The 55487-nt window shown below is 67.8% G+C and carries 64 protein-coding genes and 1 pseudogene; 10 read left to right on the top strand and 55 right to left on the bottom strand.

Features of this window, described 5'->3' with window-relative positions; translation table 11 throughout:
* A pseudogene (locus tag LOZ83_RS07225) lies at window positions 1–430 on the bottom strand (type VII secretion protein EccC); the annotation flags it as partial.
* Window positions 431–698: 268 nt separating this feature from the next.
* Between LOZ83_RS07225 and eccD the strand changes: the two are divergent.
* The 3 genes from eccD to map (LOZ83_RS07240) all read left to right on the top strand — a co-directional run bounded on the left by eccD (window position 699) and on the right by map (LOZ83_RS07240) (window position 4411).
* Window positions 699–2093, top strand: a complete 1395-nt coding sequence (gene eccD, locus LOZ83_RS07230) for a type VII secretion integral membrane protein EccD (protein WP_236789477.1) — start codon at window positions 699–701, stop codon at window positions 2091–2093.
* A gap of 14 nt (window positions 2094–2107) precedes the next feature.
* On the top strand, window positions 2108–3574 hold the full coding sequence (mycP, locus tag LOZ83_RS07235; protein WP_236789478.1) for a type VII secretion-associated serine protease mycosin: 1467 nt from the start codon (window positions 2108–2110) through the stop codon (window positions 3572–3574).
* Between the two features lie 72 nt (window positions 3575–3646).
* Window positions 3647–4411 carry a type I methionyl aminopeptidase gene (gene map / locus LOZ83_RS07240; RefSeq protein WP_236789479.1) on the top strand — a complete coding sequence of 255 codons (765 nt, stop codon included), beginning with the start codon at window positions 3647–3649 and terminating at the stop codon, window positions 4409–4411.
* A gap of 11 nt (window positions 4412–4422) precedes the next feature.
* On the opposite strand, the gene eccB is transcribed toward map (LOZ83_RS07240), so the two are convergent.
* Window positions 4423–6018, bottom strand: a complete 1596-nt coding sequence (eccB, locus tag LOZ83_RS07245) for a type VII secretion protein EccB (RefSeq protein WP_255823428.1) — start codon at window positions 6016–6018, stop codon at window positions 4423–4425.
* A 463-nt stretch (window positions 6019–6481) separates the two neighbouring features.
* On the opposite strand from eccB, the gene eccE reads away from it, so the two are divergent.
* Window positions 6482–7654 (top strand): type VII secretion protein EccE, encoded by a 1173-nt coding sequence (eccE, locus tag LOZ83_RS07250; RefSeq protein WP_236789481.1) that lies wholly within the window; start codon window positions 6482–6484, stop codon window positions 7652–7654.
* Between the two features lie 100 nt (window positions 7655–7754).
* A complete protein-coding gene (locus tag LOZ83_RS07255; protein WP_236789482.1) occupies window positions 7755–8477 on the top strand; it encodes a hypothetical protein in 723 nt (240 codons plus the stop codon).
* Here LOZ83_RS07255 and truA read toward each other — a convergent pair whose 3' ends face one another.
* The 38 genes from truA to rpsL form a co-directional block, all read right to left on the bottom strand.
* The gene (gene truA / locus LOZ83_RS07260; protein ID WP_236790728.1) at window positions 8478–9314 is read right to left on the bottom strand and encodes a tRNA pseudouridine(38-40) synthase TruA; all 837 of its coding nucleotides are present in this window, start codon (window positions 9312–9314) and stop codon (window positions 8478–8480) included.
* Between the two features lie 68 nt (window positions 9315–9382).
* Window positions 9383–9940: a 50S ribosomal protein L17 gene (rplQ, locus tag LOZ83_RS07265; RefSeq protein WP_236789483.1), complete on the bottom strand. Its 558-nt coding sequence runs from the start codon at window positions 9938–9940 to the stop codon at window positions 9383–9385.
* A gap of 70 nt (window positions 9941–10010) precedes the next feature.
* Window positions 10011–11072 carry a DNA-directed RNA polymerase subunit alpha gene (locus tag LOZ83_RS07270; RefSeq protein ID WP_236789484.1) on the bottom strand — a complete coding sequence of 354 codons (1062 nt, stop codon included), beginning with the start codon at window positions 11070–11072 and terminating at the stop codon, window positions 10011–10013.
* A 91-nt stretch (window positions 11073–11163) separates the two neighbouring features.
* Window positions 11164–11769, bottom strand: coding sequence for a 30S ribosomal protein S4 (gene rpsD, locus LOZ83_RS07275; protein ID WP_236789485.1), 606 nt, complete (start codon window positions 11767–11769; stop codon window positions 11164–11166).
* A 23-nt stretch (window positions 11770–11792) separates the two neighbouring features.
* The gene (gene rpsK / locus LOZ83_RS07280) at window positions 11793–12197 is read right to left on the bottom strand and encodes a 30S ribosomal protein S11 (protein ID WP_154759839.1); all 405 of its coding nucleotides are present in this window, start codon (window positions 12195–12197) and stop codon (window positions 11793–11795) included.
* A gap of 19 nt (window positions 12198–12216) precedes the next feature.
* Window positions 12217–12417 carry a hypothetical protein gene (locus tag LOZ83_RS07285; RefSeq protein ID WP_236789486.1) on the bottom strand — a complete coding sequence of 67 codons (201 nt, stop codon included), beginning with the start codon at window positions 12415–12417 and terminating at the stop codon, window positions 12217–12219.
* Complete coding sequence (gene rpsM / locus LOZ83_RS07290) at window positions 12414–12794, bottom strand: 30S ribosomal protein S13 (RefSeq protein WP_236789487.1); 381 nt, start codon at window positions 12792–12794, stop codon at window positions 12414–12416. Before rpsM ends, LOZ83_RS07285 begins: the two co-directional genes overlap by 4 nt.
* Window positions 12795–13004: 210 nt before the next feature.
* A complete protein-coding gene (rpmJ, locus tag LOZ83_RS07295; protein WP_004558882.1) occupies window positions 13005–13118 on the bottom strand; it encodes a 50S ribosomal protein L36 in 114 nt (37 codons plus the stop codon).
* Window positions 13119–13151: 33 nt separating this feature from the next.
* Complete coding sequence (gene infA, locus LOZ83_RS07300) at window positions 13152–13373, bottom strand: translation initiation factor IF-1 (protein WP_004558881.1); 222 nt, start codon at window positions 13371–13373, stop codon at window positions 13152–13154.
* A gap of 201 nt (window positions 13374–13574) precedes the next feature.
* Window positions 13575–14399 (bottom strand): type I methionyl aminopeptidase, encoded by an 825-nt coding sequence (gene map, locus LOZ83_RS07305; protein ID WP_308190198.1) that lies wholly within the window; start codon window positions 14397–14399, stop codon window positions 13575–13577.
* Complete coding sequence (locus LOZ83_RS07310; protein ID WP_236789488.1) at window positions 14396–14950, bottom strand: adenylate kinase; 555 nt, start codon at window positions 14948–14950, stop codon at window positions 14396–14398. Before LOZ83_RS07310 ends, map (LOZ83_RS07305) begins: the two co-directional genes overlap by 4 nt.
* Window positions 14947–16254, bottom strand: a complete 1308-nt coding sequence (secY, locus tag LOZ83_RS07315) for a preprotein translocase subunit SecY (protein ID WP_236790730.1) — start codon at window positions 16252–16254, stop codon at window positions 14947–14949. Before secY ends, LOZ83_RS07310 begins: the two co-directional genes overlap by 4 nt.
* 180 nt (window positions 16255–16434) lie before the next feature.
* The gene (locus LOZ83_RS07320; protein WP_236789489.1) at window positions 16435–17040 is read right to left on the bottom strand and encodes a hypothetical protein; all 606 of its coding nucleotides are present in this window, start codon (window positions 17038–17040) and stop codon (window positions 16435–16437) included.
* A 95-nt stretch (window positions 17041–17135) separates the two neighbouring features.
* Window positions 17136–17579, bottom strand: a complete 444-nt coding sequence (rplO, locus tag LOZ83_RS07325) for a 50S ribosomal protein L15 (protein ID WP_236789490.1) — start codon at window positions 17577–17579, stop codon at window positions 17136–17138.
* Window positions 17576–17761 (bottom strand): 50S ribosomal protein L30, encoded by a 186-nt coding sequence (gene rpmD, locus LOZ83_RS07330; RefSeq protein ID WP_236789491.1) that lies wholly within the window; start codon window positions 17759–17761, stop codon window positions 17576–17578. The genes rplO and rpmD overlap by 4 nt, the downstream gene beginning before the upstream one ends.
* 1 nt (window position 17762) lies before the next feature.
* A complete protein-coding gene (gene rpsE, locus LOZ83_RS07335) occupies window positions 17763–18410 on the bottom strand; it encodes a 30S ribosomal protein S5 (RefSeq protein WP_236789492.1) in 648 nt (215 codons plus the stop codon).
* A 36-nt stretch (window positions 18411–18446) separates the two neighbouring features.
* A complete protein-coding gene (gene rplR / locus LOZ83_RS07340) occupies window positions 18447–18848 on the bottom strand; it encodes a 50S ribosomal protein L18 (RefSeq protein WP_236789493.1) in 402 nt (133 codons plus the stop codon).
* A 2-nt stretch (window positions 18849–18850) separates the two neighbouring features.
* On the bottom strand, window positions 18851–19390 hold the full coding sequence (gene rplF / locus LOZ83_RS07345) for a 50S ribosomal protein L6 (protein ID WP_236789494.1): 540 nt from the start codon (window positions 19388–19390) through the stop codon (window positions 18851–18853).
* 16 nt (window positions 19391–19406) lie between these two features.
* The gene (rpsH, locus tag LOZ83_RS07350; protein WP_236789495.1) at window positions 19407–19805 is read right to left on the bottom strand and encodes a 30S ribosomal protein S8; all 399 of its coding nucleotides are present in this window, start codon (window positions 19803–19805) and stop codon (window positions 19407–19409) included.
* Between the two features lie 77 nt (window positions 19806–19882).
* A complete protein-coding gene (locus LOZ83_RS07355; protein WP_236789496.1) occupies window positions 19883–20068 on the bottom strand; it encodes a type Z 30S ribosomal protein S14 in 186 nt (61 codons plus the stop codon).
* A gap of 3 nt (window positions 20069–20071) precedes the next feature.
* Window positions 20072–20635: a 50S ribosomal protein L5 gene (rplE, locus tag LOZ83_RS07360; RefSeq protein WP_236789497.1), complete on the bottom strand. Its 564-nt coding sequence runs from the start codon at window positions 20633–20635 to the stop codon at window positions 20072–20074.
* A complete protein-coding gene (rplX, locus tag LOZ83_RS07365) occupies window positions 20635–20949 on the bottom strand; it encodes a 50S ribosomal protein L24 (RefSeq protein ID WP_236789498.1) in 315 nt (104 codons plus the stop codon). Before rplX ends, rplE begins: the two co-directional genes overlap by 1 nt.
* Window positions 20950–20951: 2 nt before the next feature.
* Window positions 20952–21320 (bottom strand): 50S ribosomal protein L14, encoded by a 369-nt coding sequence (rplN, locus tag LOZ83_RS07370; RefSeq protein ID WP_004558867.1) that lies wholly within the window; start codon window positions 21318–21320, stop codon window positions 20952–20954.
* Between the two features lie 86 nt (window positions 21321–21406).
* On the bottom strand, window positions 21407–21709 hold the full coding sequence (rpsQ, locus tag LOZ83_RS07375) for a 30S ribosomal protein S17 (RefSeq protein WP_236789499.1): 303 nt from the start codon (window positions 21707–21709) through the stop codon (window positions 21407–21409).
* Window positions 21706–21954, bottom strand: coding sequence for a 50S ribosomal protein L29 (gene rpmC / locus LOZ83_RS07380; RefSeq protein ID WP_236789500.1), 249 nt, complete (start codon window positions 21952–21954; stop codon window positions 21706–21708). The genes rpsQ and rpmC overlap by 4 nt, the downstream gene beginning before the upstream one ends.
* A complete protein-coding gene (gene rplP / locus LOZ83_RS07385) occupies window positions 21954–22373 on the bottom strand; it encodes a 50S ribosomal protein L16 (RefSeq protein ID WP_236789501.1) in 420 nt (139 codons plus the stop codon). The genes rpmC and rplP overlap by 1 nt, the downstream gene beginning before the upstream one ends.
* 3 nt (window positions 22374–22376) lie before the next feature.
* Window positions 22377–23243 (bottom strand): 30S ribosomal protein S3, encoded by an 867-nt coding sequence (gene rpsC, locus LOZ83_RS07390; protein WP_236789502.1) that lies wholly within the window; start codon window positions 23241–23243, stop codon window positions 22377–22379.
* Complete coding sequence (gene rplV / locus LOZ83_RS07395) at window positions 23243–23650, bottom strand: 50S ribosomal protein L22 (protein ID WP_236789503.1); 408 nt, start codon at window positions 23648–23650, stop codon at window positions 23243–23245. The genes rpsC and rplV overlap by 1 nt, the downstream gene beginning before the upstream one ends.
* Before the next feature lie 28 nt (window positions 23651–23678).
* Window positions 23679–23960, bottom strand: coding sequence for a 30S ribosomal protein S19 (gene rpsS, locus LOZ83_RS07400; RefSeq protein ID WP_236789504.1), 282 nt, complete (start codon window positions 23958–23960; stop codon window positions 23679–23681).
* Between the two features lie 18 nt (window positions 23961–23978).
* The gene (gene rplB / locus LOZ83_RS07405) at window positions 23979–24812 is read right to left on the bottom strand and encodes a 50S ribosomal protein L2 (protein WP_236789505.1); all 834 of its coding nucleotides are present in this window, start codon (window positions 24810–24812) and stop codon (window positions 23979–23981) included.
* A 15-nt stretch (window positions 24813–24827) separates the two neighbouring features.
* Entirely contained in the window at window positions 24828–25139 is a 312-nt protein-coding gene (gene rplW / locus LOZ83_RS07410) for a 50S ribosomal protein L23 (RefSeq protein WP_236789506.1), read from the bottom strand.
* Complete coding sequence (gene rplD / locus LOZ83_RS07415) at window positions 25136–25846, bottom strand: 50S ribosomal protein L4 (protein ID WP_236789507.1); 711 nt, start codon at window positions 25844–25846, stop codon at window positions 25136–25138. The genes rplW and rplD overlap by 4 nt, the downstream gene beginning before the upstream one ends.
* The gene (rplC, locus tag LOZ83_RS07420) at window positions 25843–26499 is read right to left on the bottom strand and encodes a 50S ribosomal protein L3 (RefSeq protein WP_236789508.1); all 657 of its coding nucleotides are present in this window, start codon (window positions 26497–26499) and stop codon (window positions 25843–25845) included. The genes rplD and rplC overlap by 4 nt, the downstream gene beginning before the upstream one ends.
* A 31-nt stretch (window positions 26500–26530) precedes the next feature.
* Window positions 26531–26836 (bottom strand): 30S ribosomal protein S10, encoded by a 306-nt coding sequence (gene rpsJ / locus LOZ83_RS07425; RefSeq protein ID WP_003883485.1) that lies wholly within the window; start codon window positions 26834–26836, stop codon window positions 26531–26533.
* 313 nt (window positions 26837–27149) lie between these two features.
* Window positions 27150–28343, bottom strand: a complete 1194-nt coding sequence (tuf, locus tag LOZ83_RS07430) for an elongation factor Tu (RefSeq protein ID WP_236789509.1) — start codon at window positions 28341–28343, stop codon at window positions 27150–27152.
* 125 nt (window positions 28344–28468) lie between these two features.
* Window positions 28469–30568 carry an elongation factor G gene (fusA, locus tag LOZ83_RS07435; protein ID WP_236789510.1) on the bottom strand — a complete coding sequence of 700 codons (2100 nt, stop codon included), beginning with the start codon at window positions 30566–30568 and terminating at the stop codon, window positions 28469–28471.
* Between the two features lie 67 nt (window positions 30569–30635).
* Window positions 30636–31106 carry a 30S ribosomal protein S7 gene (rpsG, locus tag LOZ83_RS07440; protein WP_144643238.1) on the bottom strand — a complete coding sequence of 157 codons (471 nt, stop codon included), beginning with the start codon at window positions 31104–31106 and terminating at the stop codon, window positions 30636–30638.
* Window positions 31106–31480, bottom strand: a complete 375-nt coding sequence (gene rpsL, locus LOZ83_RS07445) for a 30S ribosomal protein S12 (protein WP_003102113.1) — start codon at window positions 31478–31480, stop codon at window positions 31106–31108. Before rpsL ends, rpsG begins: the two co-directional genes overlap by 1 nt.
* A 511-nt stretch (window positions 31481–31991) precedes the next feature.
* Here rpsL and LOZ83_RS07450 point away from each other — a divergent pair.
* From LOZ83_RS07450 to LOZ83_RS07470, 5 genes are all read left to right on the top strand, one after another.
* Window positions 31992–32552 carry a YbaB/EbfC family nucleoid-associated protein gene (locus LOZ83_RS07450; protein ID WP_236789511.1) on the top strand — a complete coding sequence of 187 codons (561 nt, stop codon included), beginning with the start codon at window positions 31992–31994 and terminating at the stop codon, window positions 32550–32552.
* On the top strand, window positions 32552–32914 hold the full coding sequence (locus tag LOZ83_RS07455; protein ID WP_236789512.1) for a hypothetical protein: 363 nt from the start codon (window positions 32552–32554) through the stop codon (window positions 32912–32914). The genes LOZ83_RS07450 and LOZ83_RS07455 overlap by 1 nt, the downstream gene beginning before the upstream one ends.
* Before the next feature lie 3 nt (window positions 32915–32917).
* Window positions 32918–34114, top strand: a complete 1197-nt coding sequence (locus LOZ83_RS07460) for a WXG100 family type VII secretion target (protein ID WP_236789513.1) — start codon at window positions 32918–32920, stop codon at window positions 34112–34114.
* Window positions 34114–34668, top strand: a complete 555-nt coding sequence (locus LOZ83_RS07465) for a hypothetical protein (RefSeq protein ID WP_236789514.1) — start codon at window positions 34114–34116, stop codon at window positions 34666–34668. The genes LOZ83_RS07460 and LOZ83_RS07465 overlap by 1 nt, the downstream gene beginning before the upstream one ends.
* Before the next feature lie 163 nt (window positions 34669–34831).
* A complete protein-coding gene (locus LOZ83_RS07470) occupies window positions 34832–35152 on the top strand; it encodes a hypothetical protein (RefSeq protein ID WP_236789515.1) in 321 nt (106 codons plus the stop codon).
* 41 nt (window positions 35153–35193) lie between these two features.
* Here the strand turns inward: LOZ83_RS07470 and LOZ83_RS07475 are convergent, their stop codons facing one another.
* The 15 genes from LOZ83_RS07475 to LOZ83_RS07545 all read right to left on the bottom strand — a co-directional run bounded on the left by LOZ83_RS07475 (window position 35194) and on the right by LOZ83_RS07545 (window position 55309).
* Window positions 35194–35343, bottom strand: coding sequence for a hypothetical protein (locus LOZ83_RS07475; protein ID WP_236789516.1), 150 nt, complete (start codon window positions 35341–35343; stop codon window positions 35194–35196).
* A gap of 147 nt (window positions 35344–35490) precedes the next feature.
* Window positions 35491–39402, bottom strand: a complete 3912-nt coding sequence (locus tag LOZ83_RS07480; protein WP_236789517.1) for a DNA-directed RNA polymerase subunit beta' — start codon at window positions 39400–39402, stop codon at window positions 35491–35493.
* Between the two features lie 92 nt (window positions 39403–39494).
* Window positions 39495–42995, bottom strand: coding sequence for a DNA-directed RNA polymerase subunit beta (locus LOZ83_RS07485; protein ID WP_236789518.1), 3501 nt, complete (start codon window positions 42993–42995; stop codon window positions 39495–39497).
* A 386-nt stretch (window positions 42996–43381) separates the two neighbouring features.
* The gene (locus tag LOZ83_RS07490; protein WP_236789519.1) at window positions 43382–43912 is read right to left on the bottom strand and encodes a hypothetical protein; all 531 of its coding nucleotides are present in this window, start codon (window positions 43910–43912) and stop codon (window positions 43382–43384) included.
* 91 nt (window positions 43913–44003) lie between these two features.
* Window positions 44004–44867, bottom strand: coding sequence for a hypothetical protein (locus LOZ83_RS07495; RefSeq protein ID WP_236789520.1), 864 nt, complete (start codon window positions 44865–44867; stop codon window positions 44004–44006).
* 20 nt (window positions 44868–44887) lie between these two features.
* Window positions 44888–45472 (bottom strand): hypothetical protein, encoded by a 585-nt coding sequence (locus LOZ83_RS07500; protein ID WP_236789521.1) that lies wholly within the window; start codon window positions 45470–45472, stop codon window positions 44888–44890.
* 104 nt (window positions 45473–45576) lie between these two features.
* On the bottom strand, window positions 45577–46833 hold the full coding sequence (locus LOZ83_RS07505; protein ID WP_236789522.1) for an MCE family protein: 1257 nt from the start codon (window positions 46831–46833) through the stop codon (window positions 45577–45579).
* Complete coding sequence (locus LOZ83_RS07510; protein WP_236789523.1) at window positions 46833–48017, bottom strand: MCE family protein; 1185 nt, start codon at window positions 48015–48017, stop codon at window positions 46833–46835. The genes LOZ83_RS07505 and LOZ83_RS07510 overlap by 1 nt, the downstream gene beginning before the upstream one ends.
* Window positions 48014–49192, bottom strand: a complete 1179-nt coding sequence (locus tag LOZ83_RS07515; RefSeq protein ID WP_236789524.1) for an MCE family protein — start codon at window positions 49190–49192, stop codon at window positions 48014–48016. Before LOZ83_RS07515 ends, LOZ83_RS07510 begins: the two co-directional genes overlap by 4 nt.
* Window positions 49189–50175, bottom strand: a complete 987-nt coding sequence (locus LOZ83_RS07520; RefSeq protein WP_236789525.1) for an MCE family protein — start codon at window positions 50173–50175, stop codon at window positions 49189–49191. The genes LOZ83_RS07515 and LOZ83_RS07520 overlap by 4 nt, the downstream gene beginning before the upstream one ends.
* Window positions 50172–51200: an MCE family protein gene (locus LOZ83_RS07525; protein WP_236789526.1), complete on the bottom strand. Its 1029-nt coding sequence runs from the start codon at window positions 51198–51200 to the stop codon at window positions 50172–50174. Before LOZ83_RS07525 ends, LOZ83_RS07520 begins: the two co-directional genes overlap by 4 nt.
* Window positions 51197–52534: an MCE family protein gene (locus tag LOZ83_RS07530; protein WP_236789527.1), complete on the bottom strand. Its 1338-nt coding sequence runs from the start codon at window positions 52532–52534 to the stop codon at window positions 51197–51199. The genes LOZ83_RS07525 and LOZ83_RS07530 overlap by 4 nt, the downstream gene beginning before the upstream one ends.
* Entirely contained in the window at window positions 52531–53370 is an 840-nt protein-coding gene (locus LOZ83_RS07535) for an ABC transporter permease (RefSeq protein WP_236789528.1), read from the bottom strand. The genes LOZ83_RS07530 and LOZ83_RS07535 overlap by 4 nt, the downstream gene beginning before the upstream one ends.
* 2 nt (window positions 53371–53372) lie before the next feature.
* Entirely contained in the window at window positions 53373–54167 is a 795-nt protein-coding gene (locus LOZ83_RS07540) for an ABC transporter permease (protein ID WP_236789529.1), read from the bottom strand.
* Complete coding sequence (locus LOZ83_RS07545; RefSeq protein ID WP_236789530.1) at window positions 54164–55309, bottom strand: ABC transporter ATP-binding protein; 1146 nt, start codon at window positions 55307–55309, stop codon at window positions 54164–54166. The genes LOZ83_RS07540 and LOZ83_RS07545 overlap by 4 nt, the downstream gene beginning before the upstream one ends.
* Window positions 55310–55487 lie beyond the last annotated feature (178 nt).

A 55487-nucleotide genomic window follows, 5' to 3' on the forward strand; every position in this document is an offset into this window, starting at 1 on the left:
CCGCCAACGACCACAACGCCCCCGGATCCGGATGCACCCACTCCAACGCCGCCCGCTGCTCCCCCATCGACTCCCGAGCACGCTCACGCATCTGACCCAAATACCGCAAATAATCCTTACGATCCTCGTTCATCTCCGCTTTCTTCGCCCCACCACCACGTCCACCACCGGCGAACATGCCGCCCATCGACATCAGCATCATCATCGGGAACAACAGGGTGGTCGGGTTGCGCGCGGCCGATCCACCGCTGGTGAACATCACGGTGACCATCCCCAGGGTGGCCACGATCATGACGACCGGTAGCAGCTTCTGCACGACGTTGCCCGGGATGGTCCGGGGCACCTCGGGCGGCGGCTCGAGGTGCACCTCACCGCCCGGCGGGCGCGGCGCGGCCAGGCGTGGTGTCTTCTTGAACTGCAGCGTGCTCACCGAAGGACCCCTCTTCACCGTCGACGCCCGGACATCTGCCTGGTCCAGGGCCGTGCCCAACGTTAGCGAACCCGGCGGGGCAGGTGGGGCAATACCGCCCAAGCCGGGCCTCTTGTTGTGGAAACCCACCCCACGAGACCCCAGGTGCGTTAATACTAGGGGCGCCCACGGGCGGTCCGGTACGTCTCGGCGGGTGGCGGGGTACGAAGAACCGCGCCAGTTCGGTATAAGTAGCCCGCAGCATTCTCTTCTTTAGGGGGGCACCCAGGTGGCAACGGGCACGACGGTATTCAGCAGGGTCACGGTGGTCGCGCCGAACACCCGGATCGACGTCGCGCTGCCGGCCGACGTCGCGGTCGCCGACCTGCTGCCGATGTTGCTGGACATGGCCAAGGAGACCACCCCCGACGGCGGTGCCCGGCACGGCGGCTGGTCGCTGGCCAAGCTGGGCGACGGGCCGCTGGACCCGGCCCGCACGCTCGCGTCACTCGGGGTGGTCGACGGTGAGCTGCTCCAGCTGCGCCGGCGCAACGACAACCCGCCGCCGCCGCTCTACGACGACGTGGTGGACGCCATCGCGGACGCGGACCCGGACAGCTTCCGGCCGTGGACCAAGGAGACGGCGAACCGGATCGGGCACGTCGCCGGCGGGCTCGCGCTGATCGCCGCCGCGATCGCGCTGTTCCTGGGCGGCCCGCTGTTCGGCGGCAACGGCATCGCCGCGGCGCTGACAGCGGGTGTCGCGGCCATCGCCTGCCTCGCCGTCGGCGCGACCATCACGAACGCCTACCACGCCGAGAAGACCGGCGTGGTGATCGCCGCCGCGGGCGCGCTGCCGTTCGCGTTCGTCGCCGGGTTCAGCGCCGTGCCGGGGCTGACGATCCGGGCGAACCTGCTGCTCGGCAGCGGTCTCGTGGTGATCGTCGCGGCCGTCGCGATCATGATCATGGGCGCGGGCATCACGACGTTCATCGCCGCGGCCACCGCCGGGGTCATCGGCGTGCTGGCGTTCACGGCCGCGACGCTGATCTCGACCCCCGCACCGGGGATCGCGGCCGGCACCGCGGCGGTCGCGCTCGCGGCGATCTCGGTGCTGCCGAGGGCCACGATCTGGCTCGCCAAGCTGCCGCTCCCGCATGTGCCGGGCACCGCGGAGGAGCTAAAGGAAGACGACGCGTACCCCGACTACGCCGATATCGAGCGGCGTACCGCGGTCGCGCACAACTACATGACCGGCCTGCTCGTCGGCTGTGGCGGGGCGACCGCGATCGCCGCGATCATCACCGCCACCGCGCCGGGCGTCTTCGGGATCATCACCGCGGTCATCGCCACGCTCGTGCTGCTGCTGCGGGCGCGCTCGTACGCCAACGGCGCGCAGGCGGTCGCGCTGCTGACCACCGGGATGGTTTCCGGCGGGGGCATCCTGATCGGCTGGATGATCACGCAGAGCCCGATGGGACGGCTGCTGTGGGTGTTCGGCGCGCTGGTGATCATCGCCGCCGGTTCCCTGGTGGTCGGCGTGATCTTCCCGAACCAGCGCTTCTCGCCCCCGCTGCGCCGCACGGTCGAGATCTTCGAGGCCATCTGCATCGCGACGGTGCTTCCGCTCGCGCTCGCGGTCATGGGCCTCTACACCGCGCTGCGCCACGTCTCGTTCGGCTGAGAGGAATCACGCGCGTGCGTACCTTGGGGGTACCCGGCCGGTCCGCGGTCGTTCTGCTCGCCGGCGCCTTCGGGGTGCTCAGCCCGCTGAGCGCACTGGCCCAGACCACGGCGGCGGGGAACCAACCGTGGGCCCCGCCGCCGGTGAGCGCCGGCGTGCCGGACGACGGTGGCGGGCAACAGCCGATCCAGTTCACGCAGTCGACCGCGTGCGTCACCCGCGACCTCAACAACAACATCGTGCCGCGGGAAAAGCCGTGGGGTCAGCAGTACCTGCAGATCGAGCAGGCGCAGAAGCTCGCGATCGCGGATCGCGGCAGCGCGGGCGGCGGCATGAAGGTCGCGGTGATCGACACCGGCGTGACGCAGCATCCGTTCTTCAGGTTCGGGGTGGCGTCCGGCGGTGACTACGTCGACGCGTCGAAGCGCGGGCTCGAGGACTGCGACGGGCACGGCACCGAGGTCGCCGGCATCATCGCCGCGAACACCCCGGCCGACATCGGCTTCAAGGGCGTCGCGCCGGACGCGCAGATCGTGTCGATCCGGCAGTCGAGCCAGAACTACAAGGCGCCCGACAACCAGTCCACGCCGCCCGCCGGCGGGGGCGGCCAGTCGGGCGGGAACAGCAACGGTGGCCGTGAGCAGGGCCAGGGCGCGGGCAACACGCACACGCTCGCCCAGGCCGTCGTGCGCGCGGCGAACCTCGGCGTGAACGTGATCAACATGTCGGTGGACAACTGCCGTCCCTCGGGCACGCCGATCAACTCCGGTGAGCGGGAGCTGCAGGCGGCGGTCCACTACGCGGTGGCCACGAAGGACGTCGTGGTCGTGGCCGCGGCGGGCAACACCTCGGACAGCTGCAAGCAGAACAACCAGCCCGACCCGAACAAGCCGCAGTCGATCGTCAGCCCGCCGTGGTTCTCCGACGACGTGCTGTCGGTCGCCGCGATCGACGAGACCGGCGGGGTGGCGCAGTTCAGCATGAACGGCCCGTGGGTGAGCGTCGCCGCGCCGGGCACGAACATCACCTCGCTCGACCCGTCGGCGGGCACGAACGCGCTGGCGAACCAGGTCGTCGAGAGTGGCAACCTGCAGCCCATCCAGGGCACGAGCTTCGCGGCGCCGTATGTGGCCGGGCTGGCCGCGCTGGTGCGGGCGCAGTTCCCGAACCTGAGCGCACGCCAGGTCGTCCGGCGCATCGAGGCAACCGCGCAGCATCCCGGCGCGCCCGGCGGGCGGGACAACTTCGTCGGGTACGGCGTGATCAACCCGGTCGCGGCGCTGACGGCCATCGTGCCGGCCGAAGAGGGCATCCCGGCGGCGAAGGCCGAGCAGTTGCCGTCCGGCCTGCCACCGGCGGCGCACAAGAACTGGACGCCGACCATCGTGGCGCTGGCCGGCACCGGTGGTGGCCTGCTGGTCCTGCTGGTCACCCTGTTCGTGGTGCACACCATCCGGCGGAACCGCCCGGCGAACAGCTGATTGGTATTATTATACCGACCAGTGCTAGGGTTGCGGTATAACTATACCGACACCTGAGGACTCGAGGTACTCGTGATCGAACTGAAGACGCCTGCCGAGATCGAACGGATGCACGTCACCGGGCGGTTCGTCGCCGACGTGCTCTCCGAGGTCGCCCGGCTCGCCGACGTGGGCGTCAACCTGATGGACCTGGAGCACCACGCGCGCGGCATGATCAAGCGACGCGGGGCGGTGTCGTGCTACTGGGACTACGCGCCGTCCTTCGGCAAGGGCCCGTTCCGCAACGTCATCTGCCTGTCCGTCAACGACGCCGTGCTACACGGCCTGCCCCACGACTACACCCTGCGGGACGGGGACGTGGTGACCGCGGACCTGGCGGTCACCATCGACGGCTGGGCGGCCGACTCGGCGCGCACGGTCATCGTCGGCACGGCCGCCGAGGAGGACCTGCGGATCATCCGCGCCACCGAGGAAGCGCTGGAGGCCGCGATCGACGTGGCGCGCCCGGGCAACCGCATGGGTGACATCTCGGCGGCGATCTGGGCGGTGGCCCAGGACTACGGCTATCCGGTCAACACCGAGTTCGGCGGGCACGGCATCGGCCGCACCATGCACGAGGACCTGCACGTGTCCAACAAGGGCACGGCAGGCCGCGGCATGAAGCTCCGGCCGGGGCTGACCCTCGCGCTCGAACCCTGGTTCGCCGCCACGACCGACGAGATCGTCTACGACCCCGACGGCTGGACCATCCGGTCCGCCGACGGCTCGCGCACGGCGCACTCCGAGCACACGATCGCCGTCACCGATGAGGCCGCACTGGTGCTCACGCGCCCGTAGGTCCGGATAGGTCAGTTACCGCTGCCGCCGGCACCCGCCGTCGCCGCCTGGCTCTGCCCGGTCGGGAAGGTGCCGGCGTTCGGGTTGACCGGGATGTCGTCGTAGCTCTTACCCGCGTCGATCACGTTCAGCGACGAACCCGTCGGCAGCAGCTGCAGGATCGCGTCCGGCGCCGGACGCGGCGGCGGGTTGCCGAGGCCGAGGCCGTTCAACGTGTTCGCGTTGGGAATGCCGTAGACCAGACCATTGTCGGTGACCAGGCTCATCGGGCCCTTGCCGAACGTCTCGGCCGCCGTCGCGGACTGGACCACCGCGCCGCGGCCCGGCGGCATGAAGAAGTGGTCGATCTTGAGCCCGGTCGGGCCGGGCTTGCCGATGTCGATCAGCTTCGCGTTCGCCGGCACCGGCAGCGCCTCGCCGACCGAGACGACGGTGTGCGGCTGGTTGTTCACGATGCTCCAGCCCAGGCACGTGGTGGGGAACTTCAGCGGGTCGAGCACCGTCGGCACGACCGAGGGCATCGTGGTCACCTGCAGCGCGCCGGGGTCCGACGGCAGGATCTGCTGGATGCCGTTGATCTCGTTCGGGCTGACCACCGGCAGGTTCTTGCCGCCCGCCTGCCCGGCCTGGATGAGGTCACCGACGGCAGGCTCCACGCGCTGGATTCCGTTCGTCAGCACCACGAACACGTCCTGCGCGCCGCTCGCCCTGTTGACCTTGAACACGCTGCCGACCCGCAGCCCCTCGGACCGCAGCTGCGAGAACTGCGACGCGGCGCCCTGGTTCTGCGCCGTCGGCGGCACCAGCGGGGTGACCTCCGGGATGGCGTTCAGCAACCCGATCGAGATGTGCCGGACCAGCGGCTGGCTCAAGTTGAACACCGACAGCACCGCGTCCTGTTTGGGGTCGACCTCGGCCCGGACGGTGTTCGCGTTGGGGTCGTTCGGGTTGCTCGGCAGCCGGTAGATCAAATAGAACTTGCCGTTGTCCGCCTTGGCGAGCACGGCCGAGTCGATCGACAGCTCGTTGCCCAGGCTGGGCACGCCCGCGAACACCGTGGTCTCCGACTTCGCCTGGTCCCGCTGCAGTTTCTCCGGCAGGTCCTTGTTGATCGTCAGGTTGTCGCACACGCCCCAGTTGTCGCTGATCCGCTGGGCGGCCGTGGGCAGCAGCTGCGGGCCGTCCACGATGCCGGTCCGCCGGTTGTGCGGGATGTCCTTGAGCGCGTCGTCGGGGACCACGGTCGGGTCCGTCGCCTGCGCGCCCCCGCCCTGGGCCTGGGACATCAGCAGCAGCCGCGCGGAGGCGAGGTTGAACGTCGGCGTGAGCGACTTCGGGTTGCCCGAAACCACGTAAATCGTGCCCGAAGTCTTGCCGATGACGATCCCCGAATCGGGGACCGACGGCGACGGGCTGATCAGGCCGAAGATCACGAACCCGACCACGCCCAGCAGACCGAGGATGAAGCCGACGAGGGTGGCCCGGCCGTGCGAACGCATGGGGTCGTGCAGCATGACCGAATCGCGCCGGACCAGGGCCGACTGCATGCGGCGCAGTACGAACCGGTACGCCTGGACCTGAGATTTGGTTGTCGGTGTTGACGCCATTCTGGACCTACAGCTCCCCGAGTCGCGGTACGGTTCCGCAGGATAACCGTAGGGGAACCGTACTGGTGCAGGATTCACGGAACTCGGGCTAGGGTTCGCTTGCCGTACAGCTGCAGACGAGGGGAAGAAAGCGCGGATGTCCGTCACCACGCCGCCACGACCGGGCGGGCCTCCCGGCTCGCCGCCGCCCCGGCGCCCGGGCCCGCCACCACGTCAAGGCGGGCCAGGTGGTCCCGGGGGCGGGATGCCGCCGCGCGGTCCCGGCGGACCAGGAGGCCCCGGCGGTCCTGGCGGGCCTGGTGGGCCGGGAGGTCCCGGCGGGCCTAGTGGTCCGGGAGGCCCCGGCGGTCCTGGCGGTCCCCCGCCGGCGCGGCCGCAGCAGCCGTCCGGTGGTGCGGCCCCGGCGCCGGTCGCACCCCCCGCACACCGGCGGCGCACGGGCGCCAGTCTCGGCCCGTTCCCGGTGCTCAACCTGGTCGTGCTGGAGATCGGCGTCGCGATCGGCCTGATCCTGCTCTCGATCAACAAGTCGCTGCTGTACGTGGCCATCGGCGTCGCCGCGGTCGCGCTGCTGATCGCGATCATGCGGTGGGGCGGCACGTGGTTCACCCGCTGGCTGGGGCTGACCATGCGTTACACGTTCCGCTCGCACGACCGCACCGCGACGCCGCCACCGCCGAACGTCGAGCCGAACCAGGACGAGTCGGTGACCGGACCGGAGGACGCGCGGGTCAGCCTGCTGCGCCTCGTCGTGCCGGATCTCGTTGTGGCACACGGTATCGACCACGAACGCGGGGCAGTCGGGCTGGCCTGGCACGACGGCACCTGGACCGCCGTGCTGCTGGTCGAACCGACACCGGCGCTGATCACCCAGGCCGGTGGCGCGCCCAGCCTGCCGCTGTCCGCGCTCGCGCCGTGTCTGGAGGACCGCGGCGTGGTGCTCGACTCGATCCAGGCGATCTGGCATACGTACCCGGGTAGCGCGGCGCTGCCGTCCGAGTCGCCCGCGCTCAGTTCGTACATGGAGGTGCTGGGCCCGCTGCCGGCGGCCGCCCGGCGCACGACGTGGGTGGCGATCCGGCTCGACCCGCGGCGCTGCCCGGCGGCGGTGCGGGAACGCGGCGGCGGTGTCGTCGGTGCGCACCGCGCGCTGATCGGCGCGTTGTCCCGAGTGCGCAATGCCCTGGAATCGCAAGGCGTGCCGACCCGGCCACTGGACCCGGACGAGCTGTTGCGGGCCGGTATCTCCGCGGCCGAGCTGGCCTCGGTCGCCGGCAATGACGGCCGGATCGGGCTACGCGAGAACTGGACCAGCGCGACCGCGGCCGGCATCGGCCACGCGAGCTACGCGGTCACCAGCTGGCCGAAGGGCAAGATCACGACCAGCCTGAACGCGCTGACGAGCGTGCGGGCCCTGTCCGCGACCGTGGCACTGTCGATCTCGCCCGCGGACGACGAGGGCCAGATCGGGCTGCGCGGCGTGGTCCGGATGAGCGCGCGGAACCCGCGCGAGCTCGGCGCGGCCAACGACCGGCTGTCCACTTTGGCCGATCGGGCCGGGGTTTCGCTGCGGCCGCTGCGCGGTCTGCAGATCGAGGGACTCTCGGCGACCTTGCCGATGGGAGGCACGGCATGAGCGCTGACGACCGGAGGGAGGAAGCGCTCCAATCGACACAGCGCCGTCGTGCCTCATGGGCGTCGTCGCAAACCGAGGTACGAGGGAAGCGAGGACGCCCATGAGTTTGCGGTTGCGGGATCCGGGCCGGAACAACGGGGTGGCGCCGGAGTTCACGGTGGACCCGAAGCTGCTCGACGCGATCAGCCCCTCCGGTGACCGGGGCGGGATCGTCGTCGGGTCAGGGCTGAACGGCGAACCGCTGACGATCTCGGCGCTGCGGTCGATGCCGACGCGCATCGTGCTCGTCGGTGGTCTGTACCTCGCGCGCCAGGTGGCGCTGCGGGCGATGGCGGTCGGCGCGTGGGTGGTGATCGCGACCGGGCGCCCGGCGGCGTGGCAGGTGCTGCCGCAGGCCGCGGGCAGCGGGCCGAACGGGCGGCCGTCGCCGCTGGTGCAGATCCGGCGGCTGTCGCCGGTCGAGCTGCCCCGGCCCTCGGAGGACGCGCCGCTGCTCGTGGTGACCGACGGCGGCCCGACGCCGCAGGACCTGTTCCCGCCGCGCTCGCCGTGGCAGACGACGGTGTACGTGCTGCCGTACCTGCACCCGCAGGCGACGACGATCGCGAACGCCGCGGACATCGTGCTGATGCAGCGGCTGCCGGTCGGCCAGTCCGAGCTGGCGGCGCGGATCTGGCGGCTGCCGCCGCAGATGATGCGCCAGCTGACCACGCTCAAGGACGATCAGGTGGTGGCGCTGGGCGCGAACCTGTGGCGCCCGCTGCGGCTGGTCACCACCCAGAAGGAACAGCAGCTGCTGGGCCCGGTCCGCCGCGGCGACTGATCAGCGCGCGTCGGAGGGGTCGCGGACGGCGCGGGTCTGCTCGGCCCGCGCCGCGAGTTCCTCGTCCGGCGGATAGTCCACCGCGGTCAAGGTCAAGCCGTGCGGCGGGGCGACGGCGCTGTCCCGGATCCGGCTCCGCAGCACGGAAACCGGCCAGTCGGCGGGCCGCCTGCCGTCGCCGACCATGAGCAGCGCGCCGACCAGGCTGCGCACCATCGAGTGGCAGAAGGCATCCGCGGACAGCCGGGCCTCGACGAGATGCGTGTCCAGGCGATGCCAGGTGAATTGCTGCAGTTCGCGGACCGTCGTGCTGCCCTCGCGCTGCTTGCAGAACGCCGCGAAGTCCCGCAATCCCAGCAAAGCCCCGGAAGCCTCGTTGAGCGCGTCCAGGGACAGCGGACGGCCCCAACCGAGAGTGTCGCGTCGTACCAACGGATCCACGCCCCACGGGGCATCTGAGACCCGGTAACGATAGTGCCGGCGCACGGCCGAGAACCGCGCGTCGAAGCCCGGCGGCGCGACGCGGGCCGACAGCACCCGCACATCGCCGGGCAGGTACCGGTTCCAGCGATGGCACATCCGCGCCAGATCCGGGATCCCGTGCTCGTCCACCGGCATCCGCCCCACAGCAGCGGGCAACGGCACGACATCGACGTGCACGACCTGACCGCTCGCGTGCACCCCGGCGTCGGTCCGCCCGGCCACCACGACCGAACGCGGCACCGACTCCCCCGGCGGCTGCTTGGCGAGCGCGTCCTCGATCAACCCCTGCACGGTGCGGCGCCCCGGCTGCCGGGCCCAGCCGGAGAAATCCGTGCCGTCGTAGCTCAGGTCCAGGCGCAGACGAACGAGCCCGCCCTCCCTGGCGGGAGAAGCGGGCTCGTTACCTGGACTGGCGGCTGCCGTCAGGACTCGTCCTTTTTGGACTCGTCGGCGGCGGTCTCCTCAGCGGCCTCGGTGGTGGCCTCCTCGGTCTCCTCGGCCTCGGCGGCGGGAGCCTCGGTGTCCTCCGTGGTCTCCTCAACGGGAGCCTCGGTGACCTCCGTCGTCGCCTCGTCCTTGGCGAACCGGGTGTTGCGCGCCTTCTCGGCCTCGGCGGTCACGGTCTTCTCGGACACCAGCTCGATGACCGCCATCGGGGCGTTGTCGCCCTTGCGCGGGATCGTCTTGGTGATCCGGGTGTAACCGCCGCTGCGGTCCGCGAAGAACGGCCCGATCTCGGCCAGCAGCTTGTGCACCACATCCTTGTCGCGGATGACCCGCTGGATCTGGCGCCGGTTGTGCAGGTCGCCGCGCTTGGCCTTGGTGATCAGCTTCTCGGCGAGCGGGCGCATCCGGCGAGCCTTGGCCTCGGTGGTGGTGATCTTGCCGTGCTCGAACAGCGACGTGGCGAGGTTCGCCAGGATCAACCGTTCGTGGGCCGGAGATCCACCGAGACGGGGGCCCTTCGTGGGGGTGGGCATTGCTTCTCCTCGTTCAGCTTCGCGGCTGGCCGCGCCCGTCCACTATGGAAGTCCACAGTGGACGAACGGGTTACAGCTGCTCCGTCTCTGCGTAGTCCTGGCCGTCGTCGTGGCCAGCATCGGAAATACCGTCGACGCTGTCGGACCAGCCTTCGCCGTCGTAGCTGGCGGCGGCGGCCGTCGGGTCGAACCCGGGCGGGCTGTCCTTGAGCGCCAGGCCCAGGCCCACCAGCTTCAGCTTGACCTCGTCGATCGACTTGGCGCCGAAGTTGCGGATGTCGAGCAGGTCCGCCTCGCTGCGCGAGACCAGCTCGCCCACCGTGTGGATGCCCTCGCGCTTGAGGCAGTTGTACGACCGGACGGTGAGGTCCAGGTCCTCGATCGGCATCGCGTAGGCGGCGATGGTGTCCGCCTCCTGCGGCGACGGCCCGATCTCGATGCCCTCGGCGTCGACGTTCAGCTCGCGGGCGAGACCGAACAGCTCCACCAGCGTCTTGCCGGCCGACGCGACCGCGTCCCGGGGCGTGATCGACGGCTTGGTCTCCACGTCCAGGATCAGCTTGTCGAAGTCGGTGCGCTGCTCGACACGGGTCGCCTCGACCTTGTAGGTGACCTTGAGCACCGGCGAGTAGATCGAGTCGACCGGGATCCGGCCGATCTCCGCGCCCGCCTGCTTGTTCTGCAGGGCCGGCACGTAGCCGCGGCCGCGCTCGACCACGAGCTCGATCTCCAGCTTGCCCTTGCCGTTCAGCGCGGCGATGTGCAGATCGGGGTTGTGCACGGTGACCCCCGCCGGCGGCACGATGTCCGCGGCGGTGACCTCACCAGGGCCCTGCTTGCGCAGGTACATGGTGACCGGCTCGTCCTCCTCGGAGGAGACGACCAGTTCCTTCAGGTTCAGGATGATGTCGGTGACGTCTTCCTTCACCCCGGGGACGGTGGTGAACTCGTGCAGCACCCCGTCGATGCGGATGCTGGTGACCGCCGCGCCCGGGATGGACGACAGCAGCGTGCGCCGCAACGAGTTGCCGAGCGTGTAGCCGAAGCCCGGCTCCAGCGGCTCGATGGTGAACCGGGACCGGATCTCGCTGATCGGCTCCTCGCCGAGGGCCGGTCGCTGTGAAATCAGCACTTTCTTCGTTTCCTTTCCTGCCGGCGCCCGCCATTTGACGCCGAAAGGGATGGCGAAGCGGCGGCACGCGGGTGCGTGCCGCCGCTGTTGATCACTTCGAGTAGAACTCGACGATCAGCTGTTCCTGCACCGGAACCTCGATCTGGGCCCGCTCGGGGAGCTGGTGCACCAGGACACGGAGGTTGGACGGCACGACCTGCAGCCAGGCGGGGATGGGCCGAGACCCGAACTCCTCCTTGGCGGCCACGAAGGGCAGCATCCCGTGGGACTTCTCGCGGACATCGATGATGTCCCACTTCTCGACCTGGTAGCTGGGGATGTTCACCTTGACGCCGTTGACCAGGAAGTGGCCGTGGCTGACCAGCTGCCGGGCCTGGCGGCGGGTGCGCGCGATGCCGGCGCGGTAGATCACGTTGTCCAGGCGCGACTCGAGAATCTGCAGCAGGTTCTCGCCGGTCTTGCCCTGACGACGCGCGGCTTCCTTGTAGTAGCGGCTGAACTGCCGCTCGAGGATGCCGTAGGTGTGGCGAGCCTTCTGCTTCTCCTGCAGCTGCAGGAGGTACTCGGACTCCTTGACCCGGCCGCGGCCGTGCTGGCCGGGCGGGTAGGGGCGACGCTCGAAAGCCTGGTCGCCGCCGATGAGGTCAACCTTGAGACGCCGCGAGATACGAGTCGCGGGGCCGGTGTAGCGAGCCATGTTCTCTTACTCCTCCCCGTTCCTCAGACCCGGCGCCGCTTGGGCGGGCGGCAGCCGTTGTGCGGCTGCGGGGTCACGTCCTGGATGGTGCCGACCTCGAGGCCGGCCGCCTGCAGCGACCGGATCGCCGTCTCGCGACCCGAACCCGGGCCCTTGACGAACACGTCGACCTTCTTCATGCCGTGCTCGGCCGCCTTGCGGGCGGCGTTCTCGGCGGCCATCTGCGCGGCGAACGGGGTGGACTTACGCGAGCCCTTGAACCCGACGTGGCCGGACGAGGCCCACGCGATCACCGCGCCGGTCGGGTCCGTGATGGACACGATCGTGTTGTTGAACGTGCTCTTGATGTGGGCGTGGCCGTGCGCCACGTTCTTCTTTTCCTTCCGCCGGACCTTTTTGGCACCGGCGGTACGAGCCTTGGGTGGCATGTGCGGGTGATTCTCCTCGTTAGCGCGAGTTGTCCTGGCGAGCGGCGGCGGTGGCTTCCCTGCGCGCTTCCTGCTGCCCGCGCCGGATCACGGAACCGGCGTCGGTGTACAGCTGGCGCAGGGCCATCGGGCGGGCGTAGAGAGCCTTCGGCGATACGCACGACGTGCGAGAGAGGCGTTGTCCGCCCATCTGCACGACCTTCTTGCCCTGGACGCTCACTTCTTGCCAGCCTTCTTCTTGCCGGCGACCGTCTTCTTCGGCCCCTTGCGGGTACGGGCGTTCGTCTTGGTGCGCTGGCCGCGGACGGGAAGCCCGCGCCGCCACCGGAGGCCCTGGTAGGTGCCGATCTCGATCTTGCGCCGGATGTCGGCGTTCACCTCGCGGCGAAGGTCACCCTCGACCTTGAAGTTCTCTTCGATGTAGTCCCGCAACTTGACGAGGTCGTCGTCCGACAGGTCCCGCACCCGGGTGTCCGGGTTCAGGTCCGCGGCCGCGACGAGCTCTTTGGAGCGGGTACGGCCGATGCCGTAGATGTAGGTCAGCGCGATCTCCAACCGCTTTTCGCGGGGGAGGTCTACGCCGGCGAGTCGTGCCATGGCGGCTACTGCTCCTTCGTGGTTTCTGTTCGCTCCAGGTGTGCCCCCCGTCCGGTTCCGGGACCGACTCGCTGTCGTGCCACCCGCTTGCGCGGCTGGTGTCCCGGCCCCGGCCTGGAGACCGGGGGTGTGCCGGACCGCTCGCGCGGCCCGGCAGGTACGGGGAGGGTTGTCTTCGCTGTCAATCCGCTCTGCGCGGAGTGCGCGCGATCAGCCCTGACGCTGCTTGTGACGCAGGTTCTCGCAGATCACCATGATCCGGCCGTGACGGCGGATCACCTTGCACTTGTCGCAGATCTTCTTGACGCTCGGCTGAACCTTCACGTCTCCTGCTTCCTTATGCGTTGCTCACCGTCATCACTTGTAGCGGTAGACGATGCGACCACGGGACAAGTCGTAGGGCGAGAGCTCCACGACGACCCTGTCCTCGGGCAGGATGCGGATGTAGTGCTGCCGCATCTTGCCGCTGATGTGCGCCAGGACCTTGTGGCCGTTCTCCAACTCGACTCGGAACATCGCGTTGGGGAGTGGCTCGACCACGCGACCCTCGACCTCGATGGCCCCGTCTTTCTTAGCCATGTCCTCCGCGTTTCGTGATAATGGCTGAGCACCGTTTTTGCCTGCCTTGGTGGTGCCGGCGCAGCCGCCACCCCGACTCCAAAGACGCAAAATTTTCACGAGCGCGCTGGACCCGGCGTGCTGGGTACGCCGACTAGACAGTCTACGCACCCCGTGTCGCAACGTGCGAGGCGGGGTGACGTGTGTTAAACGAGCGTTGGCTCAGTCTTGTTCCGGGGCCGTCAAGACCCACGGGCCGTCCGCCGTGATGGCGACGGTGTGCTCCCAGTGCGCGGCGCGGGAACCGTCGGCGGTGACGACCGTCCAGCCGTCTTCCAGCTCGATGGTCTCGTTGGTGCCGCTGGTCAGCATGGGTTCGATGGCCAGCGCCATGCCGACCTCGAGGCGCGGGCCGCGGCCCGGCTTGCCGACGTTCGGCAGGAACGGGTCCATGTGCATCTCGCGCCCGATGCCGTGGCCGCCGTACTCGATGATCTGGCCGTAGTCGACCCCGTCGGCCGCCGCGGCGGTGTTCGCCGCGGTCTGCACGGCGTTCGAGATGTCGGTGAGCTTCGCGTCCGGCACCGCGGCCCTGATGCCGGCCCACATCGCGGCCTCGGTGGCCGCGGACAGCGCCAGGTCGGCCGCCGAAACCGAGCCGATGGCCAGCGTGACGGCGGAGTCGCCGTGCCAGCCGTCCAGGATGGCACCGCAGTCGATCGAGATCAGGTCACCGTCGGCCAGCACCGCGGACTTCGCCGGGATGCCGTGCACGATCTGGTTGTTCACCGAGGCGCAGATCGAGGCCGGGAAGCCGTGGTAGCCCTTGAACGAGGGCACCGCGCCGGCGTCCCGGATGGTCTGCTCGGCCAGCTCGTCGAGCTCGCCGGTGCTGACCCCCGGCTTCGCCGTCTCGGCCATCAGCATGAGGGCCTTGCGGACGACGAGGCCCGCCGCCCGCATGGACTCCAGCTGGGCGCGCGTCTTGATCTCGATCGAGTTCCGCCGTCGCAGCAGCTTCAACACCCGGTACGCGCCCCGGTTCACCGTCGGGCGTGCAGGGCGTCGAGCACGCGGGCGGAGACGTCGTCGACGTCGCCGACGCCGTCGACCTTGATCAGCACATCGTGGTAGTAGTCCAGCAGCGGCGCGGTCTCCGACCAGTACACCTGCTGGCGGCGGCGGATGACGTCCTCGGTGTCGTCCCCGCGGCCACGCGAGAGCAGCCGGCTGACCACGACCTCTTCGGGCACCTCGAGCTGGATCACCGCGTCGAGCTTGAAGTCCGACTCGGCCAGCAGGTTGCCGAGCACTTCGGCCTGCTTGGCGTTGCGCGGGAACCCGTCGAGCAGGAAACCGTCCGCCGCGTCGGGCTCGGCCAGCCGCTCGCGCACCATCTCGTTGGTCACGGTGTCGGGCACCAGCTCACCCGAGTCGAGGTAGCGCTTGGCCTCCTCGCCGAGCGGCGTGCCCTCGGACACGTGCCTGCGGAACAGATCGCCGGTCGAGATGTGCGGCACCGAGAGTTTCTGGGACAGCGCGTCCGCCTGAGTGCCCTTTCCCGCTCCGGGCGGACCGACAAGAACCACGCGCGTCATCGCAGAAACCCTTCGTAGTTGCGCTGCATCAGCTGGCTTTCGATCTGCTTGACGGTGTCGAGACCGACACCGACCATGATCAGCACAGCCGTCCCGCCGAACGGGAAGCTCTGGTTGTTGCCCTGCTGGGTCATCGACAGGAAGAAGTTCGGCAGGATCGCGATGATGCCGAGGTAGATCGACCCGGGCAGGGTGATCCGGCCCAGCACGAAGTTCAGGTACTCGGCGGTCGGCCGTCCGGGGCGGATGCCCGGGATGAACCCGCCGAACTTCTTCATCTCCTCCGCGCGCTCGTCCACGTTGAACGTGATCGTGATGTAGAAGTACGTGAAGAAGATGATCAGCGCGAAGTACAGCAGGATGTGCACCCAGCTGCCCTGGTTGACCACGTAGTTCTGCAGGAACACCTGCCAGCCCGACGAGCTGGTCGGGTTGCCGACGAGCCTGCTGATGAGGTCGGGCAGGTACAGCAGCGACGACGCGAAGATGACCGGGATGACACCGGCCTGGTTCACCTTGATCGGCAGGTAGGTCGAGGTGCCGCCGTACATCCGGCGGCCGATCATGCGCTTGGCGTACTGCACCGGGATCCGGCGCTGGCCCTGCTCGACGAAGATGACGCTGGCGATGATCACCAGGCCGAACACGATGACGAAGGCGAAGACGAGGCCGCCCTGGCTGTTGAGGATGTTGATGCCCTCGGCCGGGATGCGGGCCGCGATGTTCAGGAAGATCAGCACCGACATGCCGTTGCCGACACCGCGCTCGGTGATGAGCTCACCCAGCCACATCATCACCGCGGTGCCCGCGGTCATCGTGATGACGATGATCGCCAGCGACCAGATGCTGTTGTCCGGGATGATCGACTGGGTGCAGTTCGGGAACAGCTGACCGCGGTCGGCGAGCGCCACGACACCGGTGGCCTGCAGGATCGCCAGCGCGATCGTCAGGTACCGGGTGTACTGCGTGAGCTTGTTCTGGCCGGCCTGGCCTTCCTTCTTCAGTTCCTCGAAGCGCGGGATCACCACGGTGAGCAGCTGGATGATGATGCTCGCCGTGATGTACGGCATGATGCCCGTCGAGAAGATCGACAGCTGCAGGAGCGCACCACCGCTGAACAGGTTCAGCAGCGAGTAGATGCCGGACGAGTCGGCCTGCGCGCCACATGCCTGCACGTTGGGGTAGGAGATCCCGGGCGCCGGCGTGACCGCACCGATCCGGTACACGGCCACGATCATCAACGTGAACAGGATCTTCTTGCGCAGGTCCGGCGTAGCGAAGGCCGAGCGGAAGGCGCTGAGCACGCGGGGGACCTCCTCGGCGTCGCCGGCGCTTGTCACCGGCGATCGGCTTGGCCGGCCAAGGGTGTGGCCGGCAGGAACAACTGTCTGGCGGGCAAGCCAGGAGCGCTTCAGGACAGACTTGTCCCGCAGCGTGCTGCCGACTCTAACAGCGGTAGCGGGCCTGCCTGAGCGCAGGTTGCCTTAAGGCCCCGGTTCCGGCGCGATGTACTCGTCCGGAGCAGGGCCGCGTACCGGTAGCGCGGCCAGCACCACGGCACCGATGGCCAGCAGCACCGCCGCGAATTCCAGCCAGAATCCCGCGCCGAGGCCCGCACGGACCCCGAGTCCCGGATCGCCGCTCAGCTGGACCGTGCTGATTACGCTGTTGGCGTACACCGCGATGGTGGCCACGGTGCCGGCGAGGAACGCGGCCCCGATCGCGCCGGACAGCACGGCGAGCGACCGGGCTCCGGCGGGGGCGGCCTGTAGGGCGGCGACGAGCGCGAAGATGGCCGCGATGATCAGGAAAGCGCCGGCCACGGCGAGCGGATAGCCGTTCTGCGCGACCCCGGGGACTCGCAGTCCCGAAACCGCGTTGGCCGTCACCGTCCAGCCGCTGATCGTGGTGGTGATGGCGGTGCGCCCGGCGAGGCTCAGCTCGATGTACACCAGGGGCAGGAACGAGCCGACGATGGCGAGCGCCGCCGCCACCGCGCATACCAGCACGCCGAGCAACCGCCTGCCGAACCAGGACGGCGGCGCGGACGGCGGCGGTACGTCCCCGGCTGGGGCCTCCCCCTCGGTCATCCACCGATCCTGGCACGCCGGTACCACCCGGACAACGAGAACGGCCCGCCGGAAACCCGGCGGGCCGTCTTGCCTATGTCAAGTCTTGTCAAGTATCAGGCCACGGTGGCGGTGCCACCGGCAGCCTGCAGCTTCTCCTTGGCGGAGCCGGAGAAGGCATCGGCGGTGACGTCCAGCTTGACGCTGACGTCGCCGTTGCCCAGCACCTTGACGAGCTTGCCCTTGCGGACCAGGCCACGCTCGGCCAGGTCCTCCTTGGACACGGCGCCACCGTCGGCGAACACCCGGGCGATGTCGCCCACGTTCACCGGCTGGTACTCCGTGCGGAACCGGTTCTTGAAGCCACGCAGCTTCGGCAGCCGCATGTGGATGGGCATCTGCCCACCCTCGAAGCCGGCGGGCACGTTCTTGCGGGCCTTGGTGCCCTTGGTGCCGCGACCGGCGGTCTTGCCCTTCGAGCCCTCACCACGGCCGACCCGGATCTTGTCGCGCTTGGCGCCGGGCGCGGGCCGCAGGTGGTGGATCTTGATGGCGGTCATGCCTTGACCTCCTCAACGATCACGAGGTGACGCACCGTGTGGATCAGGCCGCGCAGCTCCGGCGAGTCCTCGCGGACCACGGACTGCCGGATCTTGTGCAGGCCGAGGGTCCGCAGCGACTCACGGTGGTTCCGCTTCGTCCCGATCTTGCTCTTGACCTGGGTGACCTTCAGCTGAGCCATGTCAGACCCCCTGCCCCGCACGCTGGCGCAGCATCCGGGCCGGCGCGACGTCCTCGAGCGGCAGGCCACGGCGGGCCGCCACCTCCTCCGGACGCTGCAGGCCCTTGAGGGCTGCCACGGTCGCGTGCACGATGTTGATCGCGTTGTCGCTGCCGAGCGACTTGGACAGCACGTCGTGCACGCCAGCGCACTCCAGCACCGCGCGCACCGGGCCACCGGCGATGACACCGGTACCGGCGCTGGCCGGGCGCAGCAGCACCACACCGGCGGCGTCCTCACCCTGGATGGGGTGCGGGATGGTGCCGCCGATCCGGGGAACGCGGAAGAAGTTCTTCTTCGCTTCCTCGACGCCCTTGGCGATGGCCGCGGGAACTTCCTTGGCCTTGCCGTAGCCGACGCCGACCTGACCGTCGCCGTCACCGACGACGACCAGCGCGGTGAAGCTGAAGCGACGACCACCCTTGACGACCTTGGCGACGCGGTTGATCGCCACCACGCGCTCGAGGTGCGGGGTCTTGTCCTGGCCGGCCCCGCCACGGCCACTGTCGCGACGGTCCCTGCGGTCCCGGCGGTCGCCGCGGTCATTGCCGCCGCCCTGGCCGCCCGGCCCGCCTTGCCCGCCGCCAAACTGCCGCGTACGTCCCGGCATCAGGCTTTCCTTCCATTCACGTGCTCGTGCATCGGTCTACAACCCCAACCCGCCCTCGCGGGCGGCGTCGGCCAGCGCCGCGATGCGACCGTGGTAGCCGTTGCCACCATGGTCGAACACGGCACTCGTGATGCCCGCGTTCTTGGCACGGGCCGCCAGCAGCTCGCCGACCTTGGCGGCCTTGGCCTTCTTGTCGCCCTCGACGGCGCGCACATCCGGCTCCATCGTCGACGCCGCGGCCAGCGTGTGGCCGGTGAGGTCGTCGATCAGCTGGGCGTAGATGTGCCGCGAGGACCGCTTCACCGACAGCCGAGGCCGCTGCTCGGTGCCGTTGATCTTCTTGCGAAGCCGGAAGTGACGGCGCGCCTTCGCGATGCGGCGCTGGGTCGAGGCATCCCGACCGACCAGCTTCCGCTTCTTGGTTGCAGTGTCGCTCATGATCACTTACCCGTCTTTCCGACCTTGCGACGGATGCGCTCACCCTCGTAGCGCAGCCCCTTGCCCTTGTACGGGTCAGGGCGGCGCAGCTTGCGGATCACCGCGGCCGTCTGGCCGACCTTCTGCTTGTCGATGCCGGACACCGAGAACCGGGTCGGGGTGTCCACCTTGAAGGTGATGCCCTCCGGCGCCTCGATCAGCACCGGGTGGCTGTAGCCGAGGGCGAACTCGAGGTTGCTGCCCTTGGCCTGCACGCGGTAGCCGACGCCGTGGATCTCGAGCTTCTTCTCGTACCCCGCGGTCACACCCACGACCAGGTTGTTCACCAGGGTCCGGGTGAGGCCGTGCAGGGCCTTGTTCTGCCGCTCGTCATTGGGCCGCTTGACCTGCAGCGTGCCGTCCTCGTCGCGCTCGACGGTGATCGGCGCGGCGAGGGTGTGCGACAGGGTGCCCTTGGGTCCCTTGACCGAGATGCTCTGGCCGTCGATGGTCACCTCGACCCCGGAGGGGACGGGAATCGGCAGCTTTCCGATACGTGACATGCCTAAACTCCCTTCCTCACCACACGTAGGCGAGGACTTCCCCGCCCACTCCGTTGCGCTTCGCCTGCCGGTCGGTCTGCAGACCGCCGGACGTCGAGATGATCGCGATGCCGAGGCCGCCGAGCACGCTGGGCAGCTCGGTCGACTTCGCGTACACCCGCAGGCCGGGCTTGGACACCCGGCGCAGGCCCGCGATGCTGCGCTCGCGGTTGCGGCCGTACTTCAGTTCGACGACGAGGTTCTTGTGCTTCTCGCCCGGCTCCGAGCGGTAGCTCGCGATGTAGCCCTCGCGCTTGAGGATGTCCGCGATGTTCTGCTTCAGCTTCGAGTGGGGCAGCACGACCTCGTCGTGGTACGCCGAGTTGGCGTTGCGCAGACGAGTCAAGAAGTCTGCGATCGGGTCGGTCATCGTCATGGTGACCTGTCAACCTTTCTCGCCTGGTTCCCCCGGCCGGGGGCCTGTGGCGAAGTGGGAGCCTGGAAGTTCTTGAATTACCAGCTGGACTTGCTCACGCCCGGCAGTTCGCCCGCGTGCGCCATCTCGCGCAGGCAGAGCCGGCAGATGCCGAACTTGCGGTACACCGCGTGCGGCCGGCCGCAGCGGTTGCAGCGGGTGTAGCCGCGCACCTTGAACTTCGGCTTGCGCGCGGCCTTGGCGATCAGAGCCTTCTTGGCCATGGCTTACGCCTCCTTGAACGGGAAGCCGAGCTTGCGAAGCAGCGCGCGGCCCTCGTCATCGGTGGTAGCGGTGGTGACAACGGTGACGTCCATGCCGCGGGGGCGGTCGATGGCGTCGGGGTCGATCTCGTGGAACATCGACTGCTCGTTGAGACCGAACGTGTAGTTGCCGTTGCCGTCGAACTGCTTGGGCGAAAGCCCGCGGAAGTCACGGATACGCGGCAACGCGATGGACAGCAGCCGGTCCAGGAACTCCCACATCCGGTCCCCGCGCAGCGTGACGCGGGCGCCGATGGGCTGGCCCTCGCGGAGCTTGAACTGCGCGATGGACTTGCGCGCCCGGCGCACCTCGGGCTTCTGGCCGGTGATGGCCGTCAGGTCCTTGATGGCACCGTCGATCAGCTTGCTGTCCCGCGCGGCGTCGCCGACACCCATGTTGACGACGACCTTCACCACGCCCGGGATCAGGTGCACGTTGGGGTAGGAGAACTCTTTCTGGAGCTCCGACTTGATCTGCTCGCGGTAGCGGGTCTTCAACCGCGGCATGGTCTTCTCTGCGGTCGTCATCAGATGTCCTTACCGGTCCGGCGCGAGATGCGAACCTTCTTGCCGTCCTCGCCGACGCGGTAGCCGACGCGGGCCGGCTTGCCGTCGGAGTCGACGACCATCACGTTCGACACGTGGATCGGCGCCTCCTGGGTCACGATGCCGCCGGACTGCGCGCCGCGCTGGGTCTGGGTGATCCGGGTGTGCTTCTTGATCCGGTTCACGCCCTCGACCAGCACCCGCTCGCGGTCCGGGTAGGCCTGGATGACCTTGCCCTTGGCGCCCTTGTCCTTGCCCGAGATGACGACGACCGTGTCGCCTTTCTTGACCTTCATCTTCAGAGCACCTCCGGAGCCAGCGAGATGATCTTCATGAACTTGCGGTCACGCAGCTCACGGCCGACCGGGCCGAAGATGCGGGTCCCGCGCGGCTCGTTGTCGTTCTTGATGAGCACCGCGGCGTTCTCGTCGAACCGGATGTAGGAGCCGTCCGGGCGACGCCGCTCCTTCACCGTGCGCACGATGACGGCCTTGACCACGTCACCCTTCTTCACCCCGGCGGCCGGGATGGCGTCCTTAACGGTGGCGACGATGATGTCGCCGATACCCGCGTAGCGCCGCCCCGAACCACCGAGCACGCGGATGCAGAGGATCTCCTTGGCACCCGTGTTGTCGGCGACTCGTAGTCGCGACTCCTGCTGGATCACGTCAACTCCTGTATGTCTCGCCGGTTCTCACGCTCTTGACGTTGCGCGAGCCTGGCGGAACGGAAGGGACCTGAAAGGGCCCCTGATTACTTGGCCTTCTCCACGATCCGCACGAGCCGCCACCGCTTGGTGGCCGACAGCGGGCGGGTCTCCATGAGCACCACGCGGTCGCCGATGCCGGCGGTGTTCTCCTCGTCGTGCGCCTTCACCTTGCTGGTGGTGCGGACGACCTTCGGATACTTCGGGTGCTTCTTGCGGTCCTCGAGCTCCACCACGATGGTCTTGTCCATCTTGTCGGAGACGACGTAGCCCTCGCGGACCTTGCGGTAGTTGCGACCCGAGTCGCGATTCTGCACCGGCTGCGCCGCGAGCTGTTCGTTCTCGCTCATGCCGCACCTTCCTCGTTCTCACCGTCGGGAGCGACCGACAGGCCCAGCTCCCGCTCACGCATGATCGTGTAGATCCGCGCGATGTCAGTGCGCACGGTGCGCAGCCGACGGTTGTTGTCCAGCTGCCCGGTGGCCATCTGGAAGCGGAGGTTGAACAGCTCCTCCTTGGCCTCCTTCAGGCGCAGCACCAGCTCTTCCTGGGTGAGCTCACGCAGCTCCGACGGAGCGACTCCGGCCTGCGCCATCAGAACTCACCACCTTCACGGGTCACGATGCGGCACTTCATGGGCAGCTTGTGGATCGCACGGCGCAGCGCCTCGCGCGCGGTCGCCTCGTTCGGGAAGCTCATCTCGAACATGACGCGGCCGGGCTTGACGTTGGCGATCCACCATTCCGGCGAACCCTTACCGGAACCCATCCGGGTTTCGGCCGGCTTCTTGGTCAGCGGGCGGTCCGGGAAGATGTTGATCCAGATCTTGCCGCCACGCTTGATGTGCCGGGTCATGGCGATACGAGCGGACTCGATCTGCCGGTTGGTCACGTAAGCGTGTTCAAGCGCCTGAATGCCGAACTCGCCGAAGGTCACCTTCGTGCCGCCGGTGGCGGCGCCGGTGCGCTTCGGGTGGTGCTGCTTGCGGTGCTTGACCTTGCGTGGGACGAGCACGCCTCAGCCCTCCGTCTTCTCGGCCGCGGCCTGCTGCTGCCCCTGCGCGGGGGCCTCGCCGGGCGCGGCCTCACTCTCGTTCTTCGCGGCGGCAGCGGCGGCCCGCCCGGCCTCGGTCGAGGTCGGCGTGGTGCCCGAGGCGCCGGAACGACGCGGACGCGACGGACGGTCGCGGTCGCGGTCACGACGCGGGGCCCGCTCGGCGGCGGCCGCGTTGTCACGCTCGGCCTTGGCCTTGAGGCCACCCACGATGTCGCCCTTGTAGATCCACACCTTCACGCCGATGCGGCCGAACGTCGTACGGGCCTCGAAGAAGCCGTAGTCGATGTCGGCGCGCAGCGTGTGCAGCGGGACCCGGCCGTCGCGATAGTGCTCGGAACGCGACATCTCGGCACCGCCGAGACGTCCACCGCACTGCACGCGAATGCCCTTGACCTGCGGCGAGCGCATCGAGGTCTGGATCGCCTTGCGCATCGCGCGACGGAACGCCACGCGGTTGGACAGCTGCTCCGCGACACCCTGCGCGACGAGCTGGGCGTCGGACTCGGGGTTCTTCACCTCGAGGATGTTCAGCTGCACCTGCTTCTTCGTCAGCTTCTCCAGCGCGCCACGGATCCGGTCGGCCTCCGCGCCGCGGCGGCCGATGACGATGCCCGGCCGGGCGGTGTGGATGTCGACGCGGACGCGGTCACGGGTGCGCTCGATCTCGACCTTGGAGATCCCGGCGCGCTCCATCCCGGTGGAGAGCAGCTTGCGGATCTTGACGTCCTCGGCCACGTACTCCGCGTACTGCTTGTCGGCGTACCAGCGGGACTTCCAGTCCGTGGTGATCCCGAGCCGGAAGCCGTGCGGGTTGATCTTCTGGCCCACTACCGGCCACCCTTCCTCTTACCGCTCTTCTTGGCCTCAGGACGGGACTCGACCTCGACCGTGATGTGGCTCGTGCGCTTGCGGATCCGGTACGCGCGCCCCTGGGCACGCGGGCGGATGCGCTTGAGCGTCGGGCCCTCGTCCGCGTAGGCGTTCTTCACCCACAGCGTCTCCGGGTCCAGGTCCAGGTTGTTCTCCGCGTTGGCCATGGCGCTCTGCAGCACCTTCGCCACCGGCTGGCTCGCCGCGAACGGGGCGAACCGCAGGATGGCGAGGGCCTCCTGGGCGTTCTTGCCCTTGATCAGCTCGATCACCCGGCGCACCTTCATGGGCGAGTCCCGGACGAAGCGAGCCCGCGCATAGGCCGCGGGAAGCTCCTCGGCCTCTGCGTTGTGTGGGGCACTCATTCGTTAGTTCCTCTTCTCGGTGCGCTCGTCAGCGGCGGCGCGACTTGCGGTCGTCCTTGATGTGGCCCTTGAAGGTCCGCGTCGGGGCGAACTCGCCCAGCTTGTGACCCACCATCGCCTCGGTGACGAACACCGGGACGTGCTTGCGGCCGTCGTGCACGGCGATCGTGTGCCCGAGCATGTCGGGGATGATCGTGGACCGGCGGGACCACGTCTTGATCACCGTCTTCTTGTTCGACTCGTTGAGCGCGTCCACCTTCTTGAGCAGGTGGTCGTCCACGAACGGGCCCTTCTTGAGGCTGCGCGGCATGTTCTTCTACCTCCCTGCTCAGCGCTTCTTGCCGGTACGCCGGCGGCGGACGATCAGTTGGTCGGACGGCTTGCGGCGACGGGTACGACCCTCGGGCTTGCCGTTCGGGTTGACGGGGTGACGACCACCGGACGTCTTGCCCTCACCACCACCGTGCGGGTGATCGACCGGGTTCATCACGACACCACGGACGGTCGGGCGCTTGCCACGCCAGCGGTTACGGCCCGCCTTGCCCCAGTTGATGTTCTGGTGCTCGGAGTTGCCGACCTCGCCGACCGTCGCGCGGTTGCGCACGTCCACGTTGCGGATTTCGCCCGAAGGCAGCCGCAGCTGGGCGTACGGCCCGTCCTTGGCGACGAGCTGCACCTTGGCACCCGCCGAACGCGCCATCTTCGCGCCGCCGCCGGGGCGGAGCTCGATCGCGTGCACCACGGTGCCGACCGGGATGTTGCGCAGCGGCAGGTTGTTGCCGGGCTTGATGTCGGCGCGCGGGCCTGCTTCGACCTTGTCGCCCTGCTTCAGGTTGTTCGGCGCGATGATGTAGCGCTTCTCGCCGTCCGCATAGTGCAGCAGTGCGATCCGGGCGGACCGGTTCGGGTCGTACTCGATGTGCGCGACCTTGGCCGGGACGCCGTCCTTGTCGTGCCGCCGGAAGTCGATGACCCGGTACGCCCGCTTGTGCCCGCCACCCTTGTGCCGGGTGGTGATCTTGCCGGACGAGTTGCGGCCGCCGGTCTTGCTCAGCGGGCGCAGCAGCGACTTCTCCGGCGTCGACCGGGTGATCTCGGCGAAGTCCGATACGGACGACCCGCGGCGACCGGGGGTGGTCGGCTTGTACTTGCGAATACCCATTGTCAGCTCAGTCCCTTACGCGGCGGGTCCGCCGAAGATCTCGATCGGCTTGCTCTCGGCGGACAGCGTCACGATGGCGCGCTTGGTGTCCTTGCGCTTGCCAACGCCATAGCGGCTCCGCTTGCGCTTGCCCGGCCGGTTCAGCGTGTTCACGCTGACCACCTTGACCCCGAAGACCTGCTCGACGGCGATCTTGATCTGGGTCTTGTTGGCGTCCGGGCGCACGATGAACGTGTACTTGTGGTCCTCGAGCAGTCCGTAGGACTTCTCGGAGATCACCGGCGCGAGCAGGATGTCACGCGGGTCGGGGATCGCCACGCTGCTCACTGGTCACTCCCTTCCAGCTCGCTGGACGTGGCCGAGGCCTTCACGCTCTTGCCCTTGACCGGGCCGGCGACGAAGACGTCGTATGCCGCCTTGGTGAACACCAAGTCGTCGTTGACCAGCACGTCGTAGGTGTTGAGCTGGTCGGGGTGGATCAGGTGCACGTGGGTGAGGTTCCGCGCGGACAACCACGCCAGCTCCTCGTCCCGGCTCAGCACGACCAGCACCCGCGTCGCCTGCGTCAGCGCGGCGAGGGTGGCCTTGGCGTCCTTCGTGGACGGCTTCTCACCGGTGACCAGCTCGGTCACGACGTGCAGCTGGCCGGCGCGCGCCCGGTCCGAGAGGGCGCCACGCAGGGCGGCGGCCTTCATCTTCTTCGGGGTGCGCTGGGTGTAGTCGCGCGGCGTGGGGCCGTGCACGACGCCACCGCCGGTGAACTGCGGCGCCCGGGTCGAACCCTGGCGGGCGCGGCCGGTGCCCTTCTGACGGTACGGCTTCTTGCCGCCACCGGAGACCTCACCACGGGTCTTGGTGTCGTGCGTGCCCTGGCGGGCGGCGGCCAGCTGGCCCACCACGACCTGGTGCATCAGCGGCACGTTGGCCTGCACGTCGAAGATCTCCGCGGGGAGCTCGACGGTGCCCTCGGCGCTGCCGGCCGGGGTCTTCAGCTCGACAGCCAGCCTCGCGGCTTGAGCGGACGTTTCAGTCATGCGGTCGCACCACCCTTCGCGGCGGTCCGGATGAACACCACGGTGCCGTTCGGGCCGGGAACCGCGCCCTTGATCAACAGCAGCCCGTCCTCGGCGCGCACGCCCTGCACGGTCAGGCCCTGCGTGGTGACCTTCACGTGGCCCATGCGGCCGGCCATCCGGACACCCTTGAACACGCGGCCCGGGGTGGCGCAGCCACCGATCGAGCCGGGCTTGCGGTGCACGGCCTGCGCACCGTGGCTGGCGCCCTGGCCCTTGAAGCCGTGACGCTTCATGACACCGGCGTAGCCCTTGCCCTTGCTGGTGCCGGTGACGTCGACACGCGAGCCGGCGGGGAACACCTCGGCGGTGATCTCCTGGCCGACCTCGTAGCTGCCGGCGTCGGTCGTGCGCAGCTCCGCCAGATGGCGGCGCGGGGTCACGCCGGCCTTGTCGAAGTGCCCGGTGCGCGGCTTGTTGACCTTGCGCGGGTCGATGGCGCCGAACGCCAGCTGGACGGCTTCGTAGCCGTCGTTGTCCTTGGTGCGCACCTGGGTGACGACATTCGGCCCGGCCTGCACGACGGTCACCGGGATGATCCGGTTGTCCTCGCCGAAGACCTGGGTCATGCCGAGCTTGGTGCCCAGGATGCCCTTCACTTCCCTGTCAGACATGAGTCTCTTATCTCCGCCGCTCGCCCAACGCTTACTGGATGTTGACGTCGACGCTCGCCGGCAGATCGATGCGCATCAGCGCGTCGACCGTCTTCGGCGTCGGGTCGAGGATGTCGATCAGACGCTTGTGCGTGCGCATCTCGAAGTGCTCGCGCGAGTCCTTGTACTTGTGCGGCGAGCGGATGACGCAGTAAACGTTCTTCTCGGTGGGCAGCGGCACAGGTCCGACGACCGAGGCACCCGTGCGCGTCACCGTCTCCACGATCTTGCGCGCGCTGGCGTCGATCGCCTCGTGGTCATAGGCCTTGAGCCTGATGCGGATCTTCTGTCCCGCCATGGTTGCAGCTCGTCCTTACCGTCTTGTGCCGCTATTTCCGCACGTCAACTGGGTTTCACCCGGTCCACGCGGTCGGGCGTGTCGCGCCCGACACGCAGACTGATCCCGCTGGAGGATCGTTGTCGTGCCGGTTGGTCTGGTTTCCGCCGGGGTTTCGTTCACACTGACCACCGGCCCAGGCCACTCGCGCGAGGGCGGCCGAATCTGCAAGGAGAATCGGCCGCCCTGCGACGAGCAACCTGAATAGTGTCGCACACGCTCTTTCGCAACCCAGCCCCGGGGTGCTATAAGCGCCTCCGGGGCTGGGTGGAAATCACTTGGCGATCTTCGTAACCTGGCCCGCGCCGACGGTCCGGCCACCCTCACGGATGGCGAACCGCAGACCCTCGTCCATGGCGACCGGCTGGATCAGGGCGACCTTGATCTCCGTGTTGTCGCCGGGCATGACCATCTCGGTGCCCTCGGGGAGGGTCACCACGCCGGTCACGTCCGTGGTACGGAAGTAGAACTGCGGGCGGTAGTTGTTGAAGAACGGCGTGTGCCGGCCACCCTCGTCCTTGGACAGGATGTAGACCGAGCCCTCGAACTCCGTGTGCGGAGTGGTGGTGCCGGGCTTCACGACGACCTGGCCGCGCTCGACGTCCTCACGCTTGATGCCACGCAGCAGCAGACCGACGTTGTCACCGGCCTGGCCCGAGTCGAGCAGCTTGCGGAACATCTCGACACCGGTGACAGTCGTCTTCTGCGACTTCTCCTTGATGCCGACGATCTCGACCTCTTCGTTGACGTTGACCTGGCCGCGCTCCACACGACCGGTCACGACGGTGCCGCGGCCGGTGATCGTGAAGACGTCCTCGATCGGCATCAGGAACGGGCGGTCGAGGTCACGCACCGGGTCCGGCACGTTGTCGTCCACGGCCTGCATGAGCTCCAGCACCGACTCGGCCCACTTGGCGTCGCCCTCGAGAGCCTTGAGGCCCGAGACCTTGACCACGGGGGCGTCGTCGCCGGGGAATTCCTGCGAGGACAGCAGCTCACGGACCTCGAGCTCGACGAGCTCCAGGATCTCCTCGTCGTCGACCATGTCGGCCTTGTTCAGGGCCACGACGATGTAGGGCACCCCGACCTGACGGGCGAGCAGCACGTGCTCGCGGGTCTGCGGCATCGGGCCGTCGGTCGCGGCGACCACCAGGATCGCGCCGTCCATCTGGGCGGCACCGGTGATCATGTTCTTGATGTAGTCCGCGTGACCGGGGGCGTCCACGTGTGCGTAGTGACGCTTCTCGGTCTGGTACTCGACGTGCGAGATGTTGATCGTGATACCGCGCTGCTTCTCCTCCGGCGCGTTGTCGATCTGGTCGAACGCGCGGGACTCGTTGAGCTCCGGGTACTTGTCGTGCAGAACCTTGGTGATCGCCGCGGTCAGAGTGGTCTTCCCGTGGTCGACGTGACCAATGGTTCCGATGTTGACGTGCGGCTTATTCCGCTCGAACTTCGCCTTCGCCACTGGAATGTCCTCCTGGACTGTTGCTTGCTCACCGGCCGACGTGGCAGTCGGACAGCGACTCGTACTGGTCGGTTGTGCGGACCTTAGGGGAGGCCCCTTTCGCGCCCGCGTTGGGTGCTACGGGATTACTCCCCCGTCGCCTTCGCGATGATCTCCTTCGCGACGTTCGCCGGAACCTCGGCGTAGGAGTCGAACGTCATGGAGTAGTTCGCACGACCCTGGGTGCGAGACCGCAGGTCGCCCACGTACCCGAACATCTCCGAGAGCGGAACCAGTGCCTTCACGACACGGGTGCCCGCCCGCTCCTCCATGGCCTGGATCTGACCACGGCGGGAGTTGAGGTCACCGATCACATCGCCCATGTAGTCCTCGGGCGTGGTCACCTCGACCGCCATCATCGGCTCCAGCAGTGCCGGACTGGCCTTCTTCGCGGCTTCCTTGAGCGCCATCGAACCGGCGATCTTGAATGCCATCTCCGAAGAGTCGACCTCGTGGTAGGCACCGTCCAACAGGGTCACCTTCAACCCGACGAGCGGGTAGCCGGCGAGCACGCCGTACTGCATGGCGTCCTGCGCGCCCGCGTCCACCGAAGGGATGTACTCCCGGGGGATGCGGCCACCGGTGACCTTGTTGTCGAACTCGTAGAGCGCACCGTCTGTCGTCGCCAAGGGCTCCAGCTTGATGATCACCTTGGCGAACTGGCCGGAACCACCGGTCTGCTTCTTGTGCACGTAGTCGAGCTTGTCGACCGTCTTGCGGATCGTCTCGCGGTAGGCGACCTGGGGCTTACCGATGTTCGCCTCGACCTTGTAGTCGGACTTCATCCGGTTCACCAGCACCTCGAGGTGCAGCTCGCCCATGCCCGCGATGATCGTCTGCCCGGTCTCCTCGTCCTGGTTGACCTGGAACGTCGGGTCTTCCTCGGCCAGCTTCTGGATGGCCAGGGACAGCTTCTCCTGGTCGGCCTTGGTCTTCGGCTCGATGGCGACCCGGATGACCGGCTCGGGGAAGGTCATCGACTCGAGCACGATGGGGTGCTGCGGATCGGACAAGGTGTCGCCCGTGGTGGTGTCCTTCAGCCCGATCACCGCGTAGATGTGACCGGCCTGGGCGTCGTCCATCGGGTTTTCCTTGTTGGAGTGCATCTGGAAGATCTTCCCGATGCGCTCCTTGCGGTCCTTGGTCGAGTTGATGACCTGGGCACCGGAGGCGACCTTGCCCGAGTAGACCCGGATGTAGGTCAGCTTGCCGAAGAACGGGTGCGCCGCGATCTTGAACGCCAGCGCCGAGAACGGCTCCTCGGTCGACGCCGTGCGCGAAGCCGGGGTCTCGCCGTCGGGCAGCGTGCCCTCGACGGCGGGGACGTCCAGCGGCGACGGCAGGTAGTCGATCACCGCGTCGAGCATGGGCTGCACGCCCTTGTTCTTGAACGCGGAACCGGCCAGCACCGGGAACGCCTCGCGGGTGACGACGAGGTGCCGGATGCCCGACTTGATCTCGTCCTCGGTCAGCTCCTCGCCCTCGAGGAACTTCTCCATCAGCGAGTCGTCGGTCTCGGCGACGGCCTCGACGAGCTTCTCGCGATACTCCACGGCCCGCTCGGCCAGGTCGGCCGGGATGTCCTCGACGGTGTAGTCCTCGCCCTTCTTGACCTCACCGCGCCAGACCAGGGCCTTCATCCGGACCAGGTCGATGACGCCCTCGAAGTCGTTCTCCGCGCCGATCGGCAGCTGAATGGGCAGCGGCCGGACGCCGAGGCGGTCCTCGATGGTCTTCACGGTGTAGTAGAAGTCCGCACCCAGCTTGTCCATCTTGTTGACGAAGCAGATGCGCGGGACGTCGTACTTGTCGGCCTGGCGCCAGACCTGCTCGGACTGGGGCTCGACGCCCTCCTTGCCGTCGAACACCGCGACGGCACCGTCGAGCACGCGCAGGTTGCGCTCCACCTCGACGGTGAAGTCCACGTGACCCGGCGTGTCGATGAGGTTGATCTGGTAGTCGCCCCAGAAGGTGGTGGTGGCAGCCGAGGTGATGGTGATACCCCGCTTCTGCTCCTCCTCCATCCAGTCCATCGTCGCGGCGCCGTCGTGCACCTCGCCGATCTTGTAGTTGATCCCGGTGTAGAACAGGATCCGCTCGGTCGTCGTGGTCTTACCGGCGTCGATGTGCGCCATGATGCCGATGTTGCGGACCATGTTCAGGTCGGTCAGCACTTCGCGTGCCACTGCACTGTTCCCCTGTCTAGAAGAAGCGTGGGGCCCGGCCAGGCTCATATCGTCAGCCGGGCGGCGATCACCAACGGTAGTGAGCGAACGCCTTGTTCGATTCGGCCATCTTGTGGGTGTCCTCGCGGCGCTTCACGCTGGCCCCGAGGCCGTTGCTCGCATCGAGCAGCTCGTTCTGCAGACGCTCGATCATGGTCTTCTCGCGGCGAGCCTGCGAGAAGGAAACCAGCCAGCGCAGCGCGAGGGTGGTCGAGCGGCCGGGCTTGACCTCGATCGGCACCTGGTAGGTGGCGCCACCGACGCGGCGGCTCTTCACCTCGATGGCGGGCTTCACGTTGTCCAGCGCACGCTTGAGCGTGACGACCGGGTCGGTGCCCGTCTTCTCCCTGGCACCCTCGAGCGCGCCGTAGACGATGCGCTCGGCCAGGGACCGCTTGCCGTCCTTCAGCACCTTGTTCACCAGCTGGGTGACCAGCGGCGAGGCGTAGACGGGGTCGGAGATCAGTGGCCGCTTCGGGGCCGGACCCTTGCGGGGCATTAGCTCTTCTCCTTCTTCGCGCCGTACCGGCTGCGCGCCTGCTTGCGGTTCTTGACGCCCTGGGTGTCGAGGGAACCGCGGATGATCTTGTAGCGAACGCCGGGGAGATCCTTCACGCGACCACCACGCACGAGCACCATCGAGTGCTCCTGCAGGTTGTGGCCCTCGCCCGGGATGTAGGCGGTGACCTCGATGCCGCTGGTCAGCTTCACACGCGCGACCTTGCGCAGCGCCGAGTTCGGCTTCTTGGGGGTGGTGGTGTACACGCGAGTGCACACGCCACGCCGCTGCGGGCTCCCCTTGAGCGCCGCGGTCTTCTGCTTGGCAGCCTTGTCCTGGCGGCCCTTGCGGACCAGCTGCTGGATCGTGGGCAATGGACCAGCTTTCTGTCGCGTACTGCTTTGTTCGGTCTTCGGTCCCCGGCCCCCGAGGTCGGGCGTGTCGGCCCGCGTCTAGGCCTTACGGCCAGTAACGTTTCCCTCGGATTTCCGCGGAGCTCCGCTGCGCCGGAACGGCCGGTGAGATGCACAGGCACCACACGCGAGCCGGGATGGCGCGCAGAGCGGCCCGGCATGTGCCGGGCACAGTCGTCAAAGATACCCGCCCGTTTTGGGGCCTACCACATCGGGGGTGGGTTTGGGCACGACAACGCGCACCGGGCTGTTTGACTATCCAGCTTAGCGGATTTTCACGCCCGAATCCGGTCGCTTCCGGTTCCGGGTAGATACCGCCGATTTGTGAAACGCACGGCCCGCCTCGTTCATTCCACCCCCCGGATGAGTGACCGCGATCGGGTATTTCACCCGTTCCGCACCCGTATCGCCCACTTTGGGTCATCATGAGTGCGCGTTCAATCCGTAGCGGAAAGTAGTCGGGGAGGCGGTCGTGTCGGCCGAGTTCGACCAGCTGGTGGCCCAGTTCGAGCAGTTCCAGGCGAAGCTGGAGCACGTCGACCAGCAGTTCTCCGGGATCGGCCAGATGCAGGCCGAGATCGCGGGGCTGGAGGCGACGGCCATGTCGGCGGATCGCTCCGTCACCGTGGTGGCGGGGCCGGGCGGCGCGGTCAAGGAGATCAGATTCGCCGACGCGGCGCTCCGCCAGTCTCCGCAGGCGCTGTCCAGCACGGTGATGGGCACGCTGCGGCAGGCGGTCGCCGAGGTCGCGCGCAAGCAGGCCGGCATCGTCGAGGAACACACCGGCAGTGACCTGCACGTGCTGGACCAGGTGCTGGAGACGCAGGCACAGCTGTTCGGCACCACGCCCGAGGAGCTGCGGGCGTCGATGGAGCAGCCACAGCGGCCCGCGCCCGCCGGGGATCCGGACGACTACTCGCAGCAGGGTGTGCTCCGCCGCGCGGAACCCGAACCCCGGTCCGCGCCCGCGCCCGGCGCGAACGACCAGTCCGGCAACCGGTTCCTCAACCTGTACGACGAGGAGGACCGCTGATGAGTGGCGGGCATGCCGTCGTCGTCAAGGCGCTGCGCGACTACTCGGGCCAGCTCAGCGGCGATATCGCGGTGCCGAAGGAGATTCACGGGCTCGTCGGCAGCTCGGATGTCGGGGACGAGTCGTGGGGCGTCGTGGGCATCTTCGTGAAGGGGAAGTACACCGACATGCTGGGCGACCTCAAGGATCTGCTGGGCGAGATGGCCAACGGCCTGCAGGCCGCGAGCGAGAAGTTCGACCTCGCCGCGAACGCCTACGACGGGCACGAGAACGACAGCAAGCAACTGCTCGGCGAGGTGCTGAAGGTGCTGGAGGACCCGGCGCCCTCGCGCACGCCGACCATGGGCCCGAAGGGATCGTGAGTCATGGCCGACGAGAAGGTGACCGGGCAGGCCAGTGGCATCAGCATCACCAAGCAGGGCGATCCGGGTTTCATCAACACCAGCAAGGTGGGCGGTGCGCTGCCTGGTCCGCTGGGCAGCGGCTACAGCGCGTTCAGCACGGTCAAGGGCGCGCTGTCCGACGGCAAGGTCTCCACCGGCGAGATCGCCGGGATCGCGGCGAGCGGCGCGAGTTTCGTGAGTTCCTGCATGAGCGTGTCGAGCATCGCCACCGACCCGATCGGCTGGCTGGTCGGGCAGGGCCTGAACTTCTTGATGACCGTGGTGCAGCCGCTCCAGGACGCGATCCATTTCGTCAGCGGCGACGGTCCCGCGCTGGCGAACGCCGCCGGCAACTTCGGTTCGATCGCGCAGGGATTGGTGCAGTACAGCCAGAAGTTCGCGCAGGAGGCACAGACCTCGCTCACCCAGTGGAGCGGCAAGGCGGCCGAGACCGCGGGGAAGAAGCTCGCGGAGTTCTCTCACGGCATCGAGGGAATCGCCGGCCAGGCCGGGGACATCGCCCAGCTGCTGCAGATCTCCAGCATGGTCATGCAGGTCATCGAGGAGTTCATCAAGGCGATCCTGACCGAACTGATCACCTGGCTGATCATGATCTGGATTCCCGCACTGGCCGCGGCCGTCCCGACCTGCGGCGGCTCGACCGCGGCCGCGGGCACGGCCACCACCGTCCGCGGGGCGCAGACCGGCTCGAAGGTCAGCCGCTACATCCAGAAACTCAAGGAGCTGCTGGACAAGATCAAGCAGTTCCTGCAGAAGATGAAGGACTTCTTCACGCAGTGGAAGGGGAACTTCAAGGACATCATGAAGCTGAACAAGGATCTCGGAAAGCTCGAAGCGGGTCCACTTGCCGGAAACATGGGCAAGCTCGCCGGCAGCAAGGGAATGGTCGGCAGCCGGGCCGCCAAGGGATTCGGCCAGTCGATGAAGGACACCGCGGAGAAGACGGCTTGGGGAACCGTGGGGCTGGGTGGCGGTAAGCGTAACGAGGCTGGTGAATGGGAGGTCCCGCTCTCCAACGCCAAGGAGGGGTACCAACTCGGCGCCGCTGTCGCGGGCAAGGTGAACACCTACTACCAGGGTGGGGAAAAGGCAGCCACCTACGGCGAAACCGGCGAGGAACAGACGACGGAGGAAACCAGCGACGAGTTGGACTTCTGATGTTGACGAAGGACGCCCAGGTCTTCCTGGCGATCATCGCCGTCATCGCCGTTCTGGCTGTGTGCGCATGGCTCGCATTGCGTCGTCGTGAACGTGATCTCGCCCTGCTGGCGAAGGAAAAGGGCTGGCAGCATTTCCGCGAAAAGCCGCGCACCGAAGGGACCTGGATCGACCCGGGCATTCGGGGAAAGTATCGCGGTTATGCGTTCGGCGCCTACAAATACAAGGAAAAGACCAGGCAGGACGCGGAAGGCAGGCCGATCACCTCACCGTATGCGGCGAAGCCGGGTTGGGTGATCCGCGTCAAGGTCAGCGCACCGTTGCCGAACTGCGTGGTGAACCTGGTTGGTCTGGACGAACTGCGGCCGGACGGGGTGGTGCTGCCCGAATTCGAAGAATGGTTCAGGGAGAATGCGTCTCGCTGCTCGGCGTTCGAAGCAGCGAACGATCATCTCACCGTCCGGGGCTTCGCCACGATGAATCGCGACAAATTGCTCCGCACTCTCGACTTCCTGGTCGATGTGGCTGAGCAACTGCCCATTCACCAGAGCTGAGCCACGATGTACTTCGACGCCAGTGGAATCGTCGGCGCGATCGTGGTCGTGCCCCTGGTCCTGTGGGTCGGCTACCTCGTGGTCTCCCCGGCGGTGTTCCGGCAGATCCAACTCCCCCGGCTGGCCAGGCAGTACGGCTGGCGGGTCCGGAGCGGGCGATCGCGTGCGCCGCGTCAAGCGCGGGCGGTCTTACGACGCGTCGACCGACACCTGGTCGGACGACTACACGACCTACTCCGTCGTCACCGTGGCGATGTCGGAGCGGCCGTTCGACGGGTTCCGCGACCGCAACCGGGTCACGGCGTTCAACGGAGACCCCATCGCGCTCTATCCCGACTTCGTCGAGTGGGTGCGCAACCGCAAGCCCAAGTACGACAAGAACGTGCGGCAGGACGGGTCCGGCTTCCGCTCCATCAGCTGGCGCGGCCGCCTCAACCGCAAGCGCCTGCTCCGAGCCCTCGACGAACTAACCGCGAGCGCATGACAAAGGTCCCCGGACGGTCAGGTCCGGGGACCGGCGCGTGATCAGTCCTCGTCCGGCTTGGCGTGGTCGGCCTTGCCCGGGTTCGGGTCCCGGGACAGGTCGATCGCCGGGTGGCGCGGAGCACCCTCCGCCGCGGCATGACGCCCGGTCTGTGGCGTCTCGTCGTCGCCTACCTTTTCTTCTGCGTTCATGACACCCCTCCTGCAATCATTTCGTAAACCCCCGGACGACACGCTAACCCACGCCCCCGCCCACCCGCAGTGGCCCCCGACACGTGCCGGAAACAAAGAAGCCCCCGGAACGCGGGAGGCGTTCCGGGGGCTTCGGGAACTACAACGTCAGCGGAAGTCGCGACCGAAGTCGTAGTCGTCCAGCGGGACCGCGGCACCGGTGCCGGTCCCGAACACATCCGGGGTGTAGTAGCCGTCGTCGTAGGACGGGATGGCGTACGCCGCCACCCTGGCCTCCTCGGTCGGCTGCACCTGGATGTTCCGGTACCGGTTGATGCCCGTACCGGCCGGGATCAGCTTGCCGATGATCACGTTCTCCTTGAGGCCCACGAGCTTGTCGCTGCGGCCGTTGATCGCCGCGTCGGTCAGGACACGCGTGGTCTCCTGGAACGACGCCGCGGACAGCCACGAGTCCGTGGTCAGCGAGGCCTTCGTGATACCCATCAGCACCGGGCGACCCGAGGCCGGCTCGCCGCCCTCGGCCACCGAGGCCCGGTTCGTCGCCTCGAACTTGGTGCGCTCGGGGAGCTCACCAGGCAGGAAGTCGGTCGAACCGGAGTCGATGATCGTGACCCGGCGCAGCATCTGCCGGACGATCACCTCGATGTGCTTGTCGTGGATCGACACACCCTGCGCCCGGTACACCTTCTGGACCTCGTCCACCAGGTGCATCTGCGCCTCGCGCGGGCCCATCACACGCAGCACCTCGTGCGGGTCCGGCGTGCCCTCGAGCAGCGGCTGGCCGACCGACACGTGGTCACCGTCCGCCAGCGGCCCGGTCGGGGTGCCGGCGAGACGCTGCCGCTTCGACAGCTTGTCGAAGATGATCTCCTCGCCACCGTCGTCCGGGATCAGCGTGATCTTCCAGAACCGCTCGCTCTCCTCGATGCGCACCCGGCCATCGACGTCGGCGATCGGCGCCTTGCCCTTCGGCACCCGGGCCTCGAACAGCTCGGTCACACGGGGCAGACCCGTGGTGATGTCGTCACCGGCGACACCACCCTGGTGGAAGGTACGCATCGTCAGCTGGGTACCCGGCTCACCGATCGACTGGGCGGCGACGATACCGACGGCCTCGCCGACGTCCACCAGCTGTCCGGTCGCCATCGAGCGGCCGTAGCAGGTGGCGCACACGCCGACGGTGGACTCGCAGGTCAGCACGCTGCGCACCTTGACCTTGGTGATCCCGCTGGTGATCAGCTTCTCGATCGCGGGGTCGCCGAGGTCGTCACCGGCGTTGAGCACCACGTTGCCCTGGGCGTCCATGGCGTCCGAAGCGAGGCTACGGGCGTAGGCGCTGGTCTCGACGTGCTGCGCACGCACGATCCGGCCGTCACCGAGGTCCTCACCGATCGGCATGTTGATACCGCGGCTGGTGCCACAGTCGGTCTCGCGGACGATGACGTCCTGCGACACGTCCACCAGACGCCGGGTCAGGTAACCCGAGTCGGCGGTCCGCAGCGCGGTGTCGGCCAGGCCCTTGCGGGCACCGTGGGTGGCGATGAAGTACTCGGCCACCGACAGGCCCTCGCGGAAGTTCGCCTTGATCGGGCGCGGGATGTACTCACCCTTCGGGTTCGACACCAGCCCACGCATCCCGGCGAGCGACCGGACCTGCGTCATGTTGCCCGCGGCACCGGACTTCACGATCATCGAGATCGGGTTGTCCTCCGGGAACGCGGTCTCCATGACCTTGGCGACGTCGTCGGTCGCCTGGCTCCACACCTTGACCAGCTCGTTGTTGCGCTCGGCGTGCGAGAGCTGGCCGCGCTGGTAGCGCTTCTCCACCTGGTCGGCCTTGGCCTCGTAGGTGTCCAGGATCTGCTTCTTCTCCGGCGGCACGACGACGTCGGTGATCGACACCGTCACACCGGACCGGGTCGCCCAGTAGAAACCGGCGTCCTTGAGCCGGTCCAGGGTCTGCGCGACCTGGGTCATCGAGTACCGCTCCGCCAGGTCGTTCACGATCGCGGCCTGCCGCTTCTTCGGCATCGGCTCGTTCACGAACGGGTAGTCCGGCGGCAGCAGCTCGTTGAACAGCACCCGGCCGAGGCTGGTCTCGGCCAGCCACTGCTGCCCGGGCTCCCAGCCGTTCTCGGCCAGGCGGGCCACGTCGGCCTTGCTCGGCTGGCGGTCGTTGATCCGGATCTTGATCGGGGCGTGCAGGCTCAGCGCCTTGCGGTCGTAGGCCATGATGGCCTCGGCCGGCGAGGAGTACGCCTGCCCGGCACCGGTCGCGTTCTCGTCGAGCCGGGTCAGGTGGAACAGGCCCGTGACCATGTCCAGCCGCGGCATCGCCAGCGGGCGGCCCGAGGCCGGCGACAGGATGTTGTTCGCCGACAGCATCAGGATCCGCGCCTCGGCCTGTGCCTCGGCCGACAGCGGCAGGTGCACCGCCATCTGGTCACCGTCGAAGTCCGCGTTGAACGCCTCGCAGACCAGCGGGTGCAGCTGGATGGCCTTGCCTTCCACCAGCTGCGGCTCGAAGGCCTGGATACCGAGGCGGTGCAGCGTCGGCGCGCGGTTGAGCAGCACCGGGTGCCCGGTGATGACCTCTTCCAGCACGTCCCACACGGCCGGGCGGGCCCGCTCGACCATCCGCTTGGCGGACTTGATGTTCTGCGCGTGGTTCAGGTCGACCAGCCGCTTCATCACGAACGGCTTGAACAGCTCCAGCGCCATGTCCTTGGGCAGACCGCACTGGTGCAGCTTCAGCTGCGGGCCGACGATGATGACCGAACGGCCCGAGTAGTCGACGCGCTTGCCGAGCAGGTTCTGGCGGAACCGGCCCTGCTTGCCCTTGAGCAGGTCGGACAGCGACTTGAGCGGCCGGTTACCGGGACCGGTTACCGGACGGCCACGGCGGCCGTTGTCGAACAGCGCGTCGACGGCCTCCTGCAGCATCCGCTTCTCGTTGTTGACGATGATCTCGGGCGCGCCGAGGTCGATCAGCCGCTTCAACCGGTTGTTCCGGTTGATCACGCGGCGGTACAGGTCGTTCAGGTCCGACGTGGCGAACCGGCCACCGTCGAGCTGCACCATCGGGCGCAGGTCCGGCGGGATGACCGGGACAGCGTCGAGCACCATGCCGCGCGGGTCGTTGCCGGTCGCCTGGAACGCCGCGACGACCTTGAGCCGCTTGAGCGCGCGGAGCTTCTTCTGCCCCTTGCCGTTGCGGATGGTGTCGCGCAGGTTGTCCGCCTCCGCGGCGACGTCGAACTCGGTGGCCAGCTTCTGGATGGCCTCCGCGCCCATGCCGCCGGTGAAGTACTCGCCGTAGCGGTCGAACAGCTCGCGGTAGAGCATCTCGTCCGCGATCAGCTGGCGCGGGTCGAGCTTGGTGAACGTCGTCCAGATCTCCTCGAGCCGGTCCAGCTCGCGCTGGGCCCGGTCGCGGAGCTGGCGCATCTCACGCTCGCCGCCCTCCTTGACCTTGCGCTTGACGTCGGACTTGGCGCCCTCGGCCTCGAGCTGCGCGACGTCCGCCTCGAGCTTCTGCGCCCGCGCCTCGATGTCGGCGTCGCGCTTGGTCTCGATGTTCTTGCGCTCGACGCCGATCTCGTTCTCCAGCGTCGGCAGGTCGTTGTGCCGCAGCTCGGTGTTCACGTTCGTGATCACGTACGCCGCGAAGTAGATGATCTTCTCGAGGTCCTTCGGGGCCAGGTCCAGCAGGTAGCCCAGCCGCGAGGGCACGCCCTTGAAGTACCAGATGTGGGTGACCGGGGCGGCCAGCTCGATGTGGCCCATCCGCTCACGCCGCACCTTGGCGCGGGTCACCTCGACGCCACAGCGCTCGCAGATGATGCCCTTGAAGCGGACCCGCTTGTACTTGCCGCAGTAGCACTCCCAGTCCCGGGTGGGGCCGAAGATCTTCTCGCAGAAGAGGCCGTCCTTCTCGGGCTTGAGGGTGCGGTAGTTGATGGTCTCCGGCTTCTTCACCTCGCCGAAGGACCACTGTCGGATGTCGTCAGCGGTGGCCAGGCCGATGCGAAGTTCGTCGAAGTAGTTGACGTCCAGCAAAGTGTTGCATCCCCTTGGAAATAGAGGTGGCTACTCGGGGTCGGCGACCGGGTGGGGGCACGCGGGAGGCTAGCCCCCACCCGATGGCTGGCTTATTGCACGACGTCGTCCACCGAGGGCGACTCGTTGCGGGACAGGTTGATGCCGAGGTTGGCCGCGGCACGCTCGAGGTCCTCGTCGTCGGTGTCGCGCATCTCGATCGCCGCACCGTCGGAGGACAGGACCTCCACGTTGAGGCAGAGCGACTGGAGCTCCTTCAACAGCACCTTGAACGACTCCGGGATACCTGGGTCCGGGATGTTCTCGCCCTTGACGATGGCTTCGTACACCTTCACCCGGCCGACCACGTCGTCCGACTTGATCGTCAACAGCTCCTGCAGCGTGTAGGCCGCGCCGTAGGCCTGCATCGCCCAGCACTCCATCTCACCGAAGCGCTGGCCACCGAACTGCGCCTTCCCACCCAGCGGCTGCTGGGTGATCATCGAGTACGGCCCGGTGGAGCGAGCGTGGATCTTGTCGTCCACCAGGTGGTGCAGCTTGAGGATGTACATGTACCCGACGGCGACCGGGTACGGGTACGGCTCGCCGGAGCGGCCGTCCAGCAGCGTCGCCTTGCCGTCCGGCTGGACCAGGCGCTCACCGTCGCGGTTCGGCTTGGTCGAGGCCAGCAGGCCGGTGAGCTCCTCTTCCTTCGCCCCGTCGAACACCGGCGTCGCGGTGTTCGTGCCCGGGTCGACGTCGTAGAGCTCCTCCGGCAGGGTCGTCGCCCAGTCCGGGCTGCCTTCGACCTTCCAGCCCTGCGAGGCCAGCCAGCCCAGGTGCAGCTCGAGGATCTGGCCGATGTTCATCCGGCGCGGCACACCGTGGGTGTTCAGCACGATGTCGACCGGCTGGCCGTCCGCCATGAACGGCATGTCCTCGACCGGCAGGATCTTGCCGATGACACCCTTGTTGCCGTGCCGCCCCGCGAGCTTGTCGCCCGGCTGGATCTTCCGCTTCTGGGCCACGTACACCCGGACCAGCTCGTTGACACCCGGGGGCAGCTCGTCGTCGTCCTCGCGGGAGAACACCCGGATGCCGATGACCTTGCCGGTCTCACCGTGCGGCACCTTCAGCGAGGTGTCGCGGACTTCGCGGGCCTTCTCGCCGAAGATCGCGCGGAGCAGGCGCTCCTCCGGGGTCAGCTCGGTCTCGCCCTTCGGGGTGACCTTGCCGACCAGGATGTCGCCGTCGCGGACCTCGGCACCGATCCGGATGATGCCGCGCTCGTCCAGGTCGGCCAGCACCTCTTCGGACACGTTCGGGATGTCCCGGGTGATCTCCTCGGCACCGAGCTTGGTGTCCCGCGCGTCGATCTCGTGCTCCTCGATGTGGATCGAGGTGAGCACGTCGTCCTGCACGAGCCGCTCGGAGAGGATGATCGCGTCCTCGTAGTTGTGGCCTTCCCACGGCATGACGGCGACGAGCAGGTTCTTGCCCAGCGCCATCTCACCGTTCTCTGTGGACGGCCCGTCCGCGATGACCTGGCCCTTCTCCACCCGGTCGCCCTCGTTCACGATCGGCCGGTGGTTGAAGCAGGTGCCGTGGTTGGTGCGGCGGAACTTGTACAGCCCGTAGCTCTTGCGGGTGCCGTCGTCGTGCATGATCGTGACCAGGTCGGCGGAGAGCTCCTCCACCACACCGGCCTGCTCGGCGACCAGCACGTCACCGGCGTCGACCGCGGCCCGCAGCTCCACCCCGGTGCCGACCAGCGGCGCCTGGTTGCGCAGCAGCGGCACGGCCTGGCGCTGCATGTTCGCGCCCATCAGCGCGCGGTTCGCGTCGTCGTGCTCGAGGAACGGGATCATCGCCGTGGCGACCGACACCATCTGGCGCGGCGACACGTCCATGTAGTCCACGTCCATCGGGTCGATCAGCTCGACCTCGCCGCCCTTCCGGCGGACCAGCACGCGGTCCTCGGCGTAGTGCCCGTCCGCGGTCAGCGGGGCGTTGGCCTGCGCCTTGACGAACCGGTCCTCCTCGTCCGCGGTCAGGTAGTCGACCTGGTCGGTGACCTGGCCCTCGACGACCTTGCGGTACGGGGTCTCGATGAAGCCGAACGGGTTGACCCGCGCGTACGAGCACAGCGAACCGATCAGGCCGATGTTCGGGCCTTCCGGCGTCTCGATCGGGCACATCCGGCCGTAGTGGCTCGGGTGCACGTCGCGGACCTCCATGCCGGCGCGCTCACGGGACAGACCACCGGGGCCCAGCGCCGAGAGGCGGCGCTTGTGGGTCAGGCCCGACAGCGGGTTGTTCTGGTCCATGAACTGCGACAGCTGCGAAGTCCCGAAGAACTCCTTGATCGCGGCCACCACCGGGCGGATGTTGATCAGGGTCTGCGGCGTGATCGCCTCGACGTCCTGGGTGGTCATCCGCTCCTTGACCACGCGCTCCATCCGGGACAGGCCGACCCGGATCTGGTTCTGGATCAGTTCACCCACGGTGCGCAGGCGCCGGTTGCCGAAGTGGTCGATGTCGTCGACCTCGACCGGGATCTCCTGGCCGTTCATCGTCATCTTCTCTTCGCCGGCGTGCAGCCGGACCAGGTACTCGATGGTGGTGACGATGTCCTCTTCGGTGAGCGTGCCGGTCTCGTACGGCAGCTCGAGGCCCAGCTTCTTGTTGACCTTGTAGCGGCCGACCTTGGCCAGGTCGTAGCGCTTGTCCTTGAAGAACAGGTTCTCCAGCAGGGTCTGCGCGCTCTCCTTCGTGGGCGGCTCGCCCGGGCGCAGCTTGCGGTAGATGTCGAGGAGGGCCTCGTCAGTGCCGGCGGTGTGGTCCTTCTCGAGGGTGGCCAGCAGCGTCTCCGAGAACGTGAAACGCTCGCGGATCTGCTCGGTCGTCCAGCCCAGCGCCTTCAGCAGCACGGTGACCGGCTGGCGGCGCTTGCGGTCGATGCGCACGCCGACGGTGTCGCGCTTGTCCACGTCGAACTCGAGCCACGCGCCGCGGCTCGGGATGATCTTGACGCTGAAGACGTCCTTGTCGGTGGTCTTGTCGATCGCCTGGTCGAAGTAGACACCGGGCGAGCGGACCAGCTGGGACACCACGACACGCTCGGTGCCGTTGATGATGAAGGTGCCCTTGTCGGTCATCACCGGGAAGTCACCCATGAAGACCGTCTGGCTCTTGATCTCACCGGTGTTGTTGTTGACGAACTCCGCCGTGACGAACAGCGGGGCCGCGTAGGTCATGTCCTTGTCTTTGCACTCCTCGACCGACGCCTTGACCTCGTCGAAGCGGGGGTCGGAGAAGGACAGCGACATCGAGCCCTGGAAGTCCTCGATGGGCGAGATCTCGTTGAGGACCTCTTCCAGCCCGCCGACCGGGTTTTCTTCTCCTTCTTCGACGCGGCGCTCGAACCACTTCTCGTCACCGGTGAACCATTCGAAGGACCGGATCTGCACGTCCAGCAGATTGGGTGTGGCGAGCGGTTCGCGGATCTTCGCGAAGGAGACCCGCTTGGGGGCTCCGGGGATTCCCGTGATGTTCGAGTCGGGTACAGCCGAGGTGGTCGCAGCAGTGGCCTGGTTCGCGGGAGAGACTGCCAAGATGCGTCCTTCCGGGGACAATGAGCGGTGAGCAGCCGCGTTAGCAACTACTAATGCGACTGTCAAGGGTGCGGTGGTGCCCACTAGTCTAGCTGCCGTGCCCGGGCAGCCTGAAAGAGGGCAGCGCAAAGAAGCAGTCTAGCCTGAAATCCGGGTCCTGTCGAGGGGCGCTCACGATGGGGCCCACATCTCGATCACACCGGCTTCAGGTAACCCTCCACGCTCTGTCTATGCGGCGGCTTCGCCCTCCCGCAGGGCGTCGCCGTCAGGGGTAAGCGTGACCCTCCCAGCCTTCTGAGTCAAGATGCCACGCCTTCAACCCGCCGGTTGGCGCAATGTGGTCGCGCCGTGTACACGACGTGAGCCGTGCCCTCCTACCTGCGGGTTCACGCGGCCTCCGGTTCGGGCTGGAGGGGGTCGACGATCTCGTCACGAAGCCATTCGCACTGCCGCCGCCACGCGCGGAGGGCGATCTCGTCCGGGCACGGCACGCCGTCCACCAACTCCCCCAGCGACCACGCGCGCAGCCACGCTTCGATGGCGACCTTCACGTCGAGCGCGACCGTGCCGAGCAGGTACCGGTCCTGCCAGCCGCGGAGGTAGAAGACGCCCCCGCTCTCGGGCAGCAGGTCGAGCACGGCCTGGAACCGGTTCGCCGTGGGCACGAGCACGTCGAGCTCCGAGGCCGCCGGGATGTTCTCGCCGAGGCGGCGCATCCAGAGCACCGAGTCGAGGCGGCGGTCGAGCGGGCCGAGCGGCCCGGACGCCTGCTCGTGCTCGGCGATGCGGCGTACCGCGAGCTTGCGCAACCCACTGACGTGCACCCGGAGCAGGCCTACGTACACGGGGCGGCAGACGCCGATCCGGTCATCGCCGCGACGGTCCCAGCTCACCGCACCGCTGAACGGGTCCCCCATGCTGCCCCCTCTTTCCGGCGTCACTGCTTAGAACGGATCAGGAGGAGATGACGTTCCGCGCCGGGCTGGCACGATCGAGGGGTGGGACGGGTCAGCGGGACGGCGGCGCCGGGGCCTGGCTCGACGCCGGCGGCTGGCCGGCCGGGGCCGGGCTGGTGGACGCCGGGTTTTCCGAGTTGTACGTGTCCAGGTCGGACACCCGCCACTTACCGTTCACGTACTGCATGTTCATGTGCAGCTGGGCGCTGCCGCTCGAGGTCTGGTTCTGGTCGGTCCGCGTCGCGGTCTGGTCGACGAACACCATGACCCGCGCCCGGTCGCCGTTGAGCATGATCACCGCGCTGCGGCTCGCCTTGACCGTGACCACCAGCTTCTGCTGCGGCGCGAGCCGCTCCACCTCGCCGATCAGGCTGTCGTAGCGCGCCCTGACCTCGTCGTTGAGCAGCAGGTCCTTCGCCGCGTTCTGGGTCTTCGCGATGTCGTTGAAGTCGTAGGAGAACAGCGTCTCCGCGGCGCTCGTCGCGGCCTGGTTGACCTGCGAGGTCCGCGCGACGTCGAGCAGCGCGGTGTTCTCGGTGGCCGAGCCGATCTTGTTGTCCTCGATCTTGAACCACACCGCGAACCCGGCGAGCACGATCGCGAGCCCGAACAGCGCGCCCGCGATGACGAACGGATTCCGTCGCGGGCGCTCGGACACCTCGGGCTCCGGCTCGGGCTCCGCGACGGCGGCCTCGGCCCGCTCGAAGTCCGACGGCTTCAGCTCACCCTCGTCGCGGCTCTTCCGCCGCGGGCTCGGCTTCGCGGCGGGCGTGAACAAGTTCACTTCCTCGGCCGGCGCCGGCGTCTCGACCTGCTCGTCCTCGTCCGGCCGCACGGTCGGCGAAGGACGGCGAAGGCCCGCTACCCTGGTTCGCCGCACCGGCTGCTGCGGACGGCCCTGGTTGCTGGATGCCACAACGAACTCCGTTCCCGCGCTTACTGACCGCTGCTCACGAGCGGCACCGAACTGATCCCGGACACCTTCCAGTCCGCCCCGACCCGGGTCAGCTGGACCTCCAGCCGCAACGGCTTGGCGACCGGCTGCTGCCCGTCCTGCGTCACGAGCGTGCTGACGGCGGCCAGGAAGCTGGCCTTGCCCGCGTGGTCGTCGAGCTCCTCGACCCCGATGTCCTGCACGGTCGTGGTGACCTTGGTCTTGGCCTGCGCCAGCGACTGGCGGTAGTTGTCCTCCGAGTTCTTCATCAGCGTCTGCATGTCGTCCGTGGAGACGCTGATGACCCGCTGGAAGAACGCGTCCGGATTGGTGTAGTCAAGCTCGGTGTAGGCCTTGACCGCGGTCGTGCCCTGCTGGACCACCTGGTCGCGCGCCTGGGCCAGCGCCAGGTTGTCGTTGCCGGACGCCGACCACCACTGGATGCCGAAGATGGCCGCGACAATGAGGGCCGCGGCGGCCAGCGCGGCCGTGCCGAGCACGAGGTAGCGGCCGGTCGGGCCGCCGTCGCCGCGCTCGGGAGTCTCCGCGGAGATCTCCTCGGCGGTCTCAAGATCCTCGGAACTCATATTTCTCCAGGGTAGAGAATGTCGAAAATGGCTTGCGTAGCGGTGCAAGGAGCGGTGCGCGATGACAGCGTGGTGAAAGCACCTCCATTCGTGTCACGCGGCCGTCAGCCGGGCAGGGCGAGCAGCGACGCGAGGCTGTTGATGGACACCGGCGGCGAGCCGGCGACACCCGGTGTCGCCGACAGTTCGGCCAGTTGCTGCTGCGGACGGTCCGCGTTCTGGTCCACCTGCTGCTGGTTGGGCACCGTTGGCACGCCGTTGAACGGCGCGTTCTGCGAGCCGCGGACGTCGATCGGGCTGCCCGTGGGCTCGGCGCAGTAGGCCTTGAAGTCCGGCGCGCGGGGGGTCGTGTCGGCGCCGGTGCGGTACTGCGTCGTGTCGTAGCCCTTGGTGCACGGCGGCGGGTCGAACAGGTTGAGCACGAGCCCGAGGTGCGCCGTGCCGTCGCCGGGCACGACGCTGCGCGCGCCGGCCGCGAGCGCCGGGTAGGTCACCATCACCTGCTCGATCCCGTCCTGCCGGGTCAGCAGCAGGTTCGACGTGGTGAGCAGGTTCGCGAACAGCTCGCCGAGCCCCGGGCCGGTGTCGGTGACCAGCTGGTTGATCGACTGCGCGGCACCCGGCGCGGTCTGGATCAGCTTGCGCAGGTCGGGATCGGAGCTCTTCAGCGTCGCCGTCAGCTCGTTCAGGTTCCGGCTGAACTCGGCCATGTTCGACGCTTCGGCGTTCTGCGTGTCGAGTACCTTGCCGCCGGCGTTGAGCAGCTGCACCGTCTGCGGCAGGTTCTCCTGCGCGGACTTGGTGAAGTCGCGCAGGGTGTCCATCAGCACCTGGAGATCGCCCCCGGTGCCGTTGAAGGCGTTGTACGACTCGTCGACGACGGTGCGCAACGCGTCGGTCGGCACGGACCGGGCCAGCCCGTCGAGGTCGGTCACCACCTGTTCGGTCGCGATCGGCGTCTTCGTCTTGTCCACCGGGATCACCGAGCCGCCCTGCAGGAACGGTCCCGCCTCGCTGGCCGGGCGCAAGTCGACGAACTGCTCCCCGACTGCGGACCGGTCGGCGATCACGGCCTGCAGGTCGGTGGGCACCTTCGGGGTCCCCGGGTCGATGTCCAGCTCGGCCTCGAGCCCGGACGCGGTCAGCCGCAGCGGGCCGACGCGGCCGATGTTGTAGCCCCGGTAGGTGACCTCGGCGCCGGTGAAGATGCCGCCGGACTGGTCGAGTTCGAGCTTGACGGTGTAGCCGGTCTGCCCGAACACCTGCCCGAGCCCGGCGAACCGGATCAGCGCGTAGACGATCGCGACCACCGAGATCAGGAGGAACGCGATGAGCTGGATCCTCGTCCTGCGTACCAGCATCAGGAACCTCCCCCGAGCAGACCGAACAGATTCCCGAGCGTGGGCTGCGACGGCTGTTTGCCGGACGTGCTGCTCTTGGTCCCGGTGTTCAGCGGCAGCGGCAGCCCGTTGCCCGAATTCGACGAGGTACCGCCGGAGAGCCCGAGACCGTTCGGCAGGATCCCGGACAGCGGATTGTCGCGGCTGTTGCCGAGGTTCTGCAGGACGGTCTGCAGGTTCAGGTCGATCGACGCGTAGAGGTTGAAGTAGTCGCCCTTGGCGCCGGCGATCGCCGAGTCGGTGAACGGGTAGGTCAGCAGCAGTTCGAGCGACTTCGGCAGGTCCGAGCCCGCTTCACCGAGCTTCTGCAGCGTCGGCATCAGCGCCCGCAGGTCCGCGACCAGGTCGGCCTGGCTCTTGTTGATCGTGTCGACGGTGACCCCGGACAGCCGCTGCAAGGCCTGCAGCATCGTGACCAGCTGGGTGCGCTGCTGTTCGAGCACGCCCAGCCCCGGGCCGAGGTTGTCGATCGCGCCCGCCAGCTGGTCCTTCTGCGTGACCAGCGTGGACGAGAGCCGGTTCAGCCCGTCGAGCGCCTTGGTGATGTCGCTCGACTGTTTGTCCAATGTGGACACCAGCTGGTTGGCGTTGCCGAGCAGGTTCCGGATGTCCGGCTCGCGGCCGGACGTCGCGGAGTTGAGCTCCTTGGTGATCGTGTTGAGCTGCTCGACCCCGCCGCCGTTGAGCAGCATCGACAACGCGCCGAGCACCTCCTCCACGTCGACGCTGCGGTTCGTGCGCTCCAGCGGGATCTCGGCGTTGTTGGCGAGTGAGCCCTGCGCGAGGTCGGTGCCGGGCGAGGCCAGCTCGACGTACTTCTCACCGAGCAGGCTCGACTGGCGGATGTTCGCGAGCGCGTTGGCCGGCAGTTTGATGTCGCCGTTGATCTCCATCGTCACCTCGGCGTGCCAGCCGTCCGGGGTGAGGCCGATGGACTCGACGCGGCCGACCGGGACCTCGTTGACCTTGACGCCGGACTTCGGCACGAGGTCGAGCACGTCCCGGAACTGGGCCTTGACCGTGTACGGGTGGTCTCCGACGTCGGCGCCGCCGGGCAGCGGGACGCTGTAGATCCCGTTGAACCCGCAGCCGGCCAGGGTCAGTGCGGCCGCGGTGCCGACGGCGGCAAGTGCGAGGCGTTTCACTTCGCCCCCGTTCCGGTCAGGTCGACGAACGGCAGTGGCAGCGGTGGCAGCTGGCCGTGCTGCAGCGCGTACGCGGTCTGGGCCAGCGACGGCAGCTTCGCCGTGCCGTTGAGGATCGGCGCCACCGAGTCGCACAGGTTGCCGACCTTGGCCAGCGCGCCCGGGGTTTCCTTCAGCAGCCCGCAGATCATCACGATCGGCGGCTGGGTCAGCTCGTTGAGGTTGGGCCGCGCGTCGAGCGTGCCGGACGAACCGTTGTAGGCGTTGGCCACGTTGCCGAGGCCGACCGGCGCGATGTCGAGGATCTGGGCGAGCGCGCTGCGCTGGTCGACGAGCACCTTCGTCACGCTCGCCAGGTTGTCCACATTGGACCGCAGTTTGTCGTGGTGGGAGTCGATGAACTGCTGCACCATCGCGAGCGTCGTGCCCAGCTGCTGCACGGTCGCGGCGAGATTGTCCTTCTCCCCCGCCAGGTACCCGCTCACGTCGGCCAGCTGCGACTCGAACGTCCGCACCTGCTTGTCGCTGTCGGACAGCGTCTGCGAGAAGTTCGCGAGGTTCTGGATGGTCGCGAACAGGTCGTTCTTGTTGCCCGACAACGTCGTGGACAGCTGGGAGAGCTTGGTGATCGTGTCGTGCAGCGACTGGCCGTTGCCGTCGAAGTTCTGCGACAGGGTGGTCAGCAGGTCCGACAGCGAGCCGTTCTGGTTGACCCCGTTGGGCCCGAGCGACTGGCTGATCTTGTCGAGGCTCGAGTACAGGTCGTCGACCTCGATCGGTACCGCGGTGCGGTTCAGCGGGATCGACGCGCCGTCGTCGATGATCTTGCCGCCGGTGTAGGCCGGCGCCAGCTGCACGTACCGGTCGCTGACCAGTGAGGGTGCGACGATCGCGGCCTGCGCGTCGGCGGGGATCGCGACCGTGCGGTCGTAGTCCATGTCGACCCGGACCTGGCTGCCCATCGGCTGCACGCCGGTCACGGTGCCCATGTCGACCCCGAGCACCCGCACACTGTTGCCGACGTACAGCCCGATCGCGCTCGGGAAGTACGCCGTGACGTGCTTCTTGTTGGCATCCTTGATGGTCCACCACAGCACGCCGGCGACGACGAGCCCCAGCACGCAGGCGATCGCGACGCCGCGTGTCAGGGACTGTCCGAAGCGGGTGTCGGTCATTTCTGGTTGCACCCCTCCTGGTTCAAGAGGCTGACCGAAGGCAGCAGCAGCCCGCAGATGTAGTTGTCGAACCAGTGCCCGTTGCCGACGGTGTTGGTGAACACCCGGATGTAGGGCGCGAACTTCGCGATGCCCTGCGCGAGCGAGTTCTGGTTGCGCTGCAGCATCGAGGTCAGCTGGTCCAGTGAGTTCAGCACCGGGTTCAGCTGCGCGTCGTTGTCGTTGATCAGGCCCTGCAACTGCTTGGACAGCTCCTGCGAGCCGGTGAGCAGCGTCGAGATCGCCTGCTCCCGCTGGGTGATCTCGTCCAGCAGCTGGTTGCCGTCGGTCAGCAGCCTGGTCAGCTCCTGGTCTCGGTCGGCGAGGGTCTGGCTGATCTGCTTGGTGTTCGCCAGCAGCTGCGACAGCTGCGTGTCGCGCTTGGCGACCGTGTCCGACAGCTGCTGCAACCCGGACAGCGCGCCCTTGAGCGATTCCGGCGTGCCGGAAAGCGTCTGCGACAGGGTGTCGAAGCTCTGCGCGAGCTGCTGGGTGTTGATCTGGTCCACTGTGGACGAAAGGTCGCGGAACGCGTCGAGCACGTCGTAGGGCGAGAGCGTGCGCTCCTTGGGGATCGCCGCGCTCGGGTCGAGCGTCTTGTCGCCCTGCGGGTCCAGCGCCAGGTACTTCTGCCCGAGCAAGGTCTTGATCTTGATCGCGGCGCTGGTCTTGTCGCCCAGCCACGCGTCCTTGACCTTGAACGACACCTTGACCTGCGCGCCGTCGAGCGCGACGTCGGTGACCTTGCCGACCTTGACGCCGGCGACCCGGACCTCGTCGTCGGGCTTGAGCCCGGCCGCCTCGGTGAAGTCCGCGGAGTACGTCGTGCCGGCGCCGATGATCGGCAGGTTCTCGGCGTTGATCGCGACGACGAAGCCCAGCACCATCAGCAGCAGGCCGACGACCGCGATGGGCACGGGATTGCGCGACTGGAAGCTTTTCATGACTGGCACCGCGGCTGGGTCACCGGCTGCAGCGGGATGTTGATCGCCGGGATGACCGGCGGCAGCTCGACCTTTCCACCGGTCTGGCACAGGAAGAAGTTGAACCAGGAACCGTAGTCGGCGGTGCTCGTCAACGTGGTCACCTTCTGCGGCAGGTACTGGATGAAGTGCTCCACCAGCGACTGGTTGTCGTTGAGGTTGTCGCTCAGCACGCCGAGCGCGGCGATGTCGTTCTTGAGCGGGTCGCGTGCCTTGACGAGCAGGCCCGACGTGGTGTCCGCCAGCCCGCCGAGCGCGTCGATCGCGTCGCCGATCGGCTTGCGGTCCTGCGCAAGCCCGGTCACCAGCTGCTGCAGGTTGACGATCAGCGTGTTCAGCTGCGGCGTGTGTGCGTTGACCGTGTCGAGCACGCTGTTGAGGTTGTCGATGACCTGGCCGATGACCTGGTCCTTCTGCGCGATCGTGGTGGTCAGCGTCGCGGTGTGCGCGAGCAGGCTGTCGATCGTGCCGCCTTCGCCTTGCAGCACCTGGATGATCTCGTAGGACAGTTTGTTCACGTCGTCCGGGTTGAGCGCCGCGAACAGTGGCTTGAAGCCGTTGAACAGCTCGTCGAGGTCGAGCGCCGGCGTGGTGTGGGCCAGCGGGATCGTCGCGCCCGGCTTGAGGGTGCCCTGGTCGTCCCCGGTGCCCTGGCCGAGCGAGAGATAACGCTGGCCCACCAGGTTCCGGTACTTGATCGTCGCGGTCACGTCCGCCGGCAGGGTCCGCCCCGAGTCGACCTCGAAGTCGATCTGTGCCTGCCGCCGGTCGACGATCTTGACGTCGGTGACCTGGCCGACCTTGACGCCCGCGATGCGCACGTCGTCGCCGGCCAGCACGAGCGTCGCGTCGGTGAACCGCGCGCTGTATCCCTTGGTGGAGCTGGTGTTGATGTTGGCGATGCTGATCCCGAGGACCGCCGTGAGCACGACGGTGACCACGATGAAGACGACCAGCTTGATCAGCGGTGCGGCCAGGCCCCTCACTGCACCGTCACCTCCGTTCCGCGGTACAGCGGCCCGACGAGCAGCCCGCTCCAGCCGGGCATCTCGGCCGCGGTCAGCCCGACCTGCGGGCCGACCAGCTCGTCCAGGAAGTCCTGCTCGGCCGGGGTGTTCGCGGGGTCACCCAGGGTGGACGCGCCGCCACCGTTGTAGCCGCCCGCGTTCGCCGCGTTGTTGCCCGGGACGAGCCCGTCCGCGCTCGACTTCGAGCCGGGACCCGGCTTGCTGCCGTCCTTGATCGGCCCGTCCGGTGGGTACTGCGGGAACGGTTGCGGGAAGTCCTTGACGTTGTAGCAGCGCGGGCCGCGCTTGTCGTCGAACTGCGGTTCGTCCTGCCCGGCGACGTACTTGCCCCGGTTGACGACGACCTCCAGGGTCGCGTGCAGGCCCGGCTGGCTGGTGCCCTTGCCGAAGGCCTGGTCGAGCAGCGGCACCAGCTGCGCCATGCCACCGAGGAAGCAGGGGTACTCGGGGGCGTACTTGGCGAGCAGTTCGGCGGTCGGCCGCGCGCTGTCGCTCAGGCTGATCAGGTTGCGCGCGTTGGCGCGCAGGAACGATTCCGTGGTCTGCGACGCCTGTGTCACGTCGGCGTACAGCGCTTGGAGGTTCTGCTGCTGCTCCACGATGGTCTTGCTGGTGGTGGACAGGTTGTCCAGCGTCTGCACGAGATCCGGCGCGGTATTGCTGAGGTTGTTGGAGAACTTCGCCAGCGCCTGCAGGTTGTGTTGCAGCGCCGGCAGATGCGGGTTCAGACCGTCCAAATAGGTCCCCAGCTCCGACAGTGTCTGACCGAGTTCGTCGCCGCGGCCCTGGAGTGCGGTGGAAATCGCGGTCAAGGTCGTGGAGAGCTTCTGCGGCTGCACCGCCTGCAGCACCGGCAACAGGTCGTCCAGTGCCGAGGACAGCTGCACCGCGGCCTGCGACCGGTCCTCCGGGATGACGTCGCCGTCGCGCAGTGTGCTCGATGCGGGCTGCTGCGGGATTTCCAGCGACACATAGCGTTCGCCGAACAACGTCTTCGGCAGGAACCGGGCGGACACGTTCGACGGGATGATGTCCGCCGACGACGGGTCGAGCGCGAGGGTCAGCTCGGCGCCGTGCTGGGTCGCGGCGATCGTCTTCACCGAGCCGACGATCAGCCCGCGCACCTTCACGTCGGACTGCTCCAGCAACTGGTTGCCGATGTCGCCCGCTTCCAGCTTCACATCGACGTACTTCGTGAAAGCCTTGTTGTACATGGCGATCGACAGCGTCACCCCGGCCGCCATCACGACGATCAGGAGCAGGCCGAGCAGCCTGCGGCGCAAGGTCTTCATCCCGCGATCCTCACCGTCGTCGTCGTGCCCCAGAGGGCGAAGCCGATGAAGAAGTTGATGATCGCCACCGTCACGATGCTCAGCCGGACCGCACGGCCCACCGCGACGCCGACGCCCGCCGGGCCGCCGGTGGCCCGGTAGCCGAAGTAGCAGTGCGTCAGGATGATCACGACACTGAAGATCAGCACTTTGACGAACGAATAGAAAACGTCTTGCGGTGGCAGGAAAAGATCGAAGTAATGGTCGTACGTTCCCGCCGACTGGCCGTAGATGTAGACGACCACCAGCCGCGACGCCAGGTACGAGGACAGCAACCCGATGATGTAGAGCGGGATGACCGCGACGAACCCGGCGATGATCCGGGTCGTCACCAGGTACGGCAGGCTCGGCACCGCCATCACCTCGAGCGCGTCGATCTCCTCCGAGATCCGCATCGCGCCCAGCTGCGCGGTGAAGCCCGCGCCGACCGTCGCCGACAGTGCCAGCCCGGCGACCAGCGGCGCGATCTCGCGGGTGTTGAAGAACGCGGTCAGGAAGCCGGTGAACGCCGAGGTGCCGATCGAGTTCAGCGCCGAGTAGCCCTGCAGGCCCACCAGCACACCGGTGAACAGGGTCAGCCCGACCATCACGCCGACCGTGCCGCCGATCACCGCCAGCGACCCCGAACCGAAGCTCACCTCGGCGAGCAGGCGCAGGACTTCCTTGGTGTAGCGGCGGATCGTCCGCGGCGTCCACGCCAATGCCCTGGCGTAGAAGGACATCTGGTCGCCGAAGTTGTCGAGCACATCGAGGGGCCGGTGCGCGATGCGTTTCGCGGTCTGGCCGAACGTCGCCATGATCAGCTCAACTTTCCGGGCACGATCTGGAGGTAGATCAGGGTGATCACGAAGTTCACGATGAACAGCAGCAGGAACGTGATGACCACGGACTGGTTCACCGCGTCACCGACACCCTTCGGACCGCCGGCCGGGTGCAGCCCGCGGTAGGCCGCGACCACGGCCGCGATGAACCCGAAGATCAGCGCCTTGATCTCACCGACCCAGAGGTCCGGCAGCTGGGCCAGGGCGGAGAAGCTCGCGAGGTACGCGCCGGGTGTGCCGCCCTGCAGCACCACGTTGAAGATGTAGCCGCCCAGCACGCCGATCACGCTGACCATGCCGTTGAGCAGGAGAGCCACCAGCATCGACGCGAGCACGCGCGGCACGATCAGCCGCTGCACCGCGGAGACGCCGAGCACCTCCATCGCGTCGATCTCTTCGCGGATCGTGCGGGCGCCGATGTCGGCACAGATCGCGCTGCCGCCAGCACCCGCGACCAGTAGCGCTGTCACCAGTGGGCTCGCCTGCTGCACGGTGGCCAGCACGCTGCCGGCCCCGGTGTAGGACTGCGCGCCGAGCTGGCGGGCGAGCGAGCCGAACTGCAGTGAGATGACCGCGCCGAACGGGATCGCGACCAGCGCGGTGGGCAGGATCGTGACGCTCGCGATGAACCAGGACTGCTGGATGAACTCGCGCATCTGGAACGGCCGCTGGAAGAACCCGCGGATGATGTCCAGCCCGAGAGCGAACAGCTTCCCGGTCTCCCGCAGCATCCCGGCGCCCGGGATCTTGGCTGGAGAGGCCGTTTGACTCATCGTGTTCCCGGCCCCTGATCGGTCTGGCGGCCGGCTCTCGGGATCCGCGCCACCTGCTCGGTGGGCAGCTGCCCCTGGTGGTGACTCGGGACCGGGCGCGTCTCGATGGTCTGGTCCCAGTCCGGTGTGGTGTTGCGCGGGTAGACGCCGTAGTGGCGCTGCTCCTCCGGCGTGAGGGAGTCGATGATCCCGTCCTGCGCGGCGTCGGGCAGCTTGTGCAGGATCTGCATGACCCGGTCCTTGCGGCGGATCGCGCCCTGGCGCACCGGAAGCCCGGGCGCCGGCTGCATCTGCGCCGGGATGCCGGCGATCTCTTCGACGCCGCCGGCGTGCAGCCCGGCCTCGAACATCGCGCGCTCGGCGGCGATCGTCGCGGAGTCCTTCTCTTCGGACATCCCGATCGGACCGTCCATGCGCCCGTTGAGGAACTGCTTGACCACTGGCTCCTCGCTGGTGAGCAGCACCTCGCGCGGCCCGAACATGACCAGCTCCTTGCGGAACAGCATGCCCAGGTTGTCCGGCACCGTGCGGGCCAGGTTGATGTTGTGCGTGACGATCAGGAACGTCGCGTCGATCTGCGCGTTCACGTCGAGGAACAGTTGAGAGATATAGGTTGTGCGCACCGGGTCCAGACCGGAGTCCGGCTCGTCGACGAGGATGATCTCCGGGTCCAGCACCAGCGCCCGGGCCAGCCCGGCGCGCTTGCGCATCCCGCCGGAGATCTCGCCGGGGAGCTTCTTCTCCGCGCCGGCCAGACCGGTCATCTCGAGCTTCTCGAAGACGATCCGGCGGATCTCGGTCTCGGACTTCTTCGTGTGCTCCCGCAGCGGGAACGCGACGTTGTCGTACAGGTTCATCGACCCGAACAGCGCGCCGTCCTGGAACAGCACACCGAAGAGCTTCCGGATCTCGTACAGCTTGTGCTCACTGCAGCGGACGATGTCCACGCCGTTGATCACGCACGTGCCGCGATCCGGCTTGAGCAGACCGATCATCGACTTCAGGAAGACGGACTTGCCGGTGCCCGAGGGGCCCAGCATCACCGAAACCTCGCCGGGAGGCAGGGTGAGTGTCACGTCCCGCCAGATGGTCTGTCTCCCGAAGGACTTCGTCAGACCTTCGATGACCACCTCGGCACCCATCGCACCTCCCGGAGCTTCCTACGGTGACGGCTCACACACCCTAGACAGGTTGCGCACGGTGAGCGCGTCCGCGTCACGTTTCCCAACGAGCAGGGCGCGGTGCAGGTTACTCACGAGTTTGGCAATCCACAAACAAGGTGAACAAAAAGGCTGGTCATTGTTCACTGGGTAACCGCCC

It is taken from the genome of Amycolatopsis sp. GM8 (assembly GCF_021653975.1).
Classification (GTDB): Bacteria; Actinomycetota; Actinomycetes; order Mycobacteriales; family Pseudonocardiaceae; genus Amycolatopsis_E.

Coding starts and splice junctions, on each gene's coding strand:
- eccB (WP_255823428.1), bottom strand. CDS start 6,018: ATGGCGTCAACACCGACAACCAAATCTCAGGTCCAGGCGTACCGGTTC.
- LOZ83_RS07255 (WP_236789482.1), top strand. CDS start 7,755: ATGAGTTTGCGGTTGCGGGATCCGGGCCGGAACAACGGGGTGGCGCCG.
- rplQ (WP_236789483.1), bottom strand. CDS start 9,940: ATGCCCACCCCCACGAAGGGCCCCCGTCTCGGTGGATCTCCGGCCCAC.
- rpsD (WP_236789485.1), bottom strand. CDS start 11,769: ATGGCTCGCTACACCGGCCCCGCGACTCGTATCTCGCGGCGTCTCAAG.
- rpsK (WP_154759839.1), bottom strand. CDS start 12,197: ATGCCACCCAAGGCTCGTACCGCCGGTGCCAAAAAGGTCCGGCGGAAG.
- rpsM (WP_236789487.1), bottom strand. CDS start 12,794: ATGGCACGACTCGCCGGCGTAGACCTCCCCCGCGAAAAGCGGTTGGAG.
- infA (WP_004558881.1), bottom strand. CDS start 13,373: ATGGCTAAGAAAGACGGGGCCATCGAGGTCGAGGGTCGCGTGGTCGAG.
- LOZ83_RS07310 (WP_236789488.1), bottom strand. CDS start 14,950: ATGACGCGCGTGGTTCTTGTCGGTCCGCCCGGAGCGGGAAAGGGCACT.
- LOZ83_RS07320 (WP_236789489.1), bottom strand. CDS start 17,040: ATGACCGAGGGGGAGGCCCCAGCCGGGGACGTACCGCCGCCGTCCGCG.
- rplO (WP_236789490.1), bottom strand. CDS start 17,579: ATGACCGCCATCAAGATCCACCACCTGCGGCCCGCGCCCGGCGCCAAG.
- rpmD (WP_236789491.1), bottom strand. CDS start 17,761: ATGGCTCAGCTGAAGGTCACCCAGGTCAAGAGCAAGATCGGGACGAAG.
- rpsE (WP_236789492.1), bottom strand. CDS start 18,410: ATGCCGGGACGTACGCGGCAGTTTGGCGGCGGGCAAGGCGGGCCGGGC.
- rplR (WP_236789493.1), bottom strand. CDS start 18,848: ATGAGCGACACTGCAACCAAGAAGCGGAAGCTGGTCGGTCGGGATGCC.
- rplF (WP_236789494.1), bottom strand. CDS start 19,390: ATGTCACGTATCGGAAAGCTGCCGATTCCCGTCCCCTCCGGGGTCGAG.
- rpsH (WP_236789495.1), bottom strand. CDS start 19,805: ATGACGATGACCGACCCGATCGCAGACTTCTTGACTCGTCTGCGCAAC.
- LOZ83_RS07355 (WP_236789496.1), bottom strand. CDS start 20,068: ATGGCCAAGAAGGCTCTGATCGCCAAGGCCGCGCGCAAGCCGAAGTTC.
- rplE (WP_236789497.1), bottom strand. CDS start 20,635: ATGACGACCGCAGAGAAGACCATGCCGCGGTTGAAGACCCGCTACCGC.
- rplX (WP_236789498.1), bottom strand. CDS start 20,949: ATGAAGGTCAAGAAAGGCGACACGGTCGTCGTCATCTCGGGCAAGGAC.
- rpsQ (WP_236789499.1), bottom strand. CDS start 21,709: ATGAGCGAGAACGAACAGCTCGCGGCGCAGCCGGTGCAGAATCGCGAC.
- rpmC (WP_236789500.1), bottom strand. CDS start 21,954: ATGGCGCAGGCCGGAGTCGCTCCGTCGGAGCTGCGTGAGCTCACCCAG.
- rplV (WP_236789503.1), bottom strand. CDS start 23,650: ATGAGTGCCCCACACAACGCAGAGGCCGAGGAGCTTCCCGCGGCCTAT.
- rpsS (WP_236789504.1), bottom strand. CDS start 23,960: ATGCCGCGCAGCCTCAAGAAGGGCCCGTTCGTGGACGACCACCTGCTC.
- rplB (WP_236789505.1), bottom strand. CDS start 24,812: ATGGGTATTCGCAAGTACAAGCCGACCACCCCCGGTCGCCGCGGGTCG.
- rplD (WP_236789507.1), bottom strand. CDS start 25,846: ATGACTGAAACGTCCGCTCAAGCCGCGAGGCTGGCTGTCGAGCTGAAG.
- rplC (WP_236789508.1), bottom strand. CDS start 26,499: ATGTCTGACAGGGAAGTGAAGGGCATCCTGGGCACCAAGCTCGGCATG.
- rpsJ (WP_003883485.1), bottom strand. CDS start 26,836: ATGGCGGGACAGAAGATCCGCATCAGGCTCAAGGCCTATGACCACGAG.
- rpsG (WP_144643238.1), bottom strand. CDS start 31,106: ATGCCCCGCAAGGGTCCGGCCCCGAAGCGGCCACTGATCTCCGACCCC.
- LOZ83_RS07455 (WP_236789512.1), top strand. CDS start 32,552: ATGAGTGGCGGGCATGCCGTCGTCGTCAAGGCGCTGCGCGACTACTCG.
- LOZ83_RS07460 (WP_236789513.1), top strand. CDS start 32,918: ATGGCCGACGAGAAGGTGACCGGGCAGGCCAGTGGCATCAGCATCACC.
- LOZ83_RS07465 (WP_236789514.1), top strand. CDS start 34,114: ATGTTGACGAAGGACGCCCAGGTCTTCCTGGCGATCATCGCCGTCATC.
- LOZ83_RS07475 (WP_236789516.1), bottom strand. CDS start 35,343: ATGAACGCAGAAGAAAAGGTAGGCGACGACGAGACGCCACAGACCGGG.
- LOZ83_RS07490 (WP_236789519.1), bottom strand. CDS start 43,912: ATGGGGGACCCGTTCAGCGGTGCGGTGAGCTGGGACCGTCGCGGCGAT.
- LOZ83_RS07500 (WP_236789521.1), bottom strand. CDS start 45,472: ATGAGTTCCGAGGATCTTGAGACCGCCGAGGAGATCTCCGCGGAGACT.
- LOZ83_RS07505 (WP_236789522.1), bottom strand. CDS start 46,833: ATGCTGGTACGCAGGACGAGGATCCAGCTCATCGCGTTCCTCCTGATC.
- LOZ83_RS07515 (WP_236789524.1), bottom strand. CDS start 49,192: ATGACCGACACCCGCTTCGGACAGTCCCTGACACGCGGCGTCGCGATC.
- LOZ83_RS07520 (WP_236789525.1), bottom strand. CDS start 50,175: ATGAAAAGCTTCCAGTCGCGCAATCCCGTGCCCATCGCGGTCGTCGGC.
- LOZ83_RS07530 (WP_236789527.1), bottom strand. CDS start 52,534: ATGAAGACCTTGCGCCGCAGGCTGCTCGGCCTGCTCCTGATCGTCGTG.
- LOZ83_RS07535 (WP_236789528.1), bottom strand. CDS start 53,370: ATGGCGACGTTCGGCCAGACCGCGAAACGCATCGCGCACCGGCCCCTC.
- LOZ83_RS07540 (WP_236789529.1), bottom strand. CDS start 54,167: ATGAGTCAAACGGCCTCTCCAGCCAAGATCCCGGGCGCCGGGATGCTG.
- LOZ83_RS07545 (WP_236789530.1), bottom strand. CDS start 55,309: ATGGGTGCCGAGGTGGTCATCGAAGGTCTGACGAAGTCCTTCGGGAGA.